The sequence below is a fragment of the Bifidobacterium callimiconis genome (assembly GCF_003952005.1).
Taxonomy (GTDB): Bacteria; Actinomycetota; Actinomycetes; order Actinomycetales; family Bifidobacteriaceae; genus Galliscardovia; species Galliscardovia callimiconis.
The window spans coordinates 115,028-172,698 of record NZ_QXGJ01000003.1 but is presented as its reverse complement, the minus strand read 5'-3'; the positions used below and the strand labels follow the sequence as shown (position 1 = coordinate 172,698).

44 protein-coding genes, 1 tRNA gene, 1 pseudogene and 1 riboswitch (1 of these 47 cut by a window edge) are annotated in these 57,671 nt (G+C 63.1%); of the genes and pseudogenes, 23 read left to right on the top strand and 23 right to left on the bottom strand.

Annotated features, from left to right (window positions below; all coding sequences use genetic code 11):
* Positions 1 to 10 precede the first annotated feature (10 nt).
* Positions 11 to 799 carry a VOC family protein gene (locus D2E23_RS04185; protein WP_126029733.1) on the bottom strand — a complete coding sequence of 263 codons (789 nt, stop codon included), beginning with the start codon at positions 797 to 799 and terminating at the stop codon, positions 11 to 13.
* 40 nt (positions 800 to 839) lie between these two features.
* A complete protein-coding gene (locus D2E23_RS04180; protein ID WP_126029732.1) occupies positions 840 to 1,643 on the bottom strand; it encodes a pyrroline-5-carboxylate reductase family protein in 804 nt (267 codons plus the stop codon).
* 386 nt (positions 1,644 to 2,029) lie between these two features.
* Between D2E23_RS04180 and D2E23_RS04175 the strand changes: the two genes are divergently transcribed.
* From D2E23_RS04175 to D2E23_RS04155, 5 genes are all read left to right on the top strand, one after another.
* Positions 2,030 to 3,073: a uroporphyrinogen decarboxylase family protein gene (locus tag D2E23_RS04175; protein WP_126029731.1), complete on the top strand. Its 1,044-nt coding sequence runs from the start codon at positions 2,030 to 2,032 to the stop codon at positions 3,071 to 3,073.
* A gap of 196 nt (positions 3,074 to 3,269) precedes the next feature.
* Positions 3,270 to 4,445, top strand: a complete 1,176-nt coding sequence (locus tag D2E23_RS04170) for an ABC transporter substrate-binding protein (protein WP_126029730.1) — start codon at positions 3,270 to 3,272, stop codon at positions 4,443 to 4,445.
* Positions 4,446 to 4,649: 204 nt separating this feature from the next.
* Complete coding sequence (locus D2E23_RS04165; protein ID WP_126029729.1) at positions 4,650 to 6,461, top strand: ABC transporter permease; 1,812 nt, start codon at positions 4,650 to 4,652, stop codon at positions 6,459 to 6,461.
* A gap of 6 nt (positions 6,462 to 6,467) precedes the next feature.
* Complete coding sequence (locus D2E23_RS04160) at positions 6,468 to 8,297, top strand: ATP-binding cassette domain-containing protein (RefSeq protein ID WP_126029728.1); 1,830 nt, start codon at positions 6,468 to 6,470, stop codon at positions 8,295 to 8,297.
* Between the two features lie 210 nt (positions 8,298 to 8,507).
* Positions 8,508 to 9,248: an SDR family oxidoreductase gene (locus D2E23_RS04155; protein ID WP_126029727.1), complete on the top strand. Its 741-nt coding sequence runs from the start codon at positions 8,508 to 8,510 to the stop codon at positions 9,246 to 9,248.
* Positions 9,249 to 9,251: 3 nt separating this feature from the next.
* On the opposite strand, the gene D2E23_RS04150 is transcribed toward D2E23_RS04155, so the two are convergent.
* Positions 9,252 to 9,773, bottom strand: coding sequence for a GNAT family N-acetyltransferase (locus D2E23_RS04150; RefSeq protein WP_240541492.1), 522 nt, complete (start codon positions 9,771 to 9,773; stop codon positions 9,252 to 9,254).
* 273 nt (positions 9,774 to 10,046) lie between these two features.
* Between D2E23_RS04150 and D2E23_RS04145 the strand changes: the two are divergent.
* A pseudogene (locus D2E23_RS04145) lies at positions 10,047 to 11,204 on the top strand (trans-sulfuration enzyme family protein); the annotation flags it as partial.
* A 345-nt stretch (positions 11,205 to 11,549) separates the two neighbouring features.
* On the opposite strand, the gene D2E23_RS04140 reads toward D2E23_RS04145, so the two are convergent.
* The 3 genes from D2E23_RS04140 to murI form a co-directional block, all read right to left on the bottom strand.
* A complete protein-coding gene (locus D2E23_RS04140; RefSeq protein ID WP_126029724.1) occupies positions 11,550 to 12,926 on the bottom strand; it encodes an FAD-dependent oxidoreductase in 1,377 nt (458 codons plus the stop codon).
* 144 nt (positions 12,927 to 13,070) lie between these two features.
* On the bottom strand, positions 13,071 to 13,913 hold the full coding sequence (locus tag D2E23_RS04135; RefSeq protein WP_126029723.1) for a patatin-like phospholipase family protein: 843 nt from the start codon (positions 13,911 to 13,913) through the stop codon (positions 13,071 to 13,073).
* A gap of 94 nt (positions 13,914 to 14,007) precedes the next feature.
* Positions 14,008 to 14,784: a glutamate racemase gene (gene murI / locus D2E23_RS04130; protein WP_126029722.1), complete on the bottom strand. Its 777-nt coding sequence runs from the start codon at positions 14,782 to 14,784 to the stop codon at positions 14,008 to 14,010.
* Between the two features lie 97 nt (positions 14,785 to 14,881).
* On the opposite strand from murI, the gene dapF reads away from it, so the two are divergent.
* Entirely contained in the window at positions 14,882 to 15,802 is a 921-nt protein-coding gene (gene dapF / locus D2E23_RS04125; protein ID WP_126029721.1) for a diaminopimelate epimerase, read from the top strand.
* A gap of 102 nt (positions 15,803 to 15,904) precedes the next feature.
* Here dapF and D2E23_RS04120 read toward each other — a convergent pair whose 3' ends face one another.
* Positions 15,905 to 16,777, bottom strand: coding sequence for a PHP domain-containing protein (locus tag D2E23_RS04120; protein ID WP_126029720.1), 873 nt, complete (start codon positions 16,775 to 16,777; stop codon positions 15,905 to 15,907).
* 102 nt (positions 16,778 to 16,879) lie between these two features.
* Here D2E23_RS04120 and D2E23_RS04115 point away from each other — a divergent pair, with 102 nt between their 5' ends.
* Positions 16,880 to 17,530 carry a vitamin K epoxide reductase family protein gene (locus tag D2E23_RS04115; protein ID WP_164520664.1) on the top strand — a complete coding sequence of 217 codons (651 nt, stop codon included), beginning with the start codon at positions 16,880 to 16,882 and terminating at the stop codon, positions 17,528 to 17,530.
* Between the two features lie 163 nt (positions 17,531 to 17,693).
* Here the strand turns inward: D2E23_RS04115 and D2E23_RS04110 are convergent, their stop codons facing one another.
* Complete coding sequence (locus tag D2E23_RS04110) at positions 17,694 to 17,921, bottom strand: DUF3107 domain-containing protein (protein WP_093960077.1); 228 nt, start codon at positions 17,919 to 17,921, stop codon at positions 17,694 to 17,696.
* A 52-nt stretch (positions 17,922 to 17,973) separates the two neighbouring features.
* Positions 17,974 to 19,602 (bottom strand): phosphotransferase, encoded by a 1,629-nt coding sequence (locus D2E23_RS04105; RefSeq protein WP_164520663.1) that lies wholly within the window; start codon positions 19,600 to 19,602, stop codon positions 17,974 to 17,976.
* A 53-nt stretch (positions 19,603 to 19,655) separates the two neighbouring features.
* Between D2E23_RS04105 and D2E23_RS04100 the strand changes: the two genes are divergently transcribed.
* Complete coding sequence (locus D2E23_RS04100; RefSeq protein WP_126029718.1) at positions 19,656 to 21,161, top strand: ATP-dependent helicase; 1,506 nt, start codon at positions 19,656 to 19,658, stop codon at positions 21,159 to 21,161.
* A gap of 244 nt (positions 21,162 to 21,405) precedes the next feature.
* Here D2E23_RS04100 and D2E23_RS04095 read toward each other — a convergent pair whose 3' ends face one another.
* Entirely contained in the window at positions 21,406 to 22,899 is a 1,494-nt protein-coding gene (locus tag D2E23_RS04095; protein WP_126029717.1) for a zinc-dependent metalloprotease, read from the bottom strand.
* Between the two features lie 112 nt (positions 22,900 to 23,011).
* Between D2E23_RS04095 and D2E23_RS04090 the strand changes: the two genes are divergently transcribed.
* The 6 genes from D2E23_RS04090 (at position 23,012) to ispG (ending at position 28,957) form a co-directional block, all read left to right on the top strand.
* Positions 23,012 to 23,884 carry a YlbL family protein gene (locus D2E23_RS04090; protein ID WP_126029716.1) on the top strand — a complete coding sequence of 291 codons (873 nt, stop codon included), beginning with the start codon at positions 23,012 to 23,014 and terminating at the stop codon, positions 23,882 to 23,884.
* Positions 23,885 to 23,978: 94 nt separating this feature from the next.
* Positions 23,979 to 24,398: a DUF3052 domain-containing protein gene (locus tag D2E23_RS04085; RefSeq protein ID WP_241227206.1), complete on the top strand. Its 420-nt coding sequence runs from the start codon at positions 23,979 to 23,981 to the stop codon at positions 24,396 to 24,398.
* Between the two features lie 117 nt (positions 24,399 to 24,515).
* Positions 24,516 to 24,589: transfer RNA gene (locus tag D2E23_RS04080), tRNA-Val, on the top strand.
* A gap of 154 nt (positions 24,590 to 24,743) precedes the next feature.
* Positions 24,744 to 26,405: a DivIVA domain-containing protein gene (locus D2E23_RS04075; protein ID WP_164520662.1), complete on the top strand. Its 1,662-nt coding sequence runs from the start codon at positions 24,744 to 24,746 to the stop codon at positions 26,403 to 26,405.
* 36 nt (positions 26,406 to 26,441) lie between these two features.
* The gene (gene dxr, locus D2E23_RS04070) at positions 26,442 to 27,677 is read left to right on the top strand and encodes a 1-deoxy-D-xylulose-5-phosphate reductoisomerase (RefSeq protein WP_126029841.1); all 1,236 of its coding nucleotides are present in this window, start codon (positions 26,442 to 26,444) and stop codon (positions 27,675 to 27,677) included.
* A 53-nt stretch (positions 27,678 to 27,730) separates the two neighbouring features.
* Positions 27,731 to 28,957 (top strand): flavodoxin-dependent (E)-4-hydroxy-3-methylbut-2-enyl-diphosphate synthase, encoded by a 1,227-nt coding sequence (gene ispG / locus D2E23_RS04065; protein WP_126029840.1) that lies wholly within the window; start codon positions 27,731 to 27,733, stop codon positions 28,955 to 28,957.
* An 83-nt stretch (positions 28,958 to 29,040) separates the two neighbouring features.
* Here ispG and D2E23_RS04060 read toward each other — a convergent pair whose 3' ends face one another.
* From D2E23_RS04060 to D2E23_RS04045, 5 genes are read right to left on the bottom strand one after another with little or no spacing between them, the layout of a single operon-like run.
* On the bottom strand, positions 29,041 to 32,094 hold the full coding sequence (locus D2E23_RS04060) for a type I restriction endonuclease subunit R (protein ID WP_164520661.1): 3,054 nt from the start codon (positions 32,092 to 32,094) through the stop codon (positions 29,041 to 29,043).
* A 25-nt stretch (positions 32,095 to 32,119) separates the two neighbouring features.
* Positions 32,120 to 33,412, bottom strand: a complete 1,293-nt coding sequence (locus tag D2E23_RS04055) for a restriction endonuclease subunit S (RefSeq protein WP_126029712.1) — start codon at positions 33,410 to 33,412, stop codon at positions 32,120 to 32,122.
* Positions 33,412 to 34,344: an HsdM family class I SAM-dependent methyltransferase gene (locus D2E23_RS11920; RefSeq protein WP_206431994.1), complete on the bottom strand. Its 933-nt coding sequence runs from the start codon at positions 34,342 to 34,344 to the stop codon at positions 33,412 to 33,414. Before D2E23_RS11920 ends, D2E23_RS04055 begins: the two co-directional genes overlap by 1 nt.
* Positions 34,319 to 35,131, bottom strand: a complete 813-nt coding sequence (locus D2E23_RS11915) for a type I restriction-modification system subunit M (RefSeq protein ID WP_206431989.1) — start codon at positions 35,129 to 35,131, stop codon at positions 34,319 to 34,321. The genes D2E23_RS11920 and D2E23_RS11915 overlap by 26 nt, the downstream gene beginning before the upstream one ends.
* Positions 35,128 to 37,371 carry an N-6 DNA methylase gene (locus tag D2E23_RS04045; protein ID WP_164520660.1) on the bottom strand — a complete coding sequence of 748 codons (2,244 nt, stop codon included), beginning with the start codon at positions 37,369 to 37,371 and terminating at the stop codon, positions 35,128 to 35,130. Before D2E23_RS04045 ends, D2E23_RS11915 begins: the two co-directional genes overlap by 4 nt.
* Positions 37,372 to 37,662: 291 nt before the next feature.
* Here D2E23_RS04045 and D2E23_RS04040 point away from each other — a divergent pair, with 291 nt between their 5' ends.
* The 3 genes from D2E23_RS04040 to D2E23_RS04030 are packed head-to-tail and all read left to right on the top strand — an operon-like array spanning position 37,663 to position 40,921.
* Complete coding sequence (locus D2E23_RS04040; RefSeq protein ID WP_126029710.1) at positions 37,663 to 39,339, top strand: alpha/beta hydrolase family protein; 1,677 nt, start codon at positions 37,663 to 37,665, stop codon at positions 39,337 to 39,339.
* A 32-nt stretch (positions 39,340 to 39,371) separates the two neighbouring features.
* Positions 39,372 to 40,127, top strand: coding sequence for a DNA repair protein RecO (gene recO / locus D2E23_RS04035; protein WP_126029709.1), 756 nt, complete (start codon positions 39,372 to 39,374; stop codon positions 40,125 to 40,127).
* A gap of 2 nt (positions 40,128 to 40,129) precedes the next feature.
* On the top strand, positions 40,130 to 40,921 hold the full coding sequence (locus D2E23_RS04030) for an isoprenyl transferase (protein ID WP_126029708.1): 792 nt from the start codon (positions 40,130 to 40,132) through the stop codon (positions 40,919 to 40,921).
* Between the two features lie 71 nt (positions 40,922 to 40,992).
* Here the strand turns inward: D2E23_RS04030 and D2E23_RS04025 are convergent, their stop codons facing one another.
* Positions 40,993 to 41,946, bottom strand: coding sequence for a YwqG family protein (locus tag D2E23_RS04025; protein ID WP_126029707.1), 954 nt, complete (start codon positions 41,944 to 41,946; stop codon positions 40,993 to 40,995).
* 264 nt (positions 41,947 to 42,210) lie between these two features.
* Between D2E23_RS04025 and nadA the strand changes: the two genes are divergently transcribed.
* Genes nadA through D2E23_RS04005 form a run of 4 tightly spaced genes read left to right on the top strand, consistent with a single transcriptional unit; the run spans position 42,211 to position 47,288 of the window.
* Complete coding sequence (gene nadA / locus D2E23_RS04020) at positions 42,211 to 43,479, top strand: quinolinate synthase NadA (RefSeq protein ID WP_126029706.1); 1,269 nt, start codon at positions 42,211 to 42,213, stop codon at positions 43,477 to 43,479.
* 38 nt (positions 43,480 to 43,517) lie between these two features.
* Complete coding sequence (gene nadB / locus D2E23_RS04015; RefSeq protein WP_241227205.1) at positions 43,518 to 45,194, top strand: L-aspartate oxidase; 1,677 nt, start codon at positions 43,518 to 43,520, stop codon at positions 45,192 to 45,194.
* 35 nt (positions 45,195 to 45,229) lie between these two features.
* Complete coding sequence (gene nadC, locus D2E23_RS04010; RefSeq protein WP_126029705.1) at positions 45,230 to 46,114, top strand: carboxylating nicotinate-nucleotide diphosphorylase; 885 nt, start codon at positions 45,230 to 45,232, stop codon at positions 46,112 to 46,114.
* Positions 46,107 to 47,288, top strand: a complete 1,182-nt coding sequence (locus D2E23_RS04005) for a cysteine desulfurase family protein (RefSeq protein WP_126029704.1) — start codon at positions 46,107 to 46,109, stop codon at positions 47,286 to 47,288. The genes nadC and D2E23_RS04005 overlap by 8 nt, the downstream gene beginning before the upstream one ends.
* Before the next feature lie 43 nt (positions 47,289 to 47,331).
* Here the strand turns inward: D2E23_RS04005 and D2E23_RS04000 are convergent, their stop codons facing one another.
* From D2E23_RS04000 to thiM, 7 genes are all read right to left on the bottom strand, one after another.
* Entirely contained in the window at positions 47,332 to 48,339 is a 1,008-nt protein-coding gene (locus D2E23_RS04000; protein WP_206431988.1) for a CTP synthase, read from the bottom strand.
* Positions 48,340 to 48,532: 193 nt separating this feature from the next.
* The gene (locus D2E23_RS03995; protein WP_126029838.1) at positions 48,533 to 50,107 is read right to left on the bottom strand and encodes a glycoside hydrolase family 32 protein; all 1,575 of its coding nucleotides are present in this window, start codon (positions 50,105 to 50,107) and stop codon (positions 48,533 to 48,535) included.
* A gap of 75 nt (positions 50,108 to 50,182) precedes the next feature.
* Positions 50,183 to 51,526: an MFS transporter gene (locus tag D2E23_RS03990; RefSeq protein WP_126029703.1), complete on the bottom strand. Its 1,344-nt coding sequence runs from the start codon at positions 51,524 to 51,526 to the stop codon at positions 50,183 to 50,185.
* A 457-nt stretch (positions 51,527 to 51,983) separates the two neighbouring features.
* Entirely contained in the window at positions 51,984 to 53,507 is a 1,524-nt protein-coding gene (locus D2E23_RS03985) for a glycoside hydrolase family 32 protein (RefSeq protein WP_126029702.1), read from the bottom strand.
* 202 nt (positions 53,508 to 53,709) lie between these two features.
* The gene (locus D2E23_RS03980; RefSeq protein ID WP_126029701.1) at positions 53,710 to 54,774 is read right to left on the bottom strand and encodes a LacI family DNA-binding transcriptional regulator; all 1,065 of its coding nucleotides are present in this window, start codon (positions 54,772 to 54,774) and stop codon (positions 53,710 to 53,712) included.
* A 50-nt stretch (positions 54,775 to 54,824) separates the two neighbouring features.
* Positions 54,825 to 55,922 (bottom strand): MTH1187 family thiamine-binding protein, encoded by a 1,098-nt coding sequence (locus tag D2E23_RS11795; protein WP_126029700.1) that lies wholly within the window; start codon positions 55,920 to 55,922, stop codon positions 54,825 to 54,827.
* A 30-nt stretch (positions 55,923 to 55,952) separates the two neighbouring features.
* Complete coding sequence (gene thiM, locus D2E23_RS03970) at positions 55,953 to 56,837, bottom strand: hydroxyethylthiazole kinase (protein WP_126029699.1); 885 nt, start codon at positions 56,835 to 56,837, stop codon at positions 55,953 to 55,955.
* Positions 56,830 to 56,931, bottom strand: a riboswitch (TPP riboswitch). (Overlaps the previous gene by 8 nt.)
* A gap of 133 nt (positions 56,932 to 57,064) precedes the next feature.
* On the opposite strand from thiM, the gene D2E23_RS03965 reads away from it, so the two are divergent.
* Positions 57,065 to 57,671 carry the start of a glycine--tRNA ligase gene (locus D2E23_RS03965; RefSeq protein WP_126029698.1) on the top strand. 869 nt of this gene lie beyond the right edge of the window, so 607 of the gene's 1,476 nt are visible here — the first part of the coding sequence; it begins with the start codon at positions 57,065 to 57,067; its stop codon lies off the right edge, out of view.

Here is a 57,671-nt window from a genome sequence, read left to right as displayed (position 1 = left end):
CGTGCGAGGGTCAGTCCGTCACGCTGCGGTAGCGGGCCTTGCCGATGGTGACGTCGAAGGACTTGCCGGCCGGAACCGTGTACTGCAGTTCGGTGATGCCGTTGTAGTCGCCCTTGACGAACCGCCAGTCACGGCCGCCGCCCACGGCGAGATCGTAGTATTCGAGTCCCTCGTCGTTGGTGCCGTGCGTGCGCTCCAGATCGAACAGGTCGGACCAGTGCGCGGAGACTCCGGCCGGGTCGGGCACTTCGAAGATCGCGCGACGGGTGCTCACTTCGCCAAGCGGGTGACGATGCAGCAGGCCGCTGTTCTCGTAACGCTCCAGCTGCGTAGCCTCGTCCGCATCCCAGTCGATCACGAACGGGTAGCGCAGACCGTGGTCGTCGCCCAGCAGCCACAGCAGCTGCCAGCGGATCTCCTCGCCATTGGCCGTGGTGCGGTTGCCCGGCACGATCTCGCCCAGCTCCACGCCCTTGGAGCGCAGACGGTCCGCGGCCGCCTCGATGCCGTGCACGTGCAGGGCCGGACGGTAGAAGCCCTCGAACTCGGGCAGCAGCTCGCCGGCGTCGTGGAAGATCTGACCGCGCTGCGGGGTCTCCGCGAGTGCCTCCTCGCGGCTGTACAGGGTGAGGAACTCGAGATAGTTGTCGCCGAAGTAGGCGAGCGAGTTCTCGGTGCCGTGTCCCACGTGCTTGCCGCCGTAGCTGGCGGTCAGCCCCTGGTCGGCGAATGCCTGTTCGGCCTGCTTGAGGTCGTTGACGAAATCGACCGTATGGTCCCATGTGAATTGCTGAGCCATGATTGTCTTTCCTTCTGACGTCTGGCGTTTCCGGCGTCGTTTACTTCGAGTTGGATCCGAGTGCGGTGGTGCGTTCCACTGCGGCGAGCACGGCGGACTGGATGGCTGCCGCGAAGCCGGTCTTGTTGAGTGTGTACGCCTGCGTGATGCCCACGCCGCCGGGGGAGTTGTTGATGTTGAGCAGCACCTGCGGCAGCACGTCCTTCTGCTTGAGGAACTCGGTGCCGCCGATGAGCGTGTCGAGCGCGATGGCCTTGGCGATGTCGCGCGGCAGGCCGGCCAGAACGCCGGCGTCCACGTACGCGTCGATGAAGTGGTAGACGATGTTCGGCGGGTAGAAGCCGGTGATGATGTCGATCAGTCGTTCCTCCACGTACAGCACCTTGCCGAACGTGTTGAGGAACGCGTCCACGTCGTCCTTGCTTGCCTTGGCGTTGAGCGAGGCGCCGCTGTAGCCGTAGTCCACGGTGGTCAGCGTGTTCGGGATGATGCGCACCACGCGCCACTGTTCGCCGAGCACGGCCTCCAGTTTGGCGATGGTGTAGCCGGCCACGATGGACACGACGGTGGTTTTGGCCGGGTCGAACCGGTCGGCGATCGACTTGGCCACGCCGGCCACGTCGTCCTGCGGGCGGACGGCGATCACGACGATGTCGGCGTCCACACGGCTGTCCGGCGTGGCGGCCTCGGTGCCGTATGTGGCGGCGAGATAGTCGCTGCGCTCCTGGGAGATCTCCTCGACGTAGATGTGGTCCACGGGGTAGGCGTCGGCCTTGCGGCGCACCGCCTCGATGATGGCGGTGGGCATGTTGCCGCCGCCGATGAAGTACAGGTTGGCTGCCATGAAAAGTGAATCCCCTTTGCTGATCGGCACCATGTGCGCCGGTCGACGCAGTGTGCGGAATCGTTCGAAAATGTTCTGTCGTTTTCCTTCATACCCGATTCCGCGGCGATGCGACAGCGTTTTCGCAAAGAAGGCCTATAAGCGTTTTCGATAGGATCCGCAAGACCTCGGAAAACACTTGCTTCAATGAACGGCTATAAGAAAAGCCTGTAATCAAAACGCCTTGTGCGGCTTGCATCGGGCCGACATGTGCGCTTTTCTTGGAACATGTCGGACGGCCGAGGAACTGCAGACCTCGTGAAGTCCGGGGGATTCTTTCAATTTTTCGCATTTGGTCGACGACGGTCCGTCCGTCGAGACCGTCATCCAAGAGAAGGACAATCATCATGACCGATCGCCGCGCAGTCTTCCACGACATCGTCAAGGGCACGTCCACCGTGCCGTACCTGACGGCCGCCTGGCAGCACCTCGTCGGCCACGAGTACGGTGCCGAGACGTTCGCCGCCGCCTACGTGGACTTCGTCAAGACGTGGGATTGGGACTGGGTGAAGATCAACCCGCGCGCCGTCTACTACTCCGAGGCGTGGGGATCCACGTACGACCAGAACCGCTACGACGGATTCGTGCTGCCGAAGAAGCTCACCAACGGCATCGACGTGCCGGACGACATCGAGAAGGTGACCCGACTGGATGTGCATGAGAGCGCGCCGTTCGCCGAGCACATCAAGGGCGCCGCACTGATCCGCGAGCAGCTGCAGGACCGCGCCGTGCTGCAGACCGTGTTCTCTCCGCTGTCCGTACTGCTGCAGATCGCCGATCTGCCGCTTTACCCGGGCGACGAGTACGCCACGCCGAACACCACGGTCAAGGAGCTGATCCTCGACCAGCCCGAACGCGCCAAGAAGGCGCTGGAGAACATCGCCCTGACGCTCGCCGACTATGCGACCGAACTCGTCAAGCCCGCCGACCAGGGCGGCGCCGGCGTGGACGGTGTGTTCTACGCGGCCACCGGCACCGTGAGCGAAGGCTACTTCGACAAGGCTCAGTACGAGGAGTTCTCCGAGCCGTACGACCGCATCGTGATCGACGCGATCCGCAAGGCCAATCCTGACGCCGCCGTGCTGCTGCACACCTGCCGCGCCGAATCCCACCCCGACTGGTTCGACGCGCTCGGCGTCGACCTGATCCACTGGGACCAGTACCTGCCCGGCAATCCGAACATCAACGCCGACCTCAAGGCCGTGCCCGTCGGCGGCGCCAACGTGCTGCTCTTCAACGTGGACGGCGATCCCGAGGCCGTGGAGCGCGAACTCGACGAGACCATCGCCCTGCGCAAGGGCAGGCCGTTCCTGCTCGCCCCCAGCTGCACCGTGTTCACCCCGGCCGGCCAGGAGGCGCTCAAGGAGCTCGCCGCCCACCGCGCCGTCTGATCATCAACCCGGTCGTGTTCCCCTCAAGGGATGCCGGCCGAGGACGCGTCGGTCCCCAATCCGGTCGTGCTCCCTCCCTGGGAGGGAGCTGGCCGACGCAGTCGGTCTGAGGGAGGGCTCCCCTCCGACCGACCAACACCCATCCGTACACCCACCAATCCACCCATCACAATCCACTTTCATGAGAGGAAGAACCATGAACATCTGGAAGAAAGCACTACGCAACGCGGCCGTGGCCGTGACCGTCGCCGGCACCCTGCTCGGCGTCTCCGCCTGCGGTCTGGGCGGCGACTCCGCCTCATCGTCATCCAGCGACTCCGACACCGTCAACATCGGCGTGATCTATCCGAAGACCGGCCAGTACGCCGAATACGGCAAGCTGTTCCAGCAGGGCTTCGACCTGGCCGTCGAAAAGGTCAACAAGGACGGCGGCGTCAAGGGCAAGAAGCTCGGCCTCAAGTACTACGACACGCAATCCGACGCCAAGCAGGACGCCGCCGTGGCGCCCAAGCTCGTGTCCGACAAGTCCGTCATCGCCGTGGTCGGCGACTACGCGTCCCCGGCCTCGTCCGCCGCCAGCCCGATCTTCCAGCAGGCCGGCCTGGTGCACTACGGCTTCAACAACTCCGCACCCACGTTCACCGACACCGGCGACCACGTGTGGACCCCGCAGATCGGCCAGGACGTCTACCAGAAGGCCAACGCCGACATCGTGTCGAAGAAGGCCAAGAAGATCTCCGTGGTCTACATCGAGAACGACTGGGGCAAGCAGGCCTACCAGTACTTCAAGGAGGAGGCCGAGAAGAACGGCACCCAGATCGTCTACGAATCCTCCTACCTGCCCGACTCCACCGACCTGTCGCCGATCCTGATCCCCGCCCGTGACGCCCAGCCCGACGCCGTGGTCAACATCGGCTACGGCCCCGACGGCGCCCTCGTGATCAACACCCTGCGCGACAAGCTCGGCTACACCGGCCCGTTCTTCGGCGGCCAGGAGACCTCCGAGTTCCTCGACAACGCCGGCAAGAACGCCGAAGGCACCATCATCACCGGCAGCTTCTCCGCCACCGGCACCAAGGACGCCAAGGCCCAGCAGTTCGTCAAGGACTTCAAGGCCAAGTACGGCAACAACCCGGGCAACTTCGAGGTGACCGCCTACCAGGCCATCATCGACCTCGCCTACGCGGCCAACAAGACCGAACCGACCCGCGAGGGCATCCAGAAGGCCCTGCAGACCGTGACCGACTTCCCGCTCTACCAGGGCAACGGCGGAACCTTCAAGTTCAACACCAAGACCCGCCGCGCCGACAACATCGACCCGATCCTGCTGATCGTCAAGGACGGCAAGTTCGTCCAGTACGACGGCGAGTGACCACCGCTACTCGGCGCACGGCTCCCCTCAGTCCGCCATGCGGCGGACAGCTCCCCTCAGCGAGGGGAGCCAGAGTATGAGAACTTCTCGGATCGGCTCCCCTCGTTGAGGGGAGCTGTCGGCGCAGCCGACTGAGGGGAGCCGCCACGTCCCATATCACCCCGATCCCGCATCCATCCATCCCCCACGAGGATTGCAATTCCAATGCTTGATACCATATTCGCCGGCCTGATCCACGGCAGCGCGTACGCGCTCGTGGCCGTCGGCATGTCGCTGATCTTCGGCGTGACCAACGTCGCCAACTTCGCGCAGGGCTCCATCGTGGCCGTCGGCATGATGACCGCATGGTGGCTCGGCACGTCACTCGGCTGGGGCGTCGTGCCCACCGCCATCGCCGTGATCGTGGTCACCGGCCTGCTCGGCCTGATCATGAACGCGCTGGTCATCGCCCCGCTCGAAGGCCGCAAGCCCATCGCCGCCCTGCTCGCCACCATCGGCGTCGGCCAGATCCTGGACAACGGCCTGCAGATCATCTTCGGCACGCAGACCCGCCGCTTCCCCGAACTACTGCCCACCTACAACCTGCAGTTCGCAGGCGTGCGATTCGGCACGTCGGATGTGGTCATGATCATCTTCGCCATCCTGTCCATGCTCGGACTGTGGGCGTTCCTCAAATACGGCAAGGCCGGCCAGGCCATCCGCGCCACCTCGCAGGATCCGCAGGCCGCCAGCCAGATGGGCATCCCCGTCAAGACGATCCGCAACCTCTCCTTCGTCATCGGCGCCGTGCTCGCCGGCGTCTCCGGCATCTTCGTGGGCCTGTTCAACACCAACATCAACCCGATGAACGGCGGCACGATCGGCATGACCGCCTTCGTGGCGGCCACCATCGGCGGCCTCGGCTCCATCCCCGGCGCCGTGGTCGGCGGCCTGGCCCTCGGCCTCATCGAATCCGTCGGCATCTCGTTCCTCGGCGACGGCGCACACGATCTCATCACCTTCGGCGCGCTGCTCATCATCCTCATCATTCGTCCGCAGGGTCTGCTCGGCGGCGACGACGTGAAGTCCGAACCGCTCACTGGCACGTTCCTCGGCGGCGGCCGGCCGATCAACCTGCCCTGGTGGGGCAACCTCGGCCTTGCCGTGTTCGCGCTCGCCACCCCGTTCTTCTTCTCCGACTACCTGTCCGGCGTGGGCACGCAGATCGCCATCTACTCGATCGCCGCCGTGGGCCTGACGCTGATCTCCGGATCCGCCGGCCAGACCATCCTCGGCATGGCCGGACCGTTCGCCGTGGGCGCCTACGCGTCGGCCATCCTCTCCACTCGTCTTGACTGGCCGTTCCTCGCCGCGTTCCTCGTGGCCGGCGTGATCGCCGCCATCGCTGCCAGCATCCTCACCTTCCCCGTGTGGAAGCTGTCCGGCCATTACGTGGCCATCGCCACCATCGGCGTAGGCGCGGTCATGGTCGCCATCATCCGCATCTGGGAGCCGCTGACCAAGGGCTCGCTCGGCATCCAGGGCATTCCGTTCCCCAAGGTGTTCGGCCAGTCCCTGTACACGCAGCAGATGCAGTATCTGCTCGACGTGATCGTGCTGATCGTCACGCTCGTCATCGTCACGCGCATCCGCTCCTCGCATCTGGGCCGCGTGTTCGAGGCCGTTGGCTCCGATCAGGAGGCGTCCGAGGCGCTGAGCATCCGCACCGGAGCCTACAAGGCGCTCGCCTACGCGCTGGCAGCGTTCTTCGCAGGTCTCGCCGGCTCGCTGCTCGCCCACCAGTACACGTACATCGATCCGACCATCTTCAACTCGAACATGTCGATCCTGATCCTCACGATCATCGTGCTCGGCGGCATGAACTCGCCGCTCGGCGCCGTGCTCGGCGCGATCGTGCTCATCGGCGGCCCCGAGCTGCTGCGCGTGGCGTCCGACGCCCGTGTGTTGCTCTACGGCGTGCTGCTGGTCGTCATCATTCTGTTCCGCCCGCAGGGACTGTTCGCAAGGAAGGCCTGAACGACTATGACTTCGGTACATGACTCCACAACCAAGTCCACCCTTGATTCCGTTTCCATCGCCGAGGACGGCCACGACGCTCCCGCCGTGGTGATGAGCCCCGAGGAGCACCGCCGCAAGGTGCTCGAGGCGCCCGTGGTACTGCGCGTACGCGAGCTCGACAAGTCGTTCCGCGGCCTGCACGCCGTGAACAAGGTGTCGTTCGACCTGCACAAGGGCGAGGTGATCTCGATCATCGGCCCGAACGGATCCGGCAAGTCCACCACGATCAACCTGATCTCCGGGTTCATCACGCCCGACTCCGGCATCATCGACATCGACGACGATCCGGTCGCGGGACTTCCCGCCACCGAGGTGTCCGAACGCGGCCTGTCCCGCACCTTCCAGAACGGCCGCGTGTTCGGCGGACTGACCGTGGACGAGAACATCAACCTCGGCTACCACAAGAAGTTGCAGGCTCAGCGCCCGTTCAAGAACCTGCAGAAGTATCCGATCGTGCGCTGGATCCCGCTGCTGGCGGAGACCGGCGTGGCGCTCATCCACGGACCGAAGACCCAGCGCGAGATCAAGGAGGTCGACGTGCGCGTCGGCCGCGAGGTCGACCGCTTCCGCGAGCGCCTCGGAGACCGTCGCAGCGATCTGACCTACACGCTCTCGTATGCGAACCGTCGTCGTACGGAGATCGCCCGCGCGCACATCTCCGAACCCAAGCTGCTGCTGCTCGACGAACCGACCGCCGGCATGAACCAGTCGGAGACCGCCGAGGTGCTCGAACAGCTGCAGCACCTCAAGGCGCAGGGGCACACGATCCTGCTCGTCGAGCACAAGATCGACCTGGTGACCGCACTGTCCGACCGCGTGCTTGCCATGGACGGCGGTCGTATCATCGCCCAGGGTTCGCCCGACGAGGTGCGTACCAACCCGCAGGTGGTCGAGGCGTATCTGGGCAAGCGCAAGGAGACCAACCAGACGCGCAGCCATGGTCAGGTGAACGTGCTCGCCATGCAGAACGCCATCGAACACGACGGCGTCGCCACGGTGAACGAGCCCGAGCCGTCCGACTCCGGCAAGGCCGATGCCGAATCGTCCGCGGACGCCAATCCGTTCGCCGGCACCGAGACCCTGCTGTCGCTGGACAAGGTCAACGTGTTCTACGGTCAGGTGCACGCACTGCAGGACGTGTCGATCACCGTGCCCAAGGGCGCGATCGTCTCCCTGCTCGGCGGTAACGCGTCCGGCAAGTCCACCACCATGAAGACCATCCTCGGCATCAACCATCCCAAGAGCGGCACCATCCACTACGAGGGCAGGGACATCACGCACGAGTCCACGCGTCACCGCGTCGCCTCGGGCATCGCGTCCGTGCCGGAGGCCCGCCGCGTGTTCCCGCAGATGACCGTGCAGGAGAACCTGCTGTCCGGCGCGTACACGCGCACCGACAAGGCCGGCATCGCCGAGGACCTGGACTCCATGTACGAGCGGTTCCCGCGCCTCAAGGAGCGCCGCGGCCAGCAGGCCGGCACCATGTCCGGCGGCGAGCAGCAGATGCTCGCCTTCGCCCGTGCCCTGATGAGCCGACCGAAGGTCATCTGCATGGACGAGCCCACCATGGGCCTGTCGCCCAAGCTGGTGGAGGACGTGCTCGAGCAGATCGCCAGGCTGCGCGACGAACTGGACCTGTCCGTGCTCATGGTCGAACAGCAGGCCGAGCTGGCGCTCACCATCGCCGACTACGGCTACGTGCTGCAGAACGGCCGCATCCGCCTGCATGGCAAGGCGTCCGACCTGCTCGGCAACCCGCAGGTGCAGGAGGCCTACCTCGGCGGCGCCAAGTAGCGTCGACTCCATTCCCGCCGTGCCTCCTCCCCGGTGCGACCGGGCGTGACTCTCCACCTCTCCGTCACGCTCCGGTCTCTCCGGAGAGGAGGCACGGCGATATCGTCCGATCGCCCTCCGGCATTGTGCTCCCTCCTTGGGAGGGAGCTGTCGGCGTAGCCGACTGAGGGAGGGATCGTAAGACTCACACACAACACAAGGGGGATATTCATGACTGATAATCGCAACAAGCGCACACGCGTGGCCGTGGTCACTGGCGCGGGCGGCGGCGTCGGGGGACGCCTGGTCCACACGCTGGCCGCGAACGGCTGGCGCGTACTCGCCGTGGTCCGCAAGGACTCCGACGTGCGCGAACTCGACGCGATCGACGGCGTGCAGGCGCATCTGGTCGACCTGCTCGACGCCGAAGGCATCGAACGCTGGACCGCATGGGTGAACGAGCACGAGCCGGACGGCATCGATCTGCTCGCCAACGTGGCCGCCGTCGCCTCCGTGGGATCGATCGAAACCGCCACCGCCGACGTCTGGGACACCGTGCTACGCACCAACGTGGTGGCGCCCGCCCTGCTCACCCGGGGACTGCTGCCCGCCATCCGCCGCACGCGCGGCTCCATCGTGTTCGTCAACTCCGGGGCGGGGGAGCGCGCCATCCCCAACCATGCGGTCTACGCGTCGTCCAAGCACGCGCTGCGAGCCCTCGCCAACACGATCCGCCTCGAGGAGGCCGGCAACGGCGTGCGCGTGGGCACCGTCTACCCGGGCCAGATCGACACCGGCATGCTGCGCGGCATCGACGAGACCCTGGGCGTGGAATTCCACGGCGAGGACTACATCCGCCCGCAGACCGTGGCCGACGCGATCGTCTGGATCGCCAACGCGCCCGACGACGTGCACATCACCAACGTGGACCTGCGCCCCCGCCAGGAGGTCTCCTCCTCATTCAACGTGTGAACGTCAGAACGTCAGACGCATCTGATGCCAAGGCACACCGCCATGCGTGGACGAGGACAGCCCCTCATCCACGAAACCCAGCCGCGCATAGAAGCCAATCTTCGCCTCCTTGCACGTGAGCACCATGCCCCGCCGACCCTGCGCCCGCGCCTCGTCGGCGGCATGGCGGATCACGCGCGAGGCGCATCCGCGCCGCCGGTACGCGGGAATCGTATTCACGCCGAAGATCATCTGCCACGCGCCACGCTCGTCATGCAACGACGCATCCGAGTACATGTCGTCGGCAAGATCCGGCACATCCGTCGTCATACCGTTCACGAAACTCACCAGACGGCCATCACTCGGGCCATCGTGGCCGTCACCGCCGTCGCTATCGAACAACAGCCAGAAATGATTCGGATACACCGCCAGACGCGCCCGAATATCCTCGCGCGTGGCGGCCTCCGCAGGAGGAAAACACTCCGCCTCCACCGCAGCCAGCGCATCCAGATCATCCATCACGGCATGTCGGATAGTCATCCCCATCGTCGTCATTGCACGTCACCCCACCGGTTCTCATCACTTTTTCCTATAGCGCGCTATCAAATCCGACAACGCGGCCGCCCGTGGAACGGCATATAAATTTTACCGAATATGACACGGTTGAAAGCGAATCCCGCTTGCGGTTATCTGGTACTAACGAACCTCCCCGCACGACCGTGGACCAAGCCGGACCGTGCGGAACGCAACCGAAACAGACAGACGAACACATCAGCATCGCGGCCGGCACCCGGCGGCGACCGACGAAGGGAACGGACCATGGCACGATTCAAGACCCAGCTTGTACACGGCGTCAGCGTAGACGACAACGACACCGGCGCGGTCAACCCGCCGATCTACAACTCGTCCACCTACACGTTCGCCTCCGTCGAAGACACCCCGCGCTGGGACTACGCCCGATCCGGCAACCCCACCCGCGAATTCCTCGAACGACAGATCGCCCAGCTCGAACATGGCTGTCAAGGCTTCGCATTCGCCTCCGGACTGGCCGCCATCCACGCGGCGCTCGCCATCTTCAAGCCCGGCGACCACATCATCGTCGGCGACAATATCTACGGCGGCACCTACTCCCTCGTCAACGAACACTTCAACCGCTGGGGCCTGATCTTCCACCCGGTCGACACCACCGATCTCAACGCCGTCGAGCACACCTTCGACGAGATCGAGGCCGCCGGCGACCACGTCGAGGCCATCTACTTCGAAACGCTCACCAACCCGCTGCTCAAGGTCAACGACACCGCCGCGCTCGCCAAGCTGGCCCACAACCACGACGCCATCTCCATCGTGGACAACACCTTCCTCACCCCGTACCTGCAACGTCCGCTCGACCTTGGCGTGGACATCGTGCTGCACTCCGCCACCAAGTACCTGGCCGGCCACTCCGACGTGAACGCCGGACTCGCCGTCGCCCGCACCCGCGACATCGCCGAACGCCTCTACTACTCGCTCAACCGCATCGGCGGCATCCTCGCCCCCACGGAATGCGATTCGGTGCGCCGCGGCATCCAGACCCTCGCGCTGCGCATGGACCGCCAGCAGGAAAACACGCTGGCCATCGCACGATTCCTGCAGAACCATCCGGCCGTAGCCAGCGTGCACTATCCGGGCCTGTCCGATTCGCCGTACTACCATCTGGCGCTGCGTGAGCTCCACGGCTGCGGCGGCGTGCTCTCGTTCGAGGTGAAGAAGGGCGTGAACCCGGCCGACGTGCTCAACAACCTGCACGTGTTCCGTCTGGCCGTGAGCCTTGGCGCGGTGGAAAGCCTCGCCGAGTTCCCCGCCCGCATGACCCACTTCGAGGTGCCGCGCGAGGAGCGTCTCAAGCTGGGCATCAGCGATGAGCTGATCCGTCTGGCCGTGGGCATCGAAGACGAGTACGACCTCGTGGAGGACCTGCGTCAGGCGCTGGACCTCGCGGAGCGCAACGCCGCCCGCCCCGCCGAGCGCAACCGCATCGCCGTGGATGCCGCCTCGTTCCAGAAGGCGTTCGACCCCGAGTCCGCCGCCTCCGAGTCCGATTCCGATTCCGTGGATTCGACGACGTCCGTGTCGCAGTCGACCGTACGCTGACGCGAGGTGCCGGGGTGTCTGCTCCCCTCAGTCAGCTTCGCTGACAGCTCCCCTCAGAGAGGGGAGCCAGAGGTGCCTACGCTTCAGCCACGATCCGCAAGTGTGGTCGGGCTGCGCCCGCGTTTTACTGGCTTCGTGGTTCCTTGGCGGAACCACTGCGCCCGCCGCTGTTCGACAGTCCACCGGACTGTCTCACGACGCGACGGCCTGCATGGCCACGGCGGCGATGTAGTTGACGGGCTGGCTGAAGTTCGGCTGGAACAGCAGATCCACGTTCGCCAGCTGGTCGATCGTGAACCCGGCCTGAATGGCGATCGACACGGCATTGGCCGCCTGCGCCACATCCGTCTGACGGGACAGGAACTGCGCGCCCTTGACCACGCGCGTTTCGGGATCCCACGTGAGCGTGCACGTGACCGGCGTGGTGCTGAGCATGAAGTCGGGGCGGAAGTCCTGCGTGAGCGTGGTGGACCGCGTGGTCACGCCGCGCGCCTCCGCACCGCCCTCCGTAAGCCCCGTGGCCGCCATCGACAGATCGTACAGCTGCACCGCGCTCGTGGCCTGCGTACCCATGTACTTCTGCGTGGGCTCCACGATGTTTGCGCCCACCAGTAGCGCCTGACGCACGGCGTTCGTGGCCAGCGGAATGTAGTCGTACGTGCCGGTCGGATTGTAGAACACGGTGGCGGAGTCGCCGGCCGCGAACACGTCCTGCGACGGCTCGGGCTCGCCGCTGATCGTGGCGCGCATGTACTCGTCGGTCGTGATCGCGCCGTTCGGCAGCATGTTCAGCTGGCCGTCGAACAGGTCGGTGCGCGGCAGGAATCCGGCGCCCATGATCGCACAATCCACCGTGTATTCGCCGGCGGACGTCACCGCGGTCACGCCCTCGCCGTTCTCGCCGAGACGGAATTCGGTGACCATCTGACCCAGCGCCAGCGTCACGCCATGATCGGTGAACGCCTGCTCCACCACATCGCTGATCGGCTTGTCGAAGTTCTTCGCCAGCACGCGGTCGAGGCCGTCGATCAGCACCGACTTCACGCCGATCTCACTGAACTGTTCGGCCAGTTCGGCGCCGATGTAGCCCGCGCCGATCACGGCCACGGACTTCGCATTCTTCGCCATCTCCTTGATGGCCAGACCATGACCCCAGTTCTTGCACAGCTTCACACGGCCGTCCTCCAGCCCTTCGGCCAGGCCCGGAATCGGCGGGGTGACCGGCTTGGAACCGGTGGTGACGACCAGCTTGTCGAACGAGAGCGTGGTCTGCTCGTCCGTCTCAAGATCCTTCGCCAGCAGCGTGCGGCCCTTCACGTCCACGTTGAGCACGTCGTGGCGCATGTGCATGTGCGCGCCCAGCTTGCCCAGCGCCTCGGGGGAGGAGTAGAACATGCGCTTGGGGTCAGAGACGTGGTCGCCCACCCACAGCGCGATGCCGCAGGACAGGAACGACAGCGTGTCGTTACGTTCGTAGACGTGCACGTCCCAATCGGGGTGGGCCTGCAGAATCGACTGTGCGGCGAAGGTTCCGGCATGAGTGCATCCGACGATGGCTACCGTAGTCATGGCAAAACTCCTATGTTTTGTTGTGTGTGTACCAGAGACCACTATACGGGGGAGTGCGGGATGCGCCATGCGTGAAACGCCGACGTTGTGTTGCGCGTCATCGGCGATCCGCAACACAACGCCGGCGTGCCGTACTCATGCGCGTTATGCGACGAGGAAGTCGGCCACGGCCGCCGCGTCCGCATACCCCTGACGGTACATGCGGTTGAGTCCCTCGTAGTTCTTGTGCAGCGTCGACAGGCCGAACAGATCGGTCGGCGCCAGAATCAGCACGCGTCCCTCGGCCTCGTACCGCTTGGCCAGCGCCACCTCCTCGTTGTACAGCGCGTACCGGTTGAGCAGCTTCTCCGCCGACTCCGGATAGGTGCGGCGCAGAATGGCCGCCGGCCCCTTGTCCTTGCGCTGCTCGCGCAGCACGTCCTTGGGCCGGGTGAGCACCACCACCACCTTGTCGCAGCCGTCGTCGAGCGCCTTCTGCACCGGCACGGGATCGGCGATGCCGCCGTCGAAGTACGGCACCCCATCCACCACGTACGGCTCGCAGGCCACCGGCACCGCACTCGACGCCTTGCACACATCGTAGTCGTCCTGACGCAGACGGCTCTTGGGGAAGTAATGCGGTTCGCCGGTCTCCGCCTCGCACGCCACCACCTGGAAGTCCATGGGATTGTCGTGCGCGGTCGCATAGTCGAGCGGGTCCTCGCCGTCGTGATTCGACAGCGTACCGTATACGTAGTCGAGATCCACGAAATTGTGGTCCTTCACGAAGTTGTACGTACTGGCATATTCACGACGGAACGCGTACCCCGTGTAGAAGCGATAGCAGCGGTTCTTCTGCTTGGACAGCAGGCAGGCCAGATTCGCGCTGCCCGCGGACACGCCGATCGCATAGTCGATGTGCACGTCGTCCTCCAGCAGACGATCCACCACGCCCGCGCCGTAGATCGCGCGGAACCCGCCGCCGACGTCGATGATCCCCGTCTTCATATGTGCCTCCCCATGGCTTGAATGCCCTATGCCTGCAATCGTTGAGAGCCCATTGTAGGCGCGAGGGACGTCCTCGCACCGGTCACGTCTACGGTCATTCGCCGAGCAGCGTGTGCGACAGTGTCATGATTCGCGGGTCATGATCGGAGTTCGACAGCTCCACCGTGCCTTCGCGCCCTTCCTCGGCCAGCGCACCCAGCGATTCGAGAATGACTTCCAGATGGTTCACTGTACCCGCGTTGCCGTCGATGATGGCGGTGTTCTCCGGCAGCAGCTCACGGAAATAATTGCGGTAGAACACGAAGTGCGTGCAGCCGAGCACCACACTGTCGATGCCCGTAAGGTCATAACGGTCGAAATAGCCGTGCAGCGTGTCCATCACCAGATCGTGATCGTCCAGATGCCCGGATTCCACGATCCGCACCAGATCGGGGCACGGCTGCTTGAAGATCTCGTGATCGTCGTCGAACCGCTGGACCAGACGTTCGAACTTGCGCTCGCGCAGCGTCAGCGGCGTGGCCGCCACGATGACATGCTGGCGGGTGCCGTGTCCACGGTCGCAGGCCACCTTGAGCGCCGGCTCCATGCCGATGATCGGAATCGTGTAGCGTGCGCGCAGATCGTTGACCGCCGCCGACGTGGCCGTATTGCATGCCACGACGATGGCCTTGACGCCCTGATCGATGAACCGGTCGCAGATGTCGAAGCAGAATCCCTTGATCTGCTCCGGCTCGCGCGTGCCATACGGCGCATGCGCACTGTCGCCGAAATACAGTACGGATTCGTTCGGCAGATCACGCCTGATCTGCCTGACCACGGAAAGACCGCCAAGACCGGAATCAAACACTCCGATGGGTGCGTTCGACGTCATGCTCCAACTCCTTTTCCGCCGTGCGGCACGAACACTCACACCATAGCGTAGTCTCCCGCACCGGGTTCGTCTGTTCGCTGCCATACCCTTGGATGTCATGAGCATTCCACAGATTGTTTACAAAGGTCACGGCACCGGCAATGATTTCGTGATGTACGCCGACCCGGACGGCGTGTACGAGCCGACCGAGGATGAGATCCGTTTTCTTGACGACCGTCATTTCGGCGTGGGCGGCGACGGTCTGCTTCGTCTGACCCATCCGCGGTTCGTCGCCGACCTGAGCGTCGAGCAGGTGGCCGATCTTGAGGCCGCCGGCGCCGAATGGTTCATGGACTATCGCAACGCCGATGGTTCTCTGGCCGAGATGTGCGGCAACGGCACGCGTGCCACCGCGCTGTTCGCCCAGCGTCTCGGATACATGGACGCCCCCGGTGGCGAACCGCTGCGCCTCGGCACCCGTGCCGGCGTGAAGGTGCTCACCTCGCTCGGCGAAGTGCCGGGACTGGGCCGCAACGTGTTCCGCATCGACATGGGCGCGTGGAAGGCGGGGGAGTCCCGCGCCTTCACGGTGACGATTCCCGATCACGACGGTTCCGCCAAGGGCACGTTCGTGGACATGGGCAATCCGCACGTGGTGGCCGTGCTCGAGGATCGGACCGGTCGCGGTCTGGCCGACGATGCGACCCTGCCCGGCGTGGATGATCTGGATCTCACCCGCAAGCCCGTGGTCGACCCCGTGCTCGAATCCGATCAGAACGCCGAATTCGTACGCGTGGATGCGATCGACGACGACCACGGCACTGGCCGCGCCTTCATGCGCGTCAACGAACGCGGCGTGGGCGAGACGCTGTCTTGCGGCACCGGCCTGTGCGCCACGGCCGTGACCCTGCGCAAGCTCACCGGCATCGGCGACTGGACCATCACCGTGCGCGGTGGCACCCTGCGCGTGGTCGTGGACGACGCGCACGTGGAGCTCACCGGCGACGCCGCGATCGTCGGCAAGGTGGAACTGCTGTAGAAACTGCGGAACGTCGAGGAGCATAATCAAGGCCCGGCAGATCATGTGAACCGATCTGCCGGGCCTTGATATGACGATTGTCCGTTCGGGCGCTTGCACCGCCTAGTCGATCAGACCGATCGCGCCACGATCCACGATCTGAGCCACCACCTCGTCGCTGGTGACGTTCTCGCCCATGATGTTCGGCTTGCCCGACGCGCCATGCCAATCCGAACCGCCCGTGGCAAGCAGATGCAGATCGGCGGCCAGGCCGAGCAGACGCTGCTGCTGTTCGGGGGAGTTGTCACGGTGGAACACCTCGAGCCCGTCAAGACCGGCCGCCGCAAGATCGGCGATGTTCTGATCGGACAGGATGTGCTTGTTGCGCGATGTGGCGGCCGGATGGGCGATGACGCTCACGCCGCCCGCGTGCTTCACCGCTTCCACCACGGTCTTCGCGCTCGGCGAGACGATCGGCACATAATACGGGCCGTTCTTGTTGATCGTCTTGGCGAACGCCTCCGAACGCGTGGCGAAGAAGCCCATGGCCACCATGGCGTCGGCGATATGCGGGCGACCGATGGTGGTGCGCTCGCCCTCCTTGACCTGATGGACGACGTCATCCCAGGTGATCGGGAAGTCGACGGACAGGTTCTCCACCATCTTCTTCATACGGCGAACGCGATTCGTGCGCGTGGTCTCGAACAGGTCGCGCAGCACCTCATCCTCGGGCGAATACAGGAATCCGAGCATGTGTACGCAGATACCGTCCACGTCGGCGGTGATCTCGGTGCCGCGCATGAGCGGAACGCCGTGTTCACGGCTTGCGGCGACGGCCTCATCCCATCCGGCCCACGTGTCGTGGTCGGCGATGCCCACGCCATGGAGGCCCCGGCGCTTCGCCTCCAGAATCAGGCCCTCCGGGGTTTCCGTGCCGTCGGAGTACGCGGTATGGCAGTGCAGGTCCCAGCCGGGAATGGATTCATTAGCAGTCATATGACTATCGTAAGCTGAGTGCGGCATATGTGCGCGCCACGTCGTCGGTGCACGGTATGCGTGTCTTGATTTTTCATGTCAAAGCAGGGGGAAACCGCCGTCATGGGTGAAAACGAGTATCTTGGCGCTCCTCGAGGACGTCGTCATACGGCCGGGTGGACATATCTGATCATGCTGCTGGCGTCCGTCGTGGCGCTGGTCGTGTCGTTCGTGCTGTCCGCGGAGACGCTGCAGTTGGCGCGCGACCCGGGCAACAAGCTCGACTGCGATCTCAACGCCGTGGTCTCCTGCTCCACCGTGGCGCAGAGCTGGCAGGCGGAGATCATCAAGTTCAACGGACTGAGTTATCCGAACGCGTTCTTCGGCATCGCCGCCGAGTCGGTGTTCATCACGGTCGCAGTGATCGGGCTGATTCGTGTCGTGGTGCCGCGCTGGTTCGCCGTATGCACGTGGCTGGGCGGTCTTGCGGCGTTGATGTACGCCTACTGGCTGTTCACGCAGTCCGTGTTCGTGATTCACGCGCTGTGCCCGTGGTGCCTGGTGCTTATGTTCTCGACGACGATCCAGTTCATGGCGTTGACGCACGCGAGCGTGGTGGTGCAGGATCTGCCGCGGCTGGATGGACGGTTCGGATCGCTTCGTCGCGGTCTCGACTCGTACTACCGTCTCAACGCGGATCTCATGGTCGATGTGGTGTGGGTGCTGGCGTTGGTCGCCATCATCGTGGTGAAGGAGGGCCCCGCCCTGTTCTAGGGGACTTTCCGGGACGGGACGTGGCAGCTCCCCTCAGTCTGCTACGCAGACAGCTCCCCTCAGCGAGGGGAGCCTACCCTGTGAAGTCTGCAAGGTTCTGGCTCCCCTCTCCGAGGGGAGCTGTCAGACGCAGTCTGACTGAGGGGAGAGCGGCCAAAAGGCGTCAGCTCAGGGCGCCGAAGCCGACGGGATGCGTGGTCTCGGAACCGACGATGGCGTAGCCGATTGCGCTGCCGGGGACGACGATGCGACGGCCCTTGGTGTCAGTCAGGTCGACCACAGTGCCGTCGGCTACGGCCTTGCTGATCGCGTCGCTGACCTCGTCGGCGGACTTGTCGGTGGCGAAGTTGACCGCGCGGGCCACGTTGCGGATGCCGATTTCAACGTCCATGTGATTCCTCCTTGGAATTGTGGATTGGCGAACGTTTCGCTATTAGGGGATTCTAGCGAGCGGTCTGCTGTTCTCCGGTCGCGCCGCCCGTCTCTTCGCTCTGGGCGTCAGTCGCACTGGTTTCCGGTGCGGAGTCGTCGGCGTTGCCGGTGCCGGACGCGCCGGTCTGCGGCACGGTGTCCGACGTGCGCGTGATGGGGATCTGACCGCTGCCGCTGTCGGGCGCCGCGTTCACGCTGTCCTTGTCGATAAGCGAGATGTATCCGGCGGGCCGTTCGGCGTTCACGGTCTGCGATTCCGTGGAGGCCATGGAGCCCGTATCCGCGGCATCGGATCCGGTCCGGCTGCGGTCCAGCAGGTTGCCGTCGTCGTCGAAATCCTCGGGACGCAGCTTGGGCAGCGCCATGGTCTTCTCGTCCTCGGCCGGATCGCTGGGCGGCTCCACGGGAATGGTGTTAGAATCCACCCTCTGACGCGATGCGTGCGGCTGGAAGCTTACGCCGGCGGAATCCGATGATCGCAGATCGTCCCGCAGCTTCCAGCGCTTTGATGCCGGAGCGGTGGAGGACGCCGGCGCGGTCTCCTCGTCGGGGATCGTCTTGTGCGGCATGGTGGAGTCGCTGACCTGCTGATCGTCGCGTCCGGCACGATTGCGATCGTCGTCGAGCAGCGTGCCGACCGTGATCGTGGACGGATTGCGTCCGGCACGTCCCTTTGCCGTCGCGTTCACCTTGGAGGTACGGACGGAAAGCTGATGGGCCAGACGCTCCACGTGCGCCTTGAATTCGAGAATCCGGTCGTTGTCGGCGCGGTCGAGCGCGCGAATGAACTCGCCCACCTGTTCCATCTGCAGCCACAGGCTGGCGCGCAGCATGATCAGATCGTCCAGGCGCGAACCGATGAGTCGCGCGTACGCGGACAGCACGTTGTTGCGTCGCTTGGCGTCCAGTCGCGCGAAGATCCACGCCAGATCGCGGGCCGGATCGTTGACCTGCATGTCGCTCCAGTGATAGATCGCGTTCAGCCCCGTGCTTGAGAACAGCATGTCGCCGTCGTTGAACCCGCCATGCACCGGGCAGGTGCGGAACGACCACAATCCCTCGGTCGACACGATGCGCTCCCAGCTCGAGGTGATCTCGTCGGGAACGTGGCCGGCCTCCTTGAGCCGGGCGATCCATGCCACCAGCTGCTGGCGGATCTGCGCGGCGGAATAGACGGGGTATCCCTCCTTCTCCAGGAAGGCGGGACGCAGACGATGAATGGCGCCGATGGCCGTACCTACCGACACGCACTGGCTTTCCGTGAGCTGGTCGAGCGGCGTGGCGGCACCGGGGTTGTGCATGGTGATCAGTACCGCGGCCGAACCGGTGGGACCACGATCGTTGTCGCCGGGCTGGAACGCGACGGTGCGTTCCAATGCGAAGCCGAGACCGGCCGGCTCCTTGGCACGGACCAGCGCGGCCGACGCCTTGGCGCGGGTCAGCAGACGCTTTTTGCCCGCCGCGGTGCTCGACACGCTGACGTCGAACTCACGTCCCGCGGTATCGGTCACCACGGCGACGTCGATATCGTCGGGACCGGAAAGCAGGTACTGCTCGGATTCGCGTGTGCTGGCCACGGCGAGTTCCGGCACGGCCGCGGATGCCAGAGCCGCCAAGGTAAATACTGAACGTTTACTCACGTCTCCCACTCTAATGCACGATGGCTTTCATTTCAGTCAGGAAACCTGACAGAATGGAGCGTGTGAACATGAATGGCGAGAAAATCCTTGAAGGGCTCGATGAATCCCAGCTGACCGCGGCCACCAGCATCGATGGTCCGGTGCGCATCATCGCCGGCGCCGGCGCCGGCAAGACGCGTACCATCACCCGACGCATCGCCCATGCGTGCGCCACGGGTCAGTGGGATCCCGCGCGCACGCTCGCCGTCACGTTCTCCGTCAAGGCCGCCACCGAGATGCGTTCGCGTCTCGCCGCGCTCGGCGTGCCCACGGTCAAGGCCGCCACCTTCCATTCGGCCGCGCTGCATCAGCTCCGTCGCGCGTGGTCGGACCTGAGCGAGGCGTATTTCCCGTCGATCGTCACCGATCCACGTCAGCTCGCCACCGTGGCGCTCGCCCGCGTGAACGGTCAGACCGAACCGGACGCCATGACAATCCGCGCACTGCTCGCCGAAATCAACTGGACCAAGGTATCGCTTATCGCGCCGCAGGATTACGCACGCGTATGCGCGGCCACGCATCGACAGCCGCCGGCCGGTCTCGGCGCCGACGCCATGGCCGACGTCATCGACGTCTACGAGCGGGAGAAGACCGGCCGCAACCAGATGGATTTCAACGACATTCTGCTGATGACCTGCCATGTGCTCGAACAGTTCGACCAGCCAGCCGCCACGATCCGGTCGCAGGTGCGGTGGATCACCGTGGACGAGTATCAGGACGTCTCCCCGCTGCAGCACCGACTGCTGAACCTGTGGATGCGGGGCCGCGACTCGTTGTGCGTGGTGGGCGATCCGGCGCAGACCATCTATTCGTTCGCCGGAGCCACCAGTCATTATCTGCTGCATTTCGGTGAGGAATGGCGTCGGCCGTGCACCGATGTGCGGCTGGACACGGACTACCGTTCCACTCCGCAGATCGTCAATTATGCGAATCGTGTGCTGTCCGCATCGCCTCAGGCGCGTGACTATCTGGTGCTGCGATCCGGCCGGCCGGCAGGCCGCCGCATGATGGTCACCGCCTACGACAACGACGAGAAGGAGGCGACCAGTGTGGCCCGCCGCATCGCCACGCTGATCGACAGGGGAGTGAGCCCCAACGACGTGGCTGTGCTCATGCGCATCAACGCGCAGGGGCCGATGATTCGTGCCGCATTGGGGAAACTGGGCATCCGTTCGCGTATCCGTACGGAGTACGCGCAGACCGAGGCCACGTTGATCGATTCGTCGTCCGCCGCCGCACAGGCCGCCGCCGATGAACTGACCGCGCGGCAGGCCGGTCAGGTGAGCATTTCGACGATTCACGCGTCCAAGGGTCTGGAATGGAAGCACGTGTTCATCATCGGCTGTTCGGAGGGGCTGATCCCGTTCGGTTCCCCGGCCGCGGGGGAGGCCCTTGAGGAGGAGCGACGACTGTTCTATGTGGCGGTGACACGTGGCGAGGACACCGTCGACGTGTCCTTCGCCTACGGCAAGGAGGCCGCCAGCCCCCAGCGCCGCACCCCCAGCCGCTTCCTGCGGTAAGGGCGTCGATCCCTCCCTCAGACCGACTGCGTCGGCCAGCTCCCTCCCCCGGAGGGAGCACAGGGATGAGCCAATTAGAGTGGCTCCCCTCAGGGAGGGGAGCTGTCGAACGTAGTGAGACTGAGAGGAGCACAAGCGCAAGCCCCTCCCACGTCACGGCATGTACCTTCGTGCTCCCTCCGAGGGAGGGAGCTGTCACGCAAAGCGTGACTGAGGGAGGGGATAGCCCCTAGCTAGCCGCTACCTACTTATCCTCCCCATCCGAAGGCGCGGAATCGCCGCCGTCCTTGGAATCGCCGTCGCCGCCATCCTCGTCAAGCAGCTTGCTCAGCTCCGCATCCCAATCGATCTTGGTATCGGAAGCTGCGTTCGAAGACGAAGCCGCATCCGAACCACCGTCGGACGCCGTGCCGGCCGCGGGCTTGTCGCCCAGCGACGGCAGCAGATCGGGATGACCCCACTTGCCGTCGCGACCCTCGGAGCCTTCGGTGAACGTGATCGACTCCCACACGTCGGCCGCCTCGCGCAGACGTTTGGGGCGCAGCTTGAGACCCAGCAGCGATTCGAAGGTCAGCTCGGCGGGACCGCCCACCGCGCGCTCGCGGCGCATCATCTCGCGCAGCTGCTCGATGTGGGGGATGTGCGCCATGCCGGCACGCCACACCACGCAATCCACCCAGCCGTCCACCAGGGCGAGCAGACGCTCCAGACCGGCCAGCGCCTCCTGCTGCTCCGGAGTGTCGGACAGGCCCACCTTGGCCAGATTCACCGCGCCGGCGATCGACTCGGGATTCATCATCTCCGCCTCGCGCAGCTGCTCCTCCATGGCGTCCAGGTCGATGGAGATGCCGCGGGCGTACTTGCCGATCAGCGCCTCGAAACGCGGCATCAGCCACTGCACGGCGGCGAACAGTCGGGCGTGCGCCACCTCGTGTAGGGCCAGGAAGCTCATCACCTCGCCGCGGTCGATTTCCAGCTCTTTGGCATAGGCCGTGATGTTCTCCGGAATCAGCGCGCCCGCCGGGTTCTTCAGCAATGCGATGCCCTGATCGAAGCTGCCGTGCACCTCGGTGGACAGGTTGCCGGCCGCGCCTCCCAGCTGCATGGCGAACGACGTGTTGCCGAGCAGCTTCATCAGCGTGGACGGATCCTTGAGATCGTCCGGAATCGGAATCGGCACCGGTCCGGCGAACATGCCGGAGATCTCGCCACCCAGTGCGCCGCCCAGACGTTCGGAGATCACCGAGGCGAGCGCATCGTTCATCGACTCGGCCACCGGCGCGGCGAACGACGCCCACGACGGCAGCGTCTTCTCCACCCATTCGCTGCGGGTGAGCACGTCGGGCTGACCCTTGACCGGGTCGAACTCGATCACGGAGTCCAGCCACAGGTTCGCCTCGCTGAGCGCACGACGGGCGGCGGCGCCGTCCTCGGCGCTGACCATGGTCTGCGAGCCGGCGTCGCGGGTCTTGTTCAGGGCGATGGACTGGGCGAGCTTGACGTTGATCGGCCCCTCCTCCATCGTGCGATGTACGTCACCCATGGAATTGAGGCCGCCCGCGGTGAGCGCCTCGGCCAGGGAACGCACCTCGGAGGGCTTGGGCAGTCCCTCCACGCCCTGGCTCATGATCTGGTCGCGAATCGAATCCGGCAGGGACGAGAACTGCTTCCACGCCAATTCCCCCTGAATCGGACCGAAGGATTCGATGAGCCACTGATGCAATTCGTTGTCTTCCATACCTTCACCATCGTTCGCTGGGCGCATGGCGTGCGCCGGGGTTCATTATCGTCAAGACGGCCCGGGTACCCTAGGCATTCGGGAAGTCTTTTGCATCCATAGTATTGGAGGTATGCCGAACATGCACTTCGGACACGGCAAGTTCACCGAGAGCACCATAGTCGAACGGCTCGTGGGGCATTTCCTCAGGAGCGGTCTGCGCTACAACCTGGGACTGATCGGCGTGGTGCTGTGCGTGGTGCTGCTGTGCATGCCCAGCGCCTTTGTGACCGAAGGACCCGGTCCCACCCGCGACGTGCTCGGCACGGTCACGTTGGAGAACGGCAAGAGCGCCGAGATGATCGTGATCAAGGGAGCTGAAACCCATAAGGACTCCGGAAAACTGCTGCTGACCACGGTCAACAGCTACGGCGTCAGCTCCCCGGCGATCAACGCGGAGGTGCTGGCCGCATGGCTCAACCCGCAGTCCGGCGTGCTGCCGCGCGAGGCGGTGATCCCGCCGAACCAGAGCGTGGAGGAATACACCGACAAGGCGAAGCACGAGATGACCGGCGCGCAGGACTCCGCATCGTCGCAGGCGCTCGCGTTCCTGTCGTCTCAAGGAGTGGACACCTCGAATGTGAAGGTTTCCATGAACGTCGACGAGATTGGCGGTCCTTCGGCCGGGCTCATGTACACGCTGGGCGTGATCGACAAGCTGACCGCCGCGAACGAGACCGGCGGCAAGACGATCGCCGGCACGGGCACCATCGACGACAAGGGCAAGGTCGGCGCCATCGGCGGCATCCGTCTGAAGATGATCGGTGCCAAACGCGACGGCGCCACATGGTTCCTCGCTCCCAAGGACAACTGCGACGAGGTGGTCGGCCATGTGCCGGACGGCATTCGCGACGTGCAGGTCGATACGCTTGCCGAGGCGTACGCCGCATTGGTGAAGATCGGCCAGGGCAAGGGGGATTCCCTGCCGCACTGCACGGTCGGCTGACCGCCGTGCACGTCATTGCGTACGTCGGGCGGACACGCTCGCGTCGATCGCGTTTGTTACCGCAATGTTCGTCGCGTATTGCTATGCTGTTCTCGTGGTTGAAACTACTAGGCAAGAGGCTGACGTATTTGGTTTCCATTCCGGCGACATCGTCCAGGAGTGGCTATGGGATGACGACGTTGACGAATCCGTGCGTGAAAGCATCGAATCCGTCACCGGCGAGGATCTGGTCGACGAGGATTACGATTCCCCGGTCGATGGTGTGATCCTGTGGTGGCGCGATGGTGATGACGAGGACGGTCTGTCCGACACGATCATGGATGCGGTGGACGTGCTGAACGAGGGTGGCCCCTTCTGGGTGCTCACTCCGAAGCCCGGACGCGAAGGAGCCGCGGCCGCTACCACCATCGACAACGCCGCCAAGACCTCGGGCATGAACGCCGCAACGCCGCAGACGCTGAACTCCGATTGGAACGCCGTTCGTCTGCGCGCCTTCGGCAAGGGCCGCCAGTAGGCCTCGATACGTCGACAACATCCCGTCGGCACGACATGTGCGGATAATCCGTGATTTTGTCCGACGGGATGATATTCTTTTATGGCACGCCGCGCCACAAGGCACGGACGATGACCCGGGTGATTAGCTCAGTTGGTTAGAGCGCCACCTTTACACGGTGGATGTCGGGGGTTCGAGTCCCTCATCACCCACAATGAGAACCGTTGAGAATTCAACGGTTCTTTGCGTTTACGGGCGGTTTGCGCTCCGGTCGCACCGGGAGTCGCCCGTCGCAATTGACCGCGCAATCACGTAATGTGGCTTATAGTCAAACCGGATGATCATGCGGCCAAGGAGGTCGATACTATGGCACGGAAGCCCGCGGCAGAGCGCAATAGCGCGACGATCGCTCGCGCAGGCAAGCGTAAGTGGGGCTATGACGTCGGGCAGGTGGACGCATTCCTGGAGCGCGCCCACACCCTGTATGAGGACGACGAGCCGAAGATGAGCCAGGAAGACATCCAGAACGTGTCGTTCGCACTGGAAAAGGACGGCTACGTGATCTCCCAGGTGGACGCGGCTCTCAATCGTCTGGAAAAGGCCGTGGTCGACAAGCAGACCCAATGGGACGTCACCCAGTTCGGCCGCGTGGCATGGCGTGCCGCCACCGAGCAGCTGGCGCACAGCCTGTACGGGCGTGCCGACCGTCCGGCCAAGAACCGATTCGATCCGGGTGCATCCCGCCATCCCTCCTACGATCGCAAGCAGGTCGACCGTCTGGTCAATCAGGTGGTCGGCAAGATCAAGCGTGAGCTCGGCGAGACCGAGGAGCGCGAAAGCGACGCCGTACGCAAGATCGATGCCGAACTGACCTCCACGCGAGTGTCCAACATCATCTTTACGCAGCGCACCGGCAAACGCGGCTACAGCGAACGTCAGGTCGACGCCTACCTCAACCGCGCCATCCAGGTGCTGGCCCGTCTCGAATCCTTCGCCCGTCTGGAAGGCACGCTGTTCCCCGCTTCCGGAGCCGCCGAGGCCCCATCCATCCAGCCCGCCGCGCAGCCCGCCCCCGTTGAGGCGCCCGCCGCCCCGCTGACCGTGGCGGCCTCCGTCGCAGCACCGGCCGCCGCGGTTGCGGAGGCATCCGCCCCTGTCGCGGCCGCCGCATCCGCCACGGAGACCGACGATGCGCGCACGGAACGTGAGCGTGAGCGTGACGACTCCTTCTACAACCTTCGCGAAGCGGAGACCGAGATCTTCAGCGGTGTGTCCGACACCTCTCCGGCCGCCGACACTCCGGCAGCCGCCGTGACCGGATCCCTCAACGGTCTGATGAACTCCGCGGCCGAGAAGCCCGCCCCGGCACAGACCCCGGCGGTGGCTCCGCTGTTCCCCGAGACGCCGTCGAATCCTGCGGCATCCGCGGCTCCCGCATTCCCGGCGGCCAACGAGACGCCCACCACCACGCTCCCGCGTCCGGTCGAAAACACCGTCCCGCAGTTCACCTTCGCCGCCTCGACGGCCACGCCGCCGTCGTTCCCCGTTCAGGCACAGACGCTGGCGACCCCGGTCGAGGCACCCGCCTCCGCTCCGATCGCCGAACCCACCACCCCGTCGTACACGACGACGGATACCCCGGTTCAGCCCGCACCGTCGTACGCCGCACCGGCATATGAGCCCGAGCCCACGCCGTCCTACGGTTCGTCGTCCGCACCCTCGACTCCCGTCGAGACCCACCACGGACGGCACATCAGCTACCCGTCCATCGAATCGGGCGTCGTGGGAGGAACGCCGGCGACCCCGGTCGAGGCATCCACGTCCGCTCCCACGCCAGCCCCGGCGCCCGCGGCCCCGTCACGGCCCCAGGCCACGACGGCGGACCACGATACGTCCTCCACGGCCCGCAAGCCCGACCCCGACGACTACTTCTCCTCGCTGCTCGACACCAGTTCGATCCCCGCGGTGGACTTCCACATCCCGAACCTCACCTTCCCCTCTCCGGACGACGACAAGGAAACGCGATAACACGTGCTTGACCACAACGCACAGAACACACGCATCATGACCCCATCAACCAACTTCCCCGATCCGACCCTGCCGAACGAGAACGACGACTGGCACCGCACCGTCGTCATCCTCGGATCCACCGGATCGATCGGCACCCAGGGACTCGACGTCATCGCACGCCATCCCGAACGATTCGACGTCGTGGCACTCGCCGCCGGCGGCGCCCATGTGGACCTGCTCGCCAGCCAGGCCGCACGTTTCCACGTCCGCCACGTGGCCGTACATAACGAATCCGCGCTGCCCGCGCTGCGCGAAGCGCTCGCCCGGGAAGGCGCCACGGACGTCGAGGTGACCGCCGGCCACCAGGCCGTCATCGACATCGCCGGCATCGGCGCGGACGTGGTGCTCAACGGCATCACCGGATCGATCGGCCTCGAACCGTCGATCGCCGCCCTGCAGGCGGGATCCCAGCTCGCCCTGGCCAACAAGGAGTCCGTGGTCGCCGGCGGTCATCTGCTGTTCGACGCGCAGATCCGCGCCAAGCAGATCAATCCCGTCGACTCCGAGCATTCCGCCATCTGGCAGTCGCTGCGCTCGGGCACGCACGGCGAGGTGGAACGCCTCGTCGTCACCGCGTCCGGCGGTCCGTTCCGCGGCCGTCACCGCAGCGAACTGGCCGACGTGACCCCCGAACAGGCGCTCAACCACCCCACGTGGAACATGGGACCGGTCGTCACCATCAACTCGTCCACCCTGATGAATAAGGGCCTGGAAGTCATCGAGGCGAGCCGTCTGTTCGACGTGCCGCCGGACCATATCAGCGTGACCGTGCACCCGCAGTCCATCGTGCACTCCATGGTGGAGTTCCGCGACGGCGCCACCATCAGCCAGGCGTCGCCGCCCGACATGCGCCTGCCCATCGCGCTCGGCCTGTCCGCACCGTACCGTCTGGGGAACGTCGCCAAGCCGTGCGATTGGACGCAGGCCGCCCAGTGGACGTTCGAACCGCTGGACGATGAGACCTTCCCCGCGGTAAGTCTTGCCCGCCATTGCCTCGCCGCATCCGAGAAGCATACGGCCGTGCTCAACGCCGCGAACGAACAGGCCGTGCACGCGTTCCTTGAACGTCGCCTGCCCTACCTCGGCATCGTCGACACCGTTCGTGAGGTGCTCGACGAGATGGACACCGAACTGAGGAGTGCCCCCCTGTTCGAGTCCGTGGAGGAAATGAGCCGACTCGAGGAAACCGCCCGCCGACTCGCCGATCATCTGATAGACAACAAATCGTGACTGACGTGACTGAAACGAACGTGACTGAAACGAATACGACCGATACCGTGGCCATGGATACCGCCGCGGACGGCGCCAAGCCGTTCCGCAAGACGGGGGAGCCGTCCATCGCCGAATCCCCCCTGCACCCGAGGCGCAAGTCTCGCCGCATCATGGTGGGCCCCGTGCCCGTAGGTGGCGGCGCGCCCATCAGCGTGCAGTCGATGACGAACACCGTGACCGCCGACGTGAACGCCACGCTCCGCCAGATCGGCGAACTCGCGCAGGCCGGCTGCGACATCGTGCGCGTGGCCGTGCCCAGCCAGGACGACGCCGACGCGCTTCCCGCCATCGTCGCCAAGTCGCCGATCCCCGTGATCGCCGACATCCACTTCCAGTCGAAGTACGTGTTCCAGGCCATCGACGCCGGCTGCGCGGCCGTGCGCGTGAACCCCGGCAACATCCGCAAGTTCGATCAGGTGGGGCCGGACATCTGCAAGGCGGCCACCGACGCCGGCATCAGCCTGCGCATCGGCGTGAACGCCGGCTCTCTCGACAAGGAGCTGTACGCCAAGTACGGCGGCCCCACCCCCGAGGCGCTCGTGGCGTCCGCCCTCAAGGAAGCGCGCCTGTTCGAGGACGTCGGCTTCCACGACTTCAAGATCTCCGTGAAGCATCACGACGTGATCACCATGGTGCAGACCTACCGTCTGCTCGCCTCCAAGGGCGACTGGCCGCTGCACCTCGGCGTCACCGAGGCCGGCCCAGCTTGGCAGGGCACCATCAAGTCGTGCCTCGCGTTCGGCGCGCTGCTGGCCGAGGGCATCGGCGACACGATCCGCGTGTCCCTGTCCGCGCCGCCCGTCGAGGAGGTCAAGGTCGGCTGCAAGCTGCTCGAATACATGGGTCTGCGCGCACGCCACTTCGACATCATCTCCTGCCCGAGCTGCGGCCGCGCCCAGGTGGACGTGATCCAGCTGGCCAACGCCGTCACCGACGGACTCAAGGGCATCACCGCGCCGATCCGCGTGGCCGTGATGGGCTGCATCGTCAACGGTCCGGGCGAGGCCCGCGAGGCCGATCTCGGCGTGGCGTCCGGCAACGGCAAGGGCCAGATCTTCATCAAGGGCAAGGTCATCCAGACCGTGCCCGAGGACCAGATCGTTGACACGCTGCTCGACAAGGCCCACGAGATCGCCGAACACATGAAGGACCAGGCCGAGGCCGAGGGCCGCACGCTCGACGGCACCGAGCCCGTCGTCGTCCCGATCACCTCCGACGGCAAGCACCATACCGCGTGACGGGGTGCCCGACCTCTGCATAACAAATGGTTTCGGCCGGTAGACAGACCAGATAGTATGTCTACCGGCCGAAACCATTACCCTTACTTATTTCCACTGTGTCGGCGGTTGTAGTAGTCGTTGAGCATGGAAACCAACACCAGATTCAGACCCTGATGACCTTCCTCGGTATCACTGGTCAGACGACGGAATAGTTCTTCGTTTTCGCCCTGAGTGCTGAACAACGCTGCGTAGAATGCGTCTTCGAATACGGATTTGAAGTCGGCGCGGGAATTGCTCCGTGCTTGTCTGCTCAGGGTTTCATTGGTGTCGAGTATGGCTTTCATGCTTCCAATGGATTGCTTCGCGGGAGTACCGAAGTCAGTGCCGAACAGTTCATTGAGTGCTTCGATGATCGAGGACAACAGGTCCTGTTCGTCATTCGGCTTGCCTACGCCCACTGTTCCGGCGTTGTTCCTCACTGGATCGCCGCCGGTCAGACTGATGTTCTGTGACTTTTCCTTGGATTTGATCTCCAGCTTCGCCACAGCGATCATGCCGTCAATGGGCTCCTCGTCCTCGCGTTCGGAGAGGAGTTCACGGCTGAGGAACCGCAGGTACGTGTCGAGTCGAAGCAGCGCGACATCGTCGAGCCTTATCAGTTGCGTTACGTACATGTAGGTTCGGTTGAATTTACGGACGCGCTTGCGGAACTCGTCCTTGCTTTCGTTGTCAAGATCGTTGAAACGGTTCTTGGCTGGTTCGAGCATGCGTAGGATTTCCGGCATGGTATCGGCGTCCGGCTTTGCATACCAGACTCGGCATAGTGATTCGACGTCCGTGTCATCGTAGATCTGGAAGTCGGCGAGTGCCGTCTTCATGTCATAGATGACATTCGGGTCGGTGACCCGGTCGATTTCGGTCTGTGTGTAGTACGGTTCGAATGCGGCCTGGATGGTTTCCGCATTGTTGGCGAAGTCCAGTACGATGGGCGCCCTCTTGCCGGGGAAGGTGCGGTTAAGACGTGACAGTGTCTGCACGGCGGCCACGCCGGTGAGTTTTTTGTCCACGTACATGGCGCATAGCTTCGGTTGATCGAAGCCGGTCTGGAACTTGTTCGCCACGATCATAAGGTTGTAGTCGTCGGTGTCGAACCGTTCCGCGATCTTGCCGGATGGGAATCCGTTGAGCGTGGCCTCGGTCACCTCCTCGCCGTCGATGTTGAGTTTGCCGGAGAATGCGACGACCGGCTTGACGCCCGAATATTCTGGTCGCGAGGCAAGGTGCAGCATGTATCGGTAGTATTCGGCGGCGGCCCGTCGGCTTGACGTCACCACCATGCCTTTGCCGTGGCCATCGAGCAATGCCGCCACATGGTCGTGGAAGTGGTCGATGATGATTTCCGAGATCTTGGACACGTTGCTCGGGTCGAGCTTCACGAAGTCCATGATTTCCTTCTTCGCGCGACTGGCCTTGCGTTTCGGGTCCTCTGATGTGGTTCGGACGAGCTCGAAGTACGTTTTGAACGTTGTGTAGTTCGTGAGCACGTCGAGGATGAATCCTTCCTCGATGGCTTGACGCATCGAATACAGGTCAAAAGGTTCAGGCTTGCCGGTTGCGGGGTTGCGCGTGCCGAAAACCTCCAGTGTGCTGGGTTTTGGCGTGGCGGTGAATGCGTAGAACGAAAGGTTGCGTTGCGCTCCTTGAGCGTTCAGCTCACCGCGCACCTGCAGTGCGGCGTCGTCCGAGTCCTCGTCCAAGCCGCTGTCGTCCCAGTCGAAGGCGTCGTCAGCGTCATCAATATCAGATTCGTTGACTCTGACGTTGAAGCCCGTATGTTCGCCGAGCGCCTGCTTGGTCTTGCGATGCGCCTCTCCGCTTTGCGAGGAATGTGCCTCATCGATGATGATGGCGAATGTCTTGCCGGCTGTGTCGGTCTGATTGTAAATGTACGGGAACTTCTGGATTGTGGAGATGATGATGCGAGATCCTCTATTGATCGCGTCGCGTAGTCCTGCCGAATCCTTGGCGATGGACACCGTCCCTTGCTGATGAGACATGCTCATGATGGTGCCCTGCAGCTGCCTATCGAGCACCACGCGATCCACGAGCACGATGATGGAATCGAAGTACGCTTCGCCGTTCCCGTGCGTCAACGATGCAAGATGATAGGCAAGCCATGCGATGGAATACGACTTGCCTGAACCGGCTGAATGCTGGATGAGATAGTTATGCCCCGGACCGTCCGCGGTGGTCGCCTGCATGAGTCGACGAACCGCGTGCAGCTGATGGTAGCGGGGGAAGACCACGGCCTTCATGGTGGAGCGTGCCTTGCGCGTGATCTTCCGACCCTGCTCGTCCTCGGTCTTGTAGACGATCTGCGTGTACCGTTCGATGATGTCGAGCAGCGAATCCGATGTCAGCACCCTGTCCCACAGGTATGAAGTGCGGAACTTGCCCGGCTCGGCCGAAGGATTGCCGGCACCGTCCTTACCGTTGCCCTGGTTGTATGGCAGGAAGCGTGTGGATTTGCCGTCCAGCCACGTAGTCATGTAAGCGGCATCCGCGTCCACGGCGAAGTGGACGAGCGAGCGCAGATCCGGCTGGAATACCTTCTCCTTCGGATTGCGATCAGTCATGTATTGCCTGATGGCGTTACAGACCGTCTGACCGGTCTGATGGTTCTTCAGTTCAACGGTAATGAGCGGAAACCCGTTGACAATGAGCACCACGTCGATGCGGTTGTTCACATCATCCTTCATGGTTCCGTAATGGAACTCCTCGGTGATACAGAACCGGTTCGCCCGGTAATGCTCCATTGCGGTCTGGTTCAGCTCGTTCCTCGGCTTGAAGTACAGTAGACGGAACTTCGCTCCGGGTGCCATGTCGATAGTGTTGCGCAATGCCCAGAGCAGGCCTTTATCGGCAATGACCTGCCCGATACGCTTGACGACAGCCGCACTCCATTGCCCACCGTATTGGCGTTCGACTTTGGCGACCTCCCTGGGCTGGGTTTCGGTAAGAAACTCCATCAGCGTCTGTTCGTCAATGGCTGTCTCTCGGTTGAAGTTCGCGTCCATTATGGACGACGATACGTACGTGTAGCCATGCTGCTGGAATCCATCGAGCACGTGCTTCTGGAATGTACGCTCACTCATGCTACGGGTCGGTTTGACTGTCATGCTATTCCTCCGTTTCGGTTTCACGGGCACCAGGCACCTTGACCTTGCCAGTCACGCACTCGCTGATCAGTGATGCCCTGTATTCCTTCAACCGGACAATTAGCGACCGCTTCTGAGCGATGAGGGAATCGATGTGATCACACTGCTCGTCGAGGTAGTCAGCGATAGCTTTGCGCTCCGACTCGGGAGGCACCAGAACATTGACTTCCTTGAGGATTTTTTGGGTGATGCTGTATAGCTTTACACCGGAGACACGGGAACGAATTTGCGAACGCCAGTTAGCGTCCATTGCAAGATATCCGAGGTATTTCCCACCGATGGAGGCGGACGGGTTAATGACTATAGTGTGGTAGCCGGCATAGATTCCTGGCTGCTTGTCGACGTATGCGCAATTCCCACTGCCAGCAACATCTTCGGACGTGTCAGCCATAATGAGTGATCCCTCGTTTGCAAAGGCCGTGTCGGCCAAGGCAGGACATTCATCAGATACGAATCGGATAAGGTCTTTTTCGATGCCAGCGGCTTTATGCGTTTTAGAGTGGATTTGTCCGTAGCTCAGAACAGGCTTTCCGTCTTTTACAAGATCGTCTTTGGTGATTGACAGTCCTTTGCTGAATGAAGCTCGAGCATGTAATGGCACAATTTCCCATTCCGCCGGAATCTGGCCGATCCAGTCGGTGCCGGAGTCCTTCATCGGGACGCTCGGGTCGAGACCTTTGGTGACGGCTTCGGAAATGACGGACTGACGATACTCGTTCAGCAGTTCAATCGACCGTTCGATATCCTTCACCGCCGAGTCGATCGCCGATGTCTTCTCATCCAAATAATCAGCGATCGCTTGTTGCTCTTGTAAGGTAGGGAAAGCACAGGTGATGGAATACAAGTCGCGTTGGGTCATAGACGGTAGAGCGGAACCATACTGATATTTTTCATAATTGAATCTTGTGGATAGATACCAAAGGTACTTGGTAGAAAATTCTTCATGTGCGATTGCGTAGTACATGGTGTCCACGGTCCAGAAGGGGTCCTTTACATATAACGGTTTATCAACCGTTCCTTTTCGTCCCAGTAAGACAGATTCTCCATCATGCATTACAGTGTTGCAGTACGCAAAGCAACCGCCACTTCCATATACGGGGATGGTGTTGTTTGATTCGACATCATCAACATACGGTTTGTAGTCGGCTCCGTTGAATATAGACAAAGCTCGTTTCAAAGGAGCGGTCTTCCACCCCGCCGGAATCTCGCCGATCCAATCGACGCCGGAATCTTTGTATGCGTTGTACCGTTCCATCACAGACCCACCTTTGCGAGGCTGTCGGCGATGGACGCTTCCAGCGATCGGATGTCATCGAGGATGTCGGTCGACGGGCGCAGCGGAGTGTATTCGTAGAAGTAACGGGTAAATGGGATCTCGTAGCCCACCTTGTCCTTCTTGCGATCCATCCACGCATCGGGCGCATACGGTTTCACTTCGTGCTCAAAATACTCGTCAATGTTCCGTGTAAGCGGGATGTTCTCGGTATCGCGCAGCGAGGTGTCCGGCTTCGGACGGCCTTTGCGATCGGTCACGATCTCGCCGTTCTCATCGCGTAGCGGGCGTTCAACGGTTACGGTGGTGTACCCGAAGTCCCGTACATCAAAGATCTTCGAGGTCTTCGATTCCTCGAACGCCTCATATTCCTTCACGATCGCGCGAATCTGCTCGTCGCTCAGCTCATTACGCTTCGACCCGAGGGACTTACGCATCTTGGTGAACACCCCATTCGCGTTGATGAGCTGCACCTTGCCGCGGCGTTCAACTGGCTTATTGTTGTTCAACACCCAGATGTAGGTGGCGATGCCGGTGTTGTAGAAGAAATCGTTCGGCATAGCCACGATCGCTTCCGCCAGATCGCGTTCCTCCAGCAGCCAACGACGGATATTGCTTTCGCCCGAACCCGCCGCGCCGGTGAACAAGGGAGAGCCGTTCATGAATACGGCAATACGGCCTCCGCCAACTCCCACAGGGCGCATCTTCGAGACCATGTGCTCGATAAACAGCAGCTGACCGTCGCTCACGCGCGGCAGGCCGGCGCCGAAACGTCCTCCATCCCGACCCTTGGCTTCGGCTACCACCGTGTCCTTTATCTTCTTCCAATCCACGCCATACGGCGGATTGGAAATCTGATATCCGAACCGTTCATCCTCGAACGCAGGGTCAGTGAGAGTGTTGCCAAAGGCTATATGTTTGGCATCCCCCCCCCCTCAACATAATATCGGCCTTGCAGGTGGCAAACGTCGCGGGATTGAGCTCCTGCCCATAGCAAAGAACGGTTGTGTTCGGATAGTAGGCCTGCACCTGCTCGTCAAACAGGGAGAGCGCTCCACCCGTGCCTGCGCACGGATCGTACACCCTCACCACTTTGTTGCCTTGGGAAAGATCGTTCGCAGCGCCGGCGATCAGCAGATCCACCGCCAGCTTGAGGCCGTCGCGGGGGCTGAAGTGTTCACCAGCCGTCTCATTCGACATTTCGGAGAATCGCCGCAGCAGATTCTCGTAAATGTCGCCCATCTCAGCATCATCCACGGCCGCCGGTCCCAGATCCACCGTGCAGAACTTATCGACAATCTGGAACAGCAGATTATTCGCCGCCAGCGAGTCAACACGGTTGAAGAAATCGAACTTTTCGAACACGTCCAGTGCATCCTTCGAGAACTTCTGAACGTAATCGTTAAGATTCTCCGCGATGTTACTCGGGTCGGCGCGCAGACGACTCATCGTGTACCGGCTTGTGTTGTAGAACGGCAGTTCGGCCACATTCTCCAACTGGCGCTCGCGGACACCTTCCGACATGCCCTGCGTGCTCTTTTCGACAGCGAGCACCTTGTCTTTTGTCGGTTCCAGCACGCAGTCCAAACGACGCAGCACCGTGAACGGCAGAATGATGTCGCCGTATTCATGCTGCTTGTAGTCGCCGCGCAGCAGGTCCGCCACCTGCCAGATGAACGACACGATCGACTGGTGATTCATCGTGTTTCTCCATTCTTTACTGAGTTTTCTTTTACCGTATCAATGACTGCGTTGTATCGTGCAGCACTCGCCACAGTGTCGAGCTGTGCCTTGTAGAGTTCCGCCTGTCGATTCAGTGTTTCCACAGCACGTGCGTAATCCACAATGCGCTGCTGCTGGGGCAGCGGCAGCACAGGGATCTCCAGTTGCGTCGGACGTACTCTTTTCAGTACGAACTCTGCAGAACCGCAGTTCCATTTGCCCTCGATCATCAGAGCCACATAATCCGGAATCCACTGGCCGTCCATGAGCCGGACAAGGTGCACATTCTTATGTACGTAATGGCCGCCTTCAGGGTCAACCATGGCACTAGGGCGATTGCCCACAGCCAGTAGGATGTCATTTTTCTGTGTGACGATGCCGTCTTCCTCATTGTGAGGAAGGGAGGTGTTGGCGTGAAGGTGATGGCTTCGCACGTCCTTGGCGCCGATTACCTCGTCGGGCAGGTTGTGGCTCTCTGGACCGCCATAATCACCTTGTCTGATCATGGCGATCTCCCTGAGACGAATGGTATTCGCCTGGGAGCAGTCGAATATCTCTGCATCGAATCCGTCAAGCGTATTGAGGGCTGCGGATACTTGGTCGCGTAATGTTCGCAGTGTTGCAAGACGAGATTGGTAGGTCCTGTTGATGCTCGCGGCGCTCGGAGGCTCGCTGCCAAGCCAATCTGCAGGCAACAAGGAAACTCGTCCCTTGCCGAGGATCTCTACCGAACGCACATTGCGTATGCTGATGGAATGGACAGCGAGTAGTTTAGACACCGTGCCATGGGCGAACCATTCCAAGGCGGGTCTTATCCAAGACGGCATGTCGGACAAAGACCGGTATCGAGAGTCCTTTTCCGTCAGACTGATCATCGCAATGGAATCGCGGCTCGCATTCGGGGCGGATAGCACCCAGATGAACGTGGGGATTGCCGTATTGACATATAGATTGCCAGGCAAGGCGATGATCGCCTCCACGCATCCGGCAGCCAACAGCGAACGACGGATTTCGGCCTCGTGGCCTTGACTGAATAGCGGTCCTCCAGAGGTCACAACGAATGCACGTCCGTCGTCGGCAAGATGGGCGAGGGCATCCTGAATCCAAGCCAGTGATGAATTGCTCTTCGTGGGTATGCCATACTTCCAGCGGGGGTCTGCGGTGTTCGGTTCCCAGCGCATGCCAAATGGCGCTTCCAGCATAACGATGTCGGATCGCACGCCGGGGAATGGATCCTGCGCCAGAGAGTCCTGTATATGGATATCAAGAGACACGCCGGTCTCCTCCGCGAGCACGAACCGGCGTGCGGCAAGGACAGCGGTATGACGGTCGATGTCCGCGCAGCGAAGTGCGAGTCGAGATGCCGGGGTTGTATTGTCTGTGCCGTCGGGGTTCTCGCTGGGGCTCAGAATCTTGCCGAACTGCAAGTGACTCTCAAGGATGCCGCAAGCGGAATCGTATACGGTGACCTGCTGTCCGAGTGCATGATCTTGTTCCCTCAGGTAGGCCGACGCAAGCTTGGCAAGTAGTGTGGATACCGAGGAGTTCGGTCGTCCGAAATCACCACTCATGCGTCCTTGGCTGATGATGCTCCGCTCAAGAATCAGTGAGACCAGCTGATTGGCTTTGTCAGTGCCGTGGGACGATAGATTTTCTGTGAAGCGCAGCAGTTCAGACAGATCGCCCGGCCTCAGCGAACCGACTTCCTCGGGCCTCGTCAGTGCAAGAGAGAGCGCGGTGCCTGCGGACGCGCTTGTGGCGGTCGTCGCAATGTGCTGTAGCAGGGATGCGACCAGATGGTCGCAGTAGTCCATGGCATGCATTGGTTCGGTCTCGATGCTGGCGAGCAGTTTGGCCCATGCGTCATCCATGTCGAATCGTTGCGTCATGCGGTTCAGGCACATGGCCCAGAGCAGCAAGGATGCCATCTCAAGAGGATCGGCTTGATTGCGCCACTGATCGAAGAACGACCACGCGGCCTGTTCCAGACGAGTGTCCTTGAATGCAATGCCATTGTCGGTGAGCCATGCAGCCACCTGATCGTAGTCGAACAGAGGGCGGCCGTCCTTGGAGTCCACCGGCTTCGGAAAGTTCTTATTCGCTCGATTGCGCCAATTGGAAACCGCCGAGGGGCGGACGTTGGCCATTCGCGCAATGTCCGCTGACGTGAGCGTATTGATGTCAGGCGATGATGCCGAACTGCCGATACCCTTGATCATATTTACCTCCATTCACAGTATTGATACAGTGTGATCGCATTCACAATGTCTGACTATGAGTATATGGCACTGCTGAATAATTGTCAAACTGTGAATATGGTTCACAGATATTTATGTTGTGAACTAGAGCGTTTTCCGTCGGAATTGCATCGGTAAAGCCGAAATTCCTTGGAGTGTGGCCGATCGTGCCGTCGAACCACCTCTTCCCGCTCGGCGTATAGAATGCGTGTCGTGCTGAAACGTCGGAAAACGAGAACGCCGCAGCCCGGCGAATGGGGTTGGCTCAAACGTATGAAGGTCAGCGTGCCCATCTTCATCATCCTGATGGGCATCCTGATCTCCGTGTCCCATGCCACCACCGTGGAGTGGAACAACAACCCCATCGACCAGAGCGTCGATACGCTGGCCTCCGACACGGCCGTCACATTCGACAATCTCGACGGTGATGCGCTGCCCGCACTCGACACCTACAAGGTGGCGACGAAAAGCGTGTGGCTGGACCTCAAACGGCCGTCCACCGGGGAAGTACAGCGCGCGCACGTGCTCATCAGGTACCCGAAGAACGCCACCGCCATCGGCAACTCAACCAAACTGCCCGGCGTGGTGTTCATGCACGGCGCCGGCTACGGCACAGCCGACAACTCGTTCGGCGACGTGGCCGAGGATCTGAGCTCGGCCGGATTCGTCACCGCCACCGTCGACAAGCCCGTCTGGTCCACGAACGACATCACCCGCGACTATCCGGGATCCGCGCACGCCTACGGTCAGGTGGTCGACTATCTGCGCTCCATGAGCATGGTCGACGCCGACCGCGTAGGCCTTTACGCCACATCGGAAAGCACGTGGATCTCACCGTATCTGGTGCGCGACGACGGCAACATCGCCTTCCAGATTCTCCTGTCGCCCATGGTGCACACGCCGCGTCACGCGCTCGGATTCTTCGTGGCGCAGGACTTCGCCATCGTGGGCGCCAACCCCGGCTACCAGTCCATCGTCCGGCGCGTGTTCAGCGCCGACACCGCACAGTTCGGCCTGACCAACCTCGACTTCAACCCCATGATCGCCGCAGGCTACGCCATCCCCACGTTCGTGGCCTACGGCTCCAAGGACGTGATGACCGCCCAGGTGGACGGCGTGCGTTCGATCGAACTCATGGCCCACCGAAGCGGCAACTGGAACGTGACCGTACGCAACTATCCCGTGGCCAACCATGTGATGCGACTCGGCGACGAGGCCGAGGAGGGCACACCGCTGGTGGACCGCTACGAACGCGACATGGTCGACTGGGCCGTCGGCACGTCGCGAGGACTCAAGGAGACCTCCGCATCCATCGCCGGCGCCACCATCTACCAGTCCATCGCCGTGCCCACCAACCTATACGGGCATACGAAACTCACCATCTACGGTGTGGTCGTGCACGTGGCCGCGGTGATCACATTGCTCGTGGCGTTCATCCTGAGCCTTATCGCCCTGGAACGCAAGATCCGCTACATGATCGGCGGACGTGGTCCCTCGCTCGGATTCGTCCGCGGATACCAACGCGTGCTCATCACCATATCCGCCACCACGCTCGCCACACTGCTGCTGTTCTTCGCCGGCGTGGGCCAGATCGTCTGGCGCATCGTCACGCTCATCTGGGGCGCGGCTCCGGAATCGCCCGGCATGATCTACTGGAGCTGGTACGCGATCCAAGTGGTGTGCGTACTGGTCGTCTGGGCATGGTCGCGCGTATTCTGCCAGCTGCTCAACACCGCCGCCCAGAAAGGACTGCTGCGCACCCCCGACGAGTGGCGGGCCGATTTCGAGGTCAAGCGCCTCACCGGCAAGCCCGTGCTGCGCATCCGCGGCACCCACACCGGGCCCATCATCGCGTCCACCAGACTCGGTGTGGCACTGTTCGTGGCCACCACTCTCGCCATGTTCTGCGTGCTGCTCGTCTTCGCCTTCTGGGGCCTGTTCGTCTACTAGCCGGAAACGGGAAAACCCGGAGGAGGCCACCAATGCCACTGTACAAGGACGAAGGACTCGTGCTACGCACCGTGAAACTCGGCGAAGCGGACCGCATCATCACCATCCTCACCCGAGACCACGGCAAGATCCGCGCCGTCGCCAAAGGCGCCCGCCGCCCGAAATCACGATTCGGCGCACGACTCGAACCATTCATGCGCGCCTCGCTGCTCATCGCCACCGGCCGCTCGCTCGACGTCGTATCCCAGGCCTCCACGCTGGGCGCCTACGCCGACGGCATCGTCCACGACTACGACGCCTACCTCAACGCCAGCGTGATCGTCGAAACCGCCGACCGACTGTTCACGGCGCTCGAAGAACCTTCGCCGGTCCAATACCGACTCGCCATCGGCGCCATATCGGCATTGAGCCGGCACCTGCACGACCCGCGCGACATCAGCGAATCCTACGTGCTCAGGGCGCTCGCGCTCGCTGGCTGGCGTCCCCGACTCGACGCGTGCGTGGTATGCGGCGAACCGCGCAAACCCGTGGCGTTCTCCATCCCCGCCGGCGGCGTGATGTGCGCCACGGACCGCACACCCGAGGCAAGACGCATAGGGGAGAGGGGCGTAACACGGCTGCGCGCACTGCTCAACGGCGACTGGACAGTGCTCGACGCCGCATCCGGCCATAACCCCGATGGGGGAACAGACGCGGCCACCCCCGTAGATCACGGCGATCTGGTGGAAAAATGGGCCGAATATTACCTCGAACGGCCGATTCGTTCCGCGCGCTTGCTAGATTCGTAACCATGGCTTTTGAAAACGTCGATTACACGTCGCTCTCCATCCCCGCGGCACCGTTCTCCGATCCCTCGATCATCCCCGATTTCCCCAAAGGCAAGGTCCCCCGTCACGTCGGCGTCATCATGGACGGCAACGGACGCTGGGCGCAGCAGCGCGGCCTGATCCGCACCAACGGCCATCAGGCCGCCGAACCCGTGGTCTTCGACACCATCGCCGGTGCCATCGAAGCCGGCGTCCGCTACCTGAGCCTGTACACGTTCTCCACCGAAAACTGGAAGCGCTCGCCGCAGGAGGTGCGTTTCCTCATGGGATTCTCGCGTGAGATCATCCACCGCCGTGTGGCCCAGATGGACGACTGGGGCGTGCGCGTACGCTGGTCGGGCCGCCGTCCGAAGCTGTGGAAGTCGGTGATCGACGAGCTCGAGGTGGCCATGGAGCGCACCAAGCACAACAAGACCATCGACGTGGTGTTCTGCATCAACTACGGTGGCCGTGCCGAGATCGCCGATGCCTGCGCCGCCATCGCACGCGAGGTGCGTGACGGCCGTATTTCCGGCGACCGCGTGACGGAGAAGATGATCGCCCAGCACCTGTACAACCCCGACATCCCCGACTGCGATCTGGTGATCCGCACGTCCGGCGAGCAGCGCACCAGCAACTTCCTGCCGTGGGAGGCCGCCTACGCCGAGCTCGACTTTGTGCCCGAACTGTTCCCCGACTGCGGTCGCGAGGTGCTGTGGCGTTCCATCGACCATTACATCCACCGCGATCGTCGCTTCGGCGGCGTCAAGCGCTGAGGACGGACACTCCGTATGCCGTCATGCGGGCGTCTCGCTGAACCCTGTCGGCGGGACGCCCGCATGCGCCGTCAGTAGCAGTCCCAGGTATAGAGCACCTGGGAGAAGTCAAGGCGACGCAACTGGTCGGGGCGAATGAAGAAGTTCGCCACGCCGCTGTCGCCGAACATCACGTCATCTATGGAGTCGATCTGCAGCAGCATCGTATCGGCGCCGCGCCATACGGGGTCGTTGGTGCGCGGATCCTCCTGGGTGAAGAGCGGATATCCGCCGATCTGGTGGCCGCCCCATGCCAGAAGATCCGACAGCGTGTCGGAGATCTCCGCCTCGTGCATGCGGTAGAAGTCGCGGTCCCGGTCGTTCATCGAGCCGATGCATCGTTGCAGTTCGCCGTCGAATCGATGATCGGACGTGGTGATCGCCTGCGTGGCAAGCGTGGGCGCCAGTTGCAGCGAGAAGCGTTCATCCGGGAAGGGCAGATCGGTATCGGACTTCCACGCCGGATGGAACGTACGCAGCGGCGTCCTGACCTCAGGAATCGTGGGAAGATAGCGGATCCGCCACGTCTTTTGCGATTGCGGATCGTCGAGGTTCATGCCGTAGAGCGGGTCGTCGCCGGCGATGAAGAACTGCAGCAGGCCGTGATCGGGAAAATCGGGCAGATGCGGCAGCTGGCCGAAATTGAGCTGGGCGAGCAGATACAGCGATTCGCCGGTCTCCTTGTTGCGCGGCGGTCGCATGCCTTCGGGCACATAGAACGCGCCACCGATCTTGGTGTCGAACACCGACGGTGGGGTGTCCGTCGGGGTGAGCTGGATCACGGGGGCATCGGTCGAGTGCCTGATCATGGCGGCGATCACCTGCGCCACGTAATCGCTTAGCTGCGGTATGCGCGCGGTGTCGGCGTAGGCCTCGTCACGCTGGATGCCGGTGACGGCGGTGTCGATGGGATTGTGAATCCCATGGGCCAGTCCTTGTTGCTCCGCCGATGGTCCCTTGCCGAATAACCTGTCCAGCAGTCTCATGGCACTCCTTATTCGAGATGACGATACAGGCGCTGTTCAGCGTAATCGTCATACGTTGATTTCGTTTGTCCGAATGGTGAAGAAGCGGTGTCGATGGACGCGCCGCACACATATAGTCATCATGACTATATGTGGTATGCTCATATCTGATTTCGCGCGGGACGCCGATTCATGCATGCGTTTGGAACGCGTTTGACGACCCGCGCCGACCACAGACGTGACATACCGCACACCATATGAGGAATATGAGGAAGGGAAACGACCATGAGCGTGGCTTCCGTCAATGAGATCATCGAACGACTCGGCGCGACCAGCACCTGCGACGCCGGACTGACCAAGGACCCGTGGGCATTCGACACCACCCGCCCCACCTACGGCCCCGGCGCATCCGCGCTCGACATGATTCCGAAGAACGCGCCCCGTCAGCAGCCGCTGCCGGACGAATACCGCAGCGCCTCCGACGACGAACTCCAGCAGCGCATCCGCGACGCCAAGGCCCGCCTCGGCTCCAAACTGCTGATCCTCGGCCACTTCTACCAGCGTGACGAGATCATCGTGCACGCCGACTATGTGGGCGACTCCTTCCAGCTCGCCAAGAACGCCACCCAGTGCCCGGACGCCGAGCACATCGTCTTCTGCGGCGTGCACTTCATGGCCGAGACTGCCGACATCCTCTCCAAGCCCGAACAGAGCGTGACCCTGCCGAACCTGTCGGCCGGCTGCTCCATGGCCGACATGGCCGACATCGACCAGGTGGAGGACTGCTGGCAGCAGCTCGGCGAGATCTGCGGCACCAAGCCGGACGCCGACGGACTGCAGCAGATCATCCCCGTCACCTACATGAACTCCGCAGCCTCGCTCAAGGCGTTCTGCGGACGCAACGGCGGCATCGTATGCACGTCGTCCAACGCGCACGCCGTACTGGAATGGGCGTTCGCCCGCGGCAAGCGCGTCCTGTTCTTCCCCGACCAGCACCTCGGCCGCAACACCGCCCGCGCCATGGGTATCCCGCTGAGCCAGATGCCGCTGTGGGATCCGTACAAGCCGCAGGGCGGCGCCAGCAACCCCGACGACTACGCCAAGGCGAAGATGATCCTGTGGAAGGGCTTCTGCTCCGTGCATCAGCGCTTCACCGTGGACCAGATCGAACGCGCCCGCAAGGCATACCCGGGCGTGAAGGTGATCGTGCATCCCGAATGCTCCATGCAGGTCGTCGACGCCGCCGACGGCACCGGCTCCACCGCCTACATCGTCAGGGAGATCGCCAACGCGCCCGCCGGCGCCACCATCGCCGTGGGCACCGAGATCAACCTCGTCAACCGTCTGGCCGCACAGTACCCTGACAAGACCGTGTTCTGCCTCGATCCGGTGGTCTGCCCGTGCTCCACGATGTACCGCATTCACCCCGCCTACCTGGCCTGGGCGCTGGAGAACATCGAACAGGGCAACATCGTCAACCGCATCACCGTGGACGACGACACCGCGCGCGAAGCCAAGGTGGCACTTGAACGCATGCTGCGCGTCCACCCGTGACGCACGCGGACCGAGTTGCTGATCGAGGGGAGCAAACCGTGAATCCTGAACACAATGACAAACGGATCGTCGTCATCGGCGCAGGCGTGGCCGGACTGTCCGCCGCGCTCGCCGTTGCCGGAAGCGATCATGATGTGGTCCTGGTGACCAAAACCGAACTCGTGGAGTCCAACACCTACCACGCGCAGGGTGGCATCGCCGCGGCCATCTTCGCCGACGACGATCCGAAACTGCACGCCAAGGACACCATGGCTGCCGGACACGGTCTGTGCGAACCGAAGGCCGTGGACATCCTCACCCGCGAAGGCGCCGACCGCGTACGCGAGTTCGCCGCAGCCGGCGTGCGGTTCGACCGCGACGCGGACGGCCACATGCTCCGAGGCCTGGAAGCCGCCCACTCCCGTGCCCGTGTGGTGCACGCCGGCGGTGACGCCACCGGGCGGATCCTCGAACTTGACGTGTCCGCCATGGTGCGTGCCAATCCGCGTATTCACATCATGGAACATGCGTTCCTCAAGGACCTGATCGTGCGCGACGGTGTGATCGCCGGCGTACGGCTGATGGTCGGTTCCGGGCCCGATGGTTCCCATACGGTCACGGACCTTGACGCCGACCGTGTAATCCTCGCCACCGGTGGCGCCGGACGCATGTATCCATACACCACCAATCCGCAGGTGGCCACCGCCGACGGACTCGCCGCAGCCCTGCGCGCCGGAGCCCAGACCGCCGACCTCGAGTTCTACCAGTTCCATCCCACGGCACTGGCGGTGGGCGAGCACTTCCTCGTCTCCGAAGCGGTGCGCGGCGAAGGCGCGGTCTTGCTTGACGAGCATGGCGAGCGCTACATGACCGCCGTGGACCCACGTGCCGAGCTCGCCCCGCGCGACGTGGTGGCTCGTGAAAACTTCCGCGTGATGCAACATCAGCAGGGACGCCCGATCATGCTCGACGTCTCGCCGATGCGCAAGGAGAACCCCGATCTCGCCGCATTCCTGAAGCATCGATTCCCCACCATCGACGCCTACACGCGTTCGCTCGGCTTCGACTGGAGTCGCGAACCGATCCCCGTGGCGCCCGCCGCACACTACTACATGGGCGGCATCCGCACCGATCTCAACGGTCGTGCCAGCATCCCCGGCCTGTACGCGGCCGGCGAATGCGCACGCACCGGCGTGATGGGATCGAACCGACTGGCATCGAACTCCCTGCTCGAAGGACTCGTGTTCGGCCGCCGTGCCGGTCTCGCCGCCGTGCACGACCACGACGGCACAACCTGGGATCCCGTACCATTCTCGAACTCCGCCACCGGAGCATTGACGAACAATGATCCGATCGTATTGGACACGCCAAACACGTCGACCAACGATGTTGCCGCTGCGTCGATCTGGGATCGCGATCACATCGAACAGACCATGTGGCATGACGTCGGCGTACTGCGCGACGATCATGGTCTGCGCGACGCCGTCGACCAAATCGGTAACGCACTGGCCGCAGCCAATGCCACGGAGTCCGACGCCGCCGCAAACAATGCGCCCGTCACGGAGAACGCCGCCGCAACGGTCACCCGACTCGAGAACCGCAACATGCTCACCGTCGGCTACGTGGCCGCGAACGCCGCGCTGAACCGCACCGAATCCCGCGGCGCACACGCCCGCACCGATTATCCGGACGCGCGCGACGAATGGGCCATGTCCACGGCCTACGTGCTGCGGTAGCCAGTCCCTCGCCATCACACAACCAAAGGAATCCCATGCTTACCGAGCACATCATCCGAACCACCATCGAGGCGGCCCTTGCCGAGGACGCGCCATACGGCGACATCACCTGCGAGGCCACCATTCCCGCCGACGCCGTGGGATCGGCACGACTGGTGGCCCGCGAACCCGGCGTGATGAGCGGCATCGACGTATTCGCCACCACGTTCACCGTGCAGAATCCGCGACTCCGCGTCGAACCGGCCATCAGGGACTGCGAGCATTTCAAAGCCGGCCAATCCCTCGCCGAGGTCAGCGGCCCGGTACGCGACATCCTCACCGCCGAACGTGTGGCGCTCAACCTCGCGCAGCGCATGAGCGGCATCGCCACCATGACCGCGGCGTTCGTGACCGAAGCCGTTCGAGGCAACGCCCTGCCCGACGCCGTGACGCCACGCCGGTACGGACACACCCGCATCGTCGACACCCGCAAGACCACACCGCTGCTGCGCCCGTTCGAAAAGTACGCGGTCACCTGTGGCGGCGGGCACAACCATCGTTATGGCCTGTCCGACGCCGTGATGGTCAAGGACAATCATCTGGCCGCGCTCGCCGAACAGGGCATCGACCTGCCCGGCGCGATCCGTCATATCCGCGAGCGCGTGGGCCATACCACGCACATCGAGGTGGAGGTCGATCGTCTCGATCAGATTCCGATGGCGCTCGACGGCGGTGCCGACACGATCATGCTCGACAACTTCTCGCTCGACGACACACGGACGGGCGTGGAAACGATCGGCGGACGGGCGATCGTCGAAGCCAGCGGTAACATGACGCTCGACCGTGTGGCCGACGTGGCCGCCACCGGCGTGGACATCATTTCCGTGGGTGCATTGACGCACAGTGTGCGCAGCATCGATCTGGGACTCGACTATGAGTGACGAGCTCTACCTTGACGCCGCGTCGACCGAACCGGTCGGCCGCGACGTGATCGACGCCATGCTGCCGTTCATGACCGACGCCTACGCGAATCCGGCCAGCGTGCACCGCGCCGGCAAGACCGCGGCCCAGGCGCTGGACGCGGCGCGACGATCATTCGCCATGAACCTGGGCGCACGACCGGACGATGTGATCTTCACATCCGGCGGTACGGAGTCGGACAATCTGGCGGTCAAGGGCATCGCGCTCGCACGTATGGAGCGGATGCGGAGCGCCGCCGGCCCGGCGCTTCGTCCACGCGTCATCATCTCCGCCGTGGAGCATCCGGCCGTGGCCGAATCCGCGGCGTGGCTGGAACGATTCTTCGGATTCGAGGTGATGCGCGTTCCCGTGGATTCCGCGGCGCGCATCGATCTTGCGGCTTTGGAACGGGCGGTTGCCGTTGACCCCGAGCACACGGCGCTCGTGTCGGTCATGCTCGCGAACAACGAGGTGGGCACCATCCAGCCGGTCGAGGACGTGGTCCACATCGCGCATGTAGCCGGGGTGCCGGTGCATGTGGACGCCGTGCAGGCCGCCGGTCAGATTCCGATCCGCATGCGCGACTGGGATGTGGATGCGCTGAGCGTCTCCGGCCATAAGTTCGGTACGCCCAAGGGTCTGGGGGCGCTGTTGGTGCGCTCCCGCACGCCGATCGAACCGCTGCTCAGCGGCGGCGGACAGGAGCGTGGCCTGCGTTCCGGTACGCAGAACGTGGCCGGCGCGGTGGGGTTGGCGATCGCGTTGGACGAGTCGGTGGCGTTCATGCGCGAGCACTGTGCTTCGCTCATCGCCTCGCGTGACCGTTTGATCCATGGCGTACTGGACGTCGTTCCGCAGGCTCGACTTACCGGGGATCCGGAGCACCGGCTGCCGGGGCACGCATCATTCATCTTCCCCGGCGTGACGGGCGAGGCGCTGCTGGTGGACCTGGACGCGCGCGGCATCGAATGCTCGTCCGGTTCGGCGTGCGCGGTGGGGCGGCACGAGATTCCGCCCACGCTGCTGGCCATGGGCCTGGAGCCGTCGGTGGCCAAGTCCGCGCTGCGCCTGACCTTCCGCCGTCCGCTGTCCGATGCGGACGTGGATCGCACCGTCACCGCCATCCGTCGCTCCTGCACCGCCCTCGGACTGTAGCTGCGCAGATTTCCTCGCGCAAATCGTCGCAAAACAGGGCCGTTTACGACCGATTGCGCGAGGAAACCGTGTAGGGGAAGGGCAGTGATGGAATTCCCGGTTTACGGGACAGTCCTTGCGCGGAAAGTCCGCGCGCGATCCTGCCGGGATAATCCAGATCCGTGTAGTAGAAACGGATGATTGCGGCGCCCTGATGTTCCAGGCACCGCTGTCGGTCGCGTTCGTCGTCGACGACGGCGCGGATGGTCCGTCCCGATGTCATGGTCGGGTCGATGTATTTCCGCACGCCGTCGAATTCACCGATGAGCAGGGATCCATCTTCGCGCTTCCATAGATAGTCGACGCGATGCACGCGACGTTGCCGTTGCAGGCATGGGAATTCGACCTGAATGTCGTCCGGCGGGTAGCCGATCGTGGCGAGAACGCCGCGTCCCTCGGATTCCCCGCCGTTTTCGCTGCGCCCATCCGCGAGGTCGAAGACCTCCTCTATGCGGTTTCGATCACGTACATGCGGCAATGAGCATGGGTACGCCTTCAGTGTTGGTGCCGCGACCTTCCCCAGTCGGATCGCTGAATCCAGCTGCGCGAGCGAATAGCGGGTCGGAAGTTTCGCCACGCAATCATAAAGCGTTCTCAGCAGTCCCGTCACCGGAACTCCGTCGGCCATCTCCGTGTCGGGATAGGTGATCGCATAGCGTATCAGCTGTTTGGAGGACTGCCGACGTGTCGGCCGGTCCGAAACGATGCAGATCGGTCCGGTCAGACGGTACGAGCAGTCCAGTCCGTGCATGATCGCCGCCGTGGGACCGCAGAATACCCAGTCCGGATGCATGGAGGACAATGTGCGTACGACATGCCGCACCTGTTCATGACGGTCGAGGGCATTCCAATAGTCGGTGCGCGCATACATGCCGCGGTAGGGGCGCGTCACTGTGCCCGCCTTGACCCGCCGTGCCATCGCACTGGTATCGGCGTCAGTGCGCGGACGGGCGCAGCGCCGCGACTGCTGTGCGGCGTCGAAAAGCAGATTCAGTGCGTAATGGTCCTCCATGGAAAAAGTCTACGTTGGAATCGTCGAAGCCGCAGGTTTCCTCGCGCATTCAGTCGCTAAACAGGGCTGATTGCGACCGATTGCGCGAGGAAACCCACGGCCGCGACGATTTGCGCGAGGAAACAAAAAGGACCTCGGCGAGTTGCAACGTCGAGGTCCTTGTGCGGCGGAGCCGCGGGGAAGGTGATGCCGCCTACTCCAGGCCGATGGAGGCGAGGTTGTGGGTGGTCAGGGCGCTGACGGCAAGGTCTCCGGACTCGGCGGCCAGCTTCACGGCGCGCGGACCGTCGGCGGCGTAGCTGTAGGAGCTCATCGCCTGACGTCCGTCGTTCACGTATACTTCCACGGAGCCGCGATCCACGTACACGCGCAGCTTGAGCTCATCGGCGGCCAGTTCGGCCTCGGTGAGCGGGGCCACACGGTAGCCACGATCGCCGAAGGCGTTGGCCTGACGATCCAGCACCACGCCGCCGATCTGATCATCGTAGGCCACGTACGTGTAGGAGCCGTCGGCAGTGGCGTGCACCTTGAGGCCGGCGCGCTCGGCGGTGGAGTGCTTCAGGTCGATCGTCAGCTCGATCTCCATGGCCTCCGCGTCCTCGGCCACCACATGCTCGGTGCCGGACTTCACGTCCACGGCGCCCAGCTCGGTACTGTCCGTGCGCAGACCGGTCATTTCGGTGGCCGGCACGGTGTGGATGTCGCCATCCTCGCCAAGGTACACCTCGCGCGGCAGGGTAAGCTGGCCGCACCAGCCTTCGTCATCCAGCGGGATGGGCTGCACGAACGGGCTGAGCCAGCCGTACATGATCTGACGGCCGTCGGTGTTGTCGTCCGTGTCACCAGGCACGGTGTTGAACGACTGCGGGGCGTAGTAGTTGTGGCCGCAGTCCCACAGGCGGAACTCGGTCTCCGGCTTGAACTGGCCGCCGGGCTCCCACGTGCCGATCATGTATCCGGCGTTGTTCACGTTGCGGTTCATGAAGCCGTTCTTCTTGGCGCCCATGGCGGAGAAGCCGATGACCCACTTCTCGTTGCCGTCCTTGTCCTTCACGGGGAAGAAGTCGGGGCACTCGAGCATGAACACGTCCGGATCCGGGTGCTCGAACAGCACGGTCTTGAACGTCCACTCGACCATGTCCTCGGAGGTGTACAGCCACATCTGGCCGCGCTGCTCGGCGGAGCTCACGCCGAACGTCATGTACCACACGCCGCCGGTCTTCCACACCTTCGGGTCGCGGAAGTGCCAGTGCACCTGATCGCGCGGGCAATCGACGACCATGCCCTTCTTCTCGATGCGGGTCAGTTTGTCGTCCTCCGGCTCGGCGAGCATCTGCACCTGCCATTCGCCGCCGGTGCCGTCCACGCCGTTGGCCCAGCGGTGGCCGGTGTAGTAGAACTTCAGATCACCGTTGTCGTCGATCACGGCAGAACCGGAGAACACGCCGTTCTTCTCCTCTTCGAGGCTCGGCGCCATGGCGATGGGTTCTCGTTTCCAGTGGATCATGTCGGTGCTGGAGACGTGGCCCCAGTGCATGGGTCCCCATTGGGTGCCGTAGGGGTGGAGCTGGTAGAAGACGTGCCAGCGTCCCTTGTAGTAGCAGAGGCCGTTGGGGTCGTTGATCCATCCGCCGTTGGAGGCGATGTGGAACTTGGGGTACCAGCGGTCGTTGCGCTCGGCGGCCAGTCTGGCCACGCCGGCCTCGGCCTTGGCGAGCTCGGCGTCGTGATCCTTGATGGGGGAGTAGGTGGGCTTGAAATCACTCATCATTGAATTCCTTTCAGTGGCTTGGGTTGTGCGAAGGGCCTCCCCATCGCCGTTGGAGGGGAGACCCTGGAGCGATCATTTGGATTCGGCCTTGGCCGCTTCCATCTGACGCAGCTGCTTGTCGGTGTAGAACGGATCGCCGCCGACCTCCTGATCGTCCTTCTTGATCACGAAGATGCCGTAGATCAGCGCGCACAGCACGATGGCGGAGATGACCCAGAAGGTCACGCGGGAACCCATGTCGTTGTTCGGCAGCATCTGGGACATCTTGTCGTGGAAGGCGCCCAGCGGGGTGGAGAAGATGACCTGGCCGACCTGCGAGGCGATCTGGAAGCCCACCATGTACAGCGTGGCGGAGAGCTTCGTGTCGAAGTGCAGGGTGAAGTAGCGGAATGCCGGCAGGCAGAACAGCGGCACCTCGATGGAGTGGAACAGCTTGACGATGGAGACGGTGATCGGGTCGTGGAACACGCCGCACAGGCCGATACGCAGGAACATCACGGTGGCGCCGAGCAGCAGGGCGTTACGCACGCCGATCTTCTTCATGATGATCGGAACCACACCCATCATGGCGGACTCGAGGAACACCTGGAAGCCGTTCAGGGTGCCGTAGGTGGCGTTGCCGATGGCCTCGGTGGGGAACAGGTTGGCGTAGTAGGTGGGGAACATCTGCTGGTCGAACACGGTGTAGAAGGTGTTGGTCAGCAGCATGAAGACGATGAGCACCCACAGGGTCGGCATCTTGAGCACGGCCACCATCTCCTTGAAGGAGGGGTTGGTGGGCTCGGCGTTCGGATCGGATTCCTTCTTCAGCTCGGCCTTCTGCTCCTTCGGCACCCAGAAGGCGTAGACGAGCAGCATGCACACGCCGAAGACGGAACCGAGCCAGAAGTTGAAGAGCGGGTTGATGTTGAAGAGGAAGCCGGCGCACAGTGCCACGATGGCGTAGCCGAAGGAGCCCCAGGCGCGGGACTGGCCGTATTCGAAGCCGAACTTACGGGAGTAACGCTCGGTGACCGCCTCGAACAGCGAGCATCCCGACATGAAGCCCGCGGAGAGAACGATGGCGCCGATGAATGCGCCGATGTAGCGTGTGGTGCCGCCGGCGAGGATCATCGGCGCGTAGACGAACTGCACGAACGGGCCGACGCATGCGGCGACCACGGAGACGAAGATCACGAGCTTGCGCTTGATGCCGAGCTGGTCCTGGATGGTGCCGTAGATGAACATGATGACCAGGGTGGCCAGCGAGTTGATGGAGTAGATGGTGCCGACCTCGGCGTTGGTCAGGCCGACGCCGGAGATGAGCCAGCGCTGGAAGAAGGACCACCAGATGCCCCAGGAGCAGAAGAACAGGAAGATGCCGAAGGAGCTCTGCAGATACGATGGGTTCTGCCAGACCTTGGTTTTGTTAGCCATTATCGTTTCCGTTTCTCTCGTTTCCTCACGGATCGCTGCCTTGCGATTCGTGTGATCGGTTCGGACCGTTGCGGTGAGGCGTTCGGTTCGTGACGGTCGCCTCATTGCTGTGGTCGTATTAACGATGTTAATGCGTCAATCGATTTACGTCAAACGATTGACGTCAATATTTCCAGTGTATTGCTGCCTGCAAATGTTTGCATCGGCAAATTTTCAACGGAATATGTGTCGAATGGGTGTATTGCCATCGGCGTGTCGCATTGCCGATGATCGCGATTGCATAGGCGACGACGATGTCGCCCGACGGCAACATCGTCGTCGATGAGCCTGGAAAACGGTGGTGCCGGCCGAACCGCGGGAGCGCGTCGTCGCGGACATCCGTGGTTCGGCCGGTCGGCCCGGCTTGGCGTATGGCGTTGCGTGGTGGCACCGGTCATACGGTGCCACCGACTCAGTCCTAGTTCTGGTCCTCCAGACCGATGGATCCGAGCGTGTGGATCCGCAGCGCCGAGATGGCCAGCGTGCCGGACTCCGACGTAATCTCCAACGCGCGCGGTCCCTCCGACGGGAAGCTGTAGGAACTCATCGCCTGCTCGCCGTCATTGACGAACACTTCGATCGAACAGCGATCCACGAACACATGCAGCTTGAGCATGTGACTAGTGAACGGCGCCGCACGGTAGCCGCGATCGCCTCGCGCGTTGGCATGACGGTCGAGCACCACGCGATGCGTCTGATCGTCGTAGTACACGCAGGTGTGCGCGTTGTCATCGGTCAGCATCAGCTTGAGTCCGGCGCGTTCGGCCGTGGAATGGTTCATGTCCATTTCCAGTTCGATCTCGGCGGCCTCGACGTCGTCGAGCAGACGGAAGCTTTCGTTGACGCCCACCACGAACGGGTCGAACTCCATCGTGGTCTTGCGCAGGGATTCCAGTTCGCGCGCCGGGTGCGTGCGAATGCAGCAGTACGAGTCCAGGCTGATCTCACGCGGCACGGTGAGCTGGCCGCACCAGCCGTCGGCCTGCATGGGCACGGGCGGCACGAACGGGCTCATCCAGGCGTACTGCAGGCGACGGCCGTCGGGCGTGGTCATGGACTGCGGCGCGTAGTAGTTGTGCCCCCAATCCCACATGCGGAACTCGGTGCGCGGCTTGAACTCGTCGCCGGGCTCCCACGTGCCGATCACGTAGCCGGCGTTGTGCACGTTGCGGTTGGCGAATCCGTTCGGGCGCTCGCCCATGGCGGAGAAGCACAGCACCCAGTATTCGTTGCCCTCCTTGTCCTTGAGCGGGAAGAAGTCGGGGCATTCGAGCATGTAGACGCTCGGGTTCGGGTGACGGTACAGCACCTGTTCGAAGTGCCAGATGCGCATGTCCTCGGAGGAGTAGAGCAGCACCTCTCCGCGGCGGTCGGCGGTGCTCATGCCGAAGACCATGTACCATACGCCGTTCTGCTTCCACACCTTCGGGTCGCGGAAGTGCTTGAATCCCTCCGGATTGTCGATGATCACGCCCAGCTTTTCGAAGTGGACGCCGTCGTCGCTCACAGCCGCGCACTGCACCTCGAGGTTTTCGTCGGCGTCGTCCACGCCGTTGGCCCAGCGGTGGCCGGTGTAGAAGATCCAGAGTCGCCCATCGTCGCCCGTGGTGGCCGAGCCGGAGAACACGCCGGCGCGTTCGGCCTCGAGGCTGGGTGCGAGGGCGATGGGTTCTCGTTTCCAGTGGATCATGTCGGTGCTGGAGACGTGGCCCCAGTGCATGGGTCCCCATTGGGTGCCGTAGGGGTGGAGCTGGTAGAAGACGTGCCAGCGTCCCTTGTAGTAGCACAGGCCGTTGGGGTCGTTGATCCATCCGCCGTTGGAGGCGATGTGGAACTTGGGGTACCAGCGGTCGTTGCGCTCGGCGGCCAGTCTGGCCACGCCAGCCTCGGCCTGAGCAAGGGCCTCGTCATGGTCGACGAATTCCCGATTGATGTCATTCATCGTTGAATGCCTTTCTCCCTGCAATCGTCAAACGATTTACGATTATAGTGGACGACACGAGGGCGGCATCTGTTTATGCGCAATTGTCCGAACATGTGCGGTTTTGCGGCGAATCGAACATCGACGATGTCGCAAAACCGCGGCCGGACGACGTAATCCTGACAATGTCATGCGCAACTTTGCACATGAATGACATCATGCGTCATGATGCGTTATGACGCGCCACCGATTCCTTGCTGATCAGCGTGCAGTGGATCCGCGCCGGGGACGCATCCAATGGCGGCAGCGGCGACAATCCGCCGTCGGGTACCATCACGTCGGGCTTCGGATCGTGGCCTTCGATCATCGACACGAGCTTGAGCGCACCCCAGTAGCCCATCTCATAATGCGGCAGATCGACGGTGGTCAGCAGCGGGGCCAGCGTCTCGGCGAACACACGATGATTGTCCACGCCGACCACGCTGACGTCGCGGCCGATCTCAAGACCGCGCTTGGCCGCGCACTGATAGACGTACCATGCCCGCGCATCGTTGAAACAGAACACGCCATCCGGTTCGGCGCGATCAAACAGCCTGTCCACCGCGTCGAGCGCCGGACGGTTGAACGTCACGCCGATGTCCAGCGTCTTGTCGTAGTCGATGCCAGCCTCCGCGAGCGCGCGACGATACCCCGCACGACGGCCCAGATCGGCCACGTACACGCGATCGCAGGCGCCGATATAGGCGATGCGACGACAGCCGGCCTCGATCAGATGACGGGTCGCGTCATAGCCGATCGATTCCTCGTCGGGTACGATGTACGGCACGCGTCCGGAGTCGTCGATGCCGTCCAACAGTACGGTGGGCAGCTTCAGCAGACTATTGGGTACGGTCGTGTGCTGATCGTACATGCGCGCGTACATGAAACCGTCCACGCCGTACTGGCGCAGCGTGGCGATCTCCCGCTCCTCGAGATTCCTGTCGCCGTTCGTATTCACGGTGAGCAGCATGTACCCCATCGAACGCGCGGCATCCTGGGCGCCGAGAATCAGTCGTCCGGCATAGGGCGTGGTGGCGATCTCGTCGCTGACGAACCCGATGATCCTCGTCCGGCTGGTCCTCAGGCTTCTCGCCAAAGGATTGGGCTTGTAGCCCGACGCCTTCGCCTCCGCGCGAACCCGCTGCGCGATCTCAGGCTTGACTCTTCCGGTATCGCGATCGTTCAGCACCAAAGAGACCGTCGATACCGAAACCCCCGTACGTTCGGCAATCTCCTTCATCGTAGTCATAGTTACAACATTATACCGCATCGCATGGGGGTTTGGTAGCGAGGTATGGACTAATTCCGCTCTTCGTCCAGAATGTGGTCCACGAGTTCCACCTTGCGACGGATCTGGCCGCTCACGCCCGGACGCATATCCATCTGCAGACTCACCTGCGTACGATAGCCGTGATCGTACAGCACGAACGCCGCGCGCTTGACCATGGCCAGCACATCGTCATAATCACCCTCGATATCGGTGCTCATGGCATGGGTGCTGTTGTCCAGACCGGACTCGCGAATCACGCGGATCACCTGCGCCACATACTCGCTCAGCTCCTCGCCCACACCAGTCGGCCAGATCGTCAGCTGGGCCATCGTATTGACATAGTCGGGGGAGTCCGGTCCCAGCAGCACACCGCCCGCCGGACGCGGCGCCGGAGCATGCACGGCATCGCCGTTCGCGCCCTTCCACGCCTCGACCAGCTCCCTCGTAGCAGCCTCGGGATCGTCGGCGCCGGCGATGGCCGACACCACGAACCAGCCGGCCGCACCGGCGCGGGCCAGAGGCGCCACATCCGCAAGCTTCACACCGCCACCGGCCACCACCGGATAATCGCTGATCGCGCACAGACGGCCGATCGCCGCGATCGAATCCGAATCATCCGCGGCCTTCTCGATCAACGTGGCCTCCGGCTTGGTATCGGTGGGATGCACCGCGCCCGCACCGATATAATCCACCACGCCGGCCGGCAGATCCTCGATGATGTCGAACAACTCGGTGGTGTTCGCGGACAGGCCCACGATCGCGTCCGGACCGAGCAGCCTACGGCACTCGGTGGCCGGCACGTCGGTCTGGCCTACATGCACGCCGTCGACCTTGATGCCCATGTTGCGTGCGGCAAGCACCGCGTCCAGGCGGTCGTCGATAAGCAGCGGCACGGTATCGCTCTTGCCGGCATCCGCGATCACCTGCGCGATGTCACGCGCCATGGCAATGATCTCGCCGGCGTCGGAATGCTTGGCGCGCAGCTGCACGATGGTCACGCCGCCACGCAGCGCCTCCGCCACCACATCGGTGACCGGACGGCCATGCGTATCGTCGGGCCCCAGCACCAGATAGGCGGAAATATCAAGCGTGTCACGCATCGATGCGTACGGGAAACGAGTAGTCATATATATGCTCCTTAGATCTCAATGAAACGATCAGCCATAGATCGGCGACTGCGCGATCTCATCGGCCGTGGTATTCCACAGCGCATCAAGAAACGCCACCTGGAACGAACCCGGACCCTCCGCCACGCGCTCGGCGCTGTCCGCGGCACGGTTGTAATGCAACGCCGCAGCCAACGCGGCGACCAGCGGACGGGCCACACACGCATACGTGGCCGTCACGCCGCCCAACGAACAGCCGGCGCCCGTGATCTTCGTCATCCACACGCTGCCACCGGGCAAACGGAAGTCGCACTCGCCGTCGGTGACCAGATCCACGGCGCCGGACACCGACACCACGCCGCCGGTGAACCGGGCAAGCGCATGGGCCGCGGGAATCGCCGCGTCGATCTCGTCATGGGCCTCCACGCCGGCACGCGACTTGGAATCGGCACCGTCAAGACCCCAGATGCCGGCCAGCGCGATCGCCTCCGACGCATTGCAGCGGATGATCGTCGGCGGCGTTTCATGGAACGCGCGCAGGATCTCGCCGCGCAGCTCACCCGCGCCGGCGCCCACCGGATCGAGCACCCACGGCAGTCCGCGTTCCACGGCGTCGCGGGCCGCCGCAGGATATTCGGTGCGGAACTCGGCGAGCAGCGTGCCCATATTGATATAGGTGGCCTTCGAAGCTCCGGCCGAATCCAGCGCACCGGCCTCCTCACCGCTGTAGTGCATGGCCGCGGTGCCTCCTACGGCGAGCTGGGCGTTCGCCACGAAGTTGATGGTCACGAAATTCGTCAGCGACTGGGCGAGCGGCGTGGTGTCGCGCACGGCGTCCACGGCAGCCGCGATCTCGGCGCGCAGCGGATCGTTCACGGCGATGTTGCCCGCGGCGACGGTGCCGTTGCCGGTGGAATCATGGGAATCAAGACTCATGGAAAATGCCTCCCTACGATGGTGTTGACCAACAGGTTCCAAGGGTCAGGCGCGTCGCCTTTCTCAACCCTTCCGGGTTCCCCTGCATTGTGCCATCGACGCTATGCCGTCGTTCGGACAACCCGCGTGTGGCGCCCCTCGGCCGCGGATCCCATGCTGTCAGCGCGTGCCGATAGACTCAAGGGCGCAAAACAAGACCCCAAACCGTTCAAACCAGAAGGTGCATTGTGGCTCAGTCCAAACTTGATGAAGTCGTATCCCTCGCGAAGCGTCGCGGTTTCGTGTTCCCCGCCGGCGAGATCTACGGCGGCACCCGTTCCGCATGGGATTACGGCCCGCTCGGCGTGGCACTCAAGGACAATATCAAGCGTGAATGGTGGCGCTCCATGGTCGTCACCCGTCCTGACGTCGTGGGCGTCGACACGTCCATCATCCTGCCCACCCCGGTGTGGGTCGCCTCCGGCCACGTCGCCGTGTTCAACGACCCGCTGGTCGAGTGCCTGAACTGCCACAAGCGCAACCGCGCCGACAAGCTCGAGGAGTCCTACGCCGAGAAGCACCACGATCAGCTGCCGGAGAACGGCATGGCCGACATCGTGTGCCCCGACTGCGGCACCCGCGGCAAGTGGACCGAGCCCCGCGACTTCAACATGATGCTGCGCACCCACCTCGGCCCGGTGGAGGACGAGAACAGCCTGCACTACCTGCGTCCGGAGACCGCGCAGGGCATCTTCGTGGACTTCAAGAACGTGATGACCTCCTCCCGTTCCAAGCCGCCGTTCGGCATCGCCAACATGGGCAAGTCCTTCCGCAACGAGATCACGCCCGGCAACT

What these genes read in the sequence shown, in the direction of transcription:
- D2E23_RS04185 (WP_126029733.1), bottom strand. Translation starts at nt 799, where the DNA reads ATGGCTCAGCAATTCACATGGGACCATACGGTCGATTTCGTCAACGAC.
- D2E23_RS04180 (WP_126029732.1), bottom strand. Translation starts at nt 1,643, where the DNA reads ATGGCAGCCAACCTGTACTTCATCGGCGGCGGCAACATGCCCACCGCC.
- D2E23_RS04175 (WP_126029731.1), top strand. Translation starts at nt 2,030, where the DNA reads ATGACCGATCGCCGCGCAGTCTTCCACGACATCGTCAAGGGCACGTCC.
- D2E23_RS04170 (WP_126029730.1), top strand. Translation starts at nt 3,270, where the DNA reads ATGAACATCTGGAAGAAAGCACTACGCAACGCGGCCGTGGCCGTGACC.
- D2E23_RS04165 (WP_126029729.1), top strand. Translation starts at nt 4,650, where the DNA reads ATGCTTGATACCATATTCGCCGGCCTGATCCACGGCAGCGCGTACGCG.
- D2E23_RS04160 (WP_126029728.1), top strand. Translation starts at nt 6,468, where the DNA reads ATGACTTCGGTACATGACTCCACAACCAAGTCCACCCTTGATTCCGTT.
- D2E23_RS04155 (WP_126029727.1), top strand. Translation starts at nt 8,508, where the DNA reads ATGACTGATAATCGCAACAAGCGCACACGCGTGGCCGTGGTCACTGGC.
- D2E23_RS04150 (WP_240541492.1), bottom strand. Translation starts at nt 9,773, where the DNA reads ATGGGGATGACTATCCGACATGCCGTGATGGATGATCTGGATGCGCTG.
- D2E23_RS04140 (WP_126029724.1), bottom strand. Translation starts at nt 12,926, where the DNA reads ATGACTACGGTAGCCATCGTCGGATGCACTCATGCCGGAACCTTCGCC.
- D2E23_RS04135 (WP_126029723.1), bottom strand. Translation starts at nt 13,913, where the DNA reads ATGAAGACGGGGATCATCGACGTCGGCGGCGGGTTCCGCGCGATCTAC.
- murI (WP_126029722.1), bottom strand. Translation starts at nt 14,784, where the DNA reads ATGACGTCGAACGCACCCATCGGAGTGTTTGATTCCGGTCTTGGCGGT.
- dapF (WP_126029721.1), top strand. Translation starts at nt 14,882, where the DNA reads ATGAGCATTCCACAGATTGTTTACAAAGGTCACGGCACCGGCAATGAT.
- D2E23_RS04120 (WP_126029720.1), bottom strand. Translation starts at nt 16,777, where the DNA reads ATGACTGCTAATGAATCCATTCCCGGCTGGGACCTGCACTGCCATACC.
- D2E23_RS04115 (WP_164520664.1), top strand. Translation starts at nt 16,880, where the DNA reads ATGGGTGAAAACGAGTATCTTGGCGCTCCTCGAGGACGTCGTCATACG.
- D2E23_RS04110 (WP_093960077.1), bottom strand. Translation starts at nt 17,921, where the DNA reads ATGGACGTTGAAATCGGCATCCGCAACGTGGCCCGCGCGGTCAACTTC.
- D2E23_RS04100 (WP_126029718.1), top strand. Translation starts at nt 19,656, where the DNA reads ATGGAGCGTGTGAACATGAATGGCGAGAAAATCCTTGAAGGGCTCGAT.
- D2E23_RS04095 (WP_126029717.1), bottom strand. Translation starts at nt 22,899, where the DNA reads ATGGAAGACAACGAATTGCATCAGTGGCTCATCGAATCCTTCGGTCCG.
- D2E23_RS04090 (WP_126029716.1), top strand. Translation starts at nt 23,012, where the DNA reads ATGCCGAACATGCACTTCGGACACGGCAAGTTCACCGAGAGCACCATA.
- D2E23_RS04075 (WP_164520662.1), top strand. Translation starts at nt 24,744, where the DNA reads ATGGCACGGAAGCCCGCGGCAGAGCGCAATAGCGCGACGATCGCTCGC.
- dxr (WP_126029841.1), top strand. Translation starts at nt 26,442, where the DNA reads ATGACCCCATCAACCAACTTCCCCGATCCGACCCTGCCGAACGAGAAC.
- ispG (WP_126029840.1), top strand. Translation starts at nt 27,731, where the DNA reads ATGGATACCGCCGCGGACGGCGCCAAGCCGTTCCGCAAGACGGGGGAG.
- D2E23_RS04060 (WP_164520661.1), bottom strand. Translation starts at nt 32,094, where the DNA reads ATGAGTGAGCGTACATTCCAGAAGCACGTGCTCGATGGATTCCAGCAG.
- D2E23_RS04055 (WP_126029712.1), bottom strand. Translation starts at nt 33,412, where the DNA reads ATGGAACGGTACAACGCATACAAAGATTCCGGCGTCGATTGGATCGGC.
- D2E23_RS11915 (WP_206431989.1), bottom strand. Translation starts at nt 35,131, where the DNA reads ATGAATCACCAGTCGATCGTGTCGTTCATCTGGCAGGTGGCGGACCTG.
- D2E23_RS04045 (WP_164520660.1), bottom strand. Translation starts at nt 37,371, where the DNA reads ATGATCAAGGGTATCGGCAGTTCGGCATCATCGCCTGACATCAATACG.
- D2E23_RS04040 (WP_126029710.1), top strand. Translation starts at nt 37,663, where the DNA reads ATGAAGGTCAGCGTGCCCATCTTCATCATCCTGATGGGCATCCTGATC.
- recO (WP_126029709.1), top strand. Translation starts at nt 39,372, where the DNA reads ATGCCACTGTACAAGGACGAAGGACTCGTGCTACGCACCGTGAAACTC.
- D2E23_RS04030 (WP_126029708.1), top strand. Translation starts at nt 40,130, where the DNA reads ATGGCTTTTGAAAACGTCGATTACACGTCGCTCTCCATCCCCGCGGCA.
- D2E23_RS04025 (WP_126029707.1), bottom strand. Translation starts at nt 41,946, where the DNA reads ATGAGACTGCTGGACAGGTTATTCGGCAAGGGACCATCGGCGGAGCAA.
- nadA (WP_126029706.1), top strand. Translation starts at nt 42,211, where the DNA reads ATGAGCGTGGCTTCCGTCAATGAGATCATCGAACGACTCGGCGCGACC.
- nadC (WP_126029705.1), top strand. Translation starts at nt 45,230, where the DNA reads ATGCTTACCGAGCACATCATCCGAACCACCATCGAGGCGGCCCTTGCC.
- D2E23_RS04005 (WP_126029704.1), top strand. Translation starts at nt 46,107, where the DNA reads ATGAGTGACGAGCTCTACCTTGACGCCGCGTCGACCGAACCGGTCGGC.
- D2E23_RS04000 (WP_206431988.1), bottom strand. Translation starts at nt 48,339, where the DNA reads ATGGAGGACCATTACGCACTGAATCTGCTTTTCGACGCCGCACAGCAG.
- D2E23_RS03995 (WP_126029838.1), bottom strand. Translation starts at nt 50,107, where the DNA reads ATGAGTGATTTCAAGCCCACCTACTCCCCCATCAAGGATCACGACGCC.
- D2E23_RS03990 (WP_126029703.1), bottom strand. Translation starts at nt 51,526, where the DNA reads ATGGCTAACAAAACCAAGGTCTGGCAGAACCCATCGTATCTGCAGAGC.
- D2E23_RS03985 (WP_126029702.1), bottom strand. Translation starts at nt 53,507, where the DNA reads ATGAATGACATCAATCGGGAATTCGTCGACCATGACGAGGCCCTTGCT.
- D2E23_RS03980 (WP_126029701.1), bottom strand. Translation starts at nt 54,774, where the DNA reads ATGACTACGATGAAGGAGATTGCCGAACGTACGGGGGTTTCGGTATCG.
- D2E23_RS11795 (WP_126029700.1), bottom strand. Translation starts at nt 55,922, where the DNA reads ATGACTACTCGTTTCCCGTACGCATCGATGCGTGACACGCTTGATATT.
- thiM (WP_126029699.1), bottom strand. Translation starts at nt 56,837, where the DNA reads ATGAGTCTTGATTCCCATGATTCCACCGGCAACGGCACCGTCGCCGCG.